Genomic DNA, 57,671 nt, shown 5'->3' on the forward strand with positions numbered 1-57,671 from the left:
AATTGTTTTACCATTAAATGATCTAAGCTTTTAAAGGTGTATCCCTCTTTTTCAAGGTCGGTAATTGCTTTTTCCAATGCTTCTGCATTATCCTTTGAAACAGTATGCAACAGTAAAATAGCACCAGGGTGAATTTGCTTCATAATATTATTGTACGCGTATTCCCATCCTTTTTGTTGATCAATATGCCAATCAACGAACGCTAATGACCAGAATACATTTTGGTAGCCGTACTTTTCAGAAAGAGCAAGGGTTCTTTCACTAAAGACTCCACGTGGTGGTCTTAAATACGTACCACCCTTTTCACCGGTTATTCGCTCAATCTCATCACGAACGGTATCTAATTCTCTTTTAAGCCGTTCATCACTAACCTGCGTTAAATCCGGATGATACCATGAATGATTACCTACAATATGGCCTTCCTTTGCCATTCTTTCAACAAGCTTAGGCTGACTATCTAAAAAATGACCTGTCACAAAGAAGGTTGCTGGAACATTCTTCTTTTTAAGTACATCTAACACCTTACCTGTATAGCCGTTTTCATAACCATTATCAAAGGTCAGATACACTTCTTTCTTTGATGTATCACCTAGATAAAAAGAACCGTATTCTGCTAATAACTCATCTAACTGTTTTCCAGCTGATGGTGGTTGATGGTCTTTACTCCTTTTAAACCCCCAGTTAATAGGCTTGTTTGAATAGCTAGCATCTGCATTAATTGGTTGAATCGAAAAAAGCAACACTGCAGACATCAGTACACTTAGTAGTATTCTCAACAGTAGTCCTCCCTTTTTTAAAATTAAAGGATACTGTTAGTTTTTGTACTAGCCTTAAATCCATTCTTTGAAGAGTTTTCCATTATTATAAAAAGTGCCAGGGAAGTCTCCCTGACACGATTCGTTTTATTTAAATACAGGCTCTTTAAACTGCGCAAGTTTTTCTAATGATGATTTATCAACATCTTCATGTAGACTGTTGCCATGTGAATCCATCGTTACAACCGCAGTAAAACCTTCTACTTTTAAATGCCACATTGCTTCAGGAATTCCAAATTCCATAAAGTCAACGCCTTCTACCGACTTAATACAGTCAGCATAGTACTGTGCTGCTCCACCGATTGCATTTAAGTAAACTCCACCATGATCTTTTAAAGCAGCAAGCGTTTTTGGACCCATTCCACCTTTACCAATAACTGCACGAATGCCGAAGCGCTTCATGATGTCACCTTGGTAAGGCTCCTCACGTATACTTGTTGTTGGACCAGCTGCTTTCACATGCCATGTTCCATCCTCATCCTTAAGCATAACCGGTCCACAGTGATAGATGATTTGACCATCTAAATTTACAGGAGAATCATTTTCAGAAAGATGCTTATGAATCGCATCACGACCTGTGTACATTAAGCCGTTGATACGTACAACATCGCCTACTTTTAAGTCACGAATCTTTTCTTCTGTAATTGGTGCTTCTAATACAACTTCACGGCTGTCTGACTTCGTTTCTTCTTGAGCTTCTTCTACCTCTTTAGAGAAATCAATTTCTTCACCTTCATTGTATAACCAATCATTGATTTCGCCATTATCTGGGTTTAAGGTCACACCTAATCGACGATATGCCCAACAGTTATAAGCAACTGAAACAAAGAAACTAGCTGGGATACGATTAATCACTCCAACTTTACAACCTAAAAGAGTTGTTTCTCCACCAAAGCCCATCGTTCCAATTCCAAGCTTATTTGCATTTTCCATTACATATTCTTCAAGCTTAGCAAGTTCTTCAATTGGGTTTACATCTTCAACATCACGGAATAATTGTTCCTTCGCTAATTCATATCCTGATGTACGATCTCCACCAATTCCAACTCCGATGAATCCAGCACTACAGCCTTGTCCTTGTGCTTGGTAAACAGAATGCATGATGCATTTTCTGATTCCATCAAGGTCACGGCCAGCTTTACCAAGACCTTCTAACTCACATGGTAAGCTATATTGAATATTTTTGTTCTCACAGCCGCCACCTTTTAAGATTAAGCGTGCATCAATATAATCTTTTTCCCATTGCTCAAACTTAATAACCGGCGAACCCGCACCAAGATTGTCTCCACTATTTTTACCCGTTAATGAATCAACTGAATTCGGACGAAGCTTTCCGTCTTTTGTTGCTTCTGCAATTGCGTTCAGTATAGCCTCTTTAATTTTAAGTTGGTTTACACCAACAGGCGTTTTAATTTTAAAAGTTGGTAGTCCAGTATCTTGGCAAATTGGTGATACGTTTACATCTGCCATTGAAATATTGTTTGTGATTGTTGCAAGTGACATCGCTGAACGCGTCCCTGCATTTTCCTGTGCTTTTGCTTTAGCAATTGCACGTCTAACATCCTTAGGGAGTCTTGTAGATGTTTCTACAATCAAGTCATACATACTTTTTTGAAGCTTATCCATACCGTTTCCCCTTTCCCCTCTAACACGATAATTTATCTATATGTTTTTTCTTAATTCACACATTTTTTATTATACTCCTTGTCATTCTTTTGTGAAAGCATTTGCAAGCGATTCGGAGTTTGCATTTATTTACCTGTTGGGTCGTAGGGCAGTAACAGTTATGAGACCTCAGTTTGCTAAAAATGCCTGATAAGGGTTTATAAAACTGTTTTTGTGACCTCAGTTTGTTGAAAATGCTTGGATGAGGGTTCATAAAACCGTTTATGAACCCTCAGTTTGCTGAAAACGCTGATATGAGGGCTCATAAAACCGTTTATGTGACCTCTGCTTGCCAAAAACGCTTGGATGAGGGCTCATAAAACCATTTATGTGACCTCTTTCTGAAAAAAACGCCTTGATGAGGGCTCATAAAATCATTTATGTGACCTCTACTTGCCAAAAACACCTGGATGAGGGCTCATAAAATCGTTTATGTGACCTCTGCTTGCCAAAAACGCTTGGATGAGGGCTCATAAAACCATTTATGTGACCTCTTTGTGAATAAAACGCCTGGATGAGGGCTCATAAAATCATTTATGTGACCTCTTTCTGAAAAAAACGCCTGGATGAGGGCTCATAAAACCATTTATGTGACCTCTTTCTGAATAAAACGCCTGGATGAGGGCTCATAAAATCATTTATGTGACCTCTTTCTGAATAAAACGCCTGGATGAGGGCTCATAAAATCATTTATGTGACCTCTACTTGCCAAAAACACCTGGATGAGGGCTCATAAACTCGTTTATGTGACCTCACTCTGCTAAAAAAGTCAACATGACGGCCCATAAATCCGTGGGCCTAAATAAAACGCAAAAAAATAGCATCAGCAAACTGATACTATTTTTTCAAAGCATTATCCCTTAAACTGATCATACTTTCCTTCAAGATCATCTAACATTTGAATAAGACGATCTATATCATCTAAATCCGTAGATTCAGGATCCATTGAATCAATGACTTCTAAAAAAAGGTTTAAACGATTTTTCAGATAGTCTAGCTGTGAGTCTTTGTCATGAATTGCATTACCCATATTTTCACTCCTTTCACTCTTGGTAAATTAACATACTATATACCTTCTCGCCATACTCTTTTTACTATATACTATAATTCGTATTAAATAGACAAGGCATCATTTCAATAAAGAGCCTTAGGTAAAGGAGCTTTTAAAGTGTTAGTGCAAAGACAAAAAATTACCCCTTCCTATGACCCCTGGGAAGCATATTTAGATATTGAGCAATATGGCTCTGGGCAGCTTACAAATGTAGAATTCACAACTACCACACTTTGCAATATGCGTTGTGAACACTGTGCCGTAGGTTATACACTACAACCAAAAGACCCAGAAGCGTTGCCAATTTCACTTATCCTTCAAAGATTAGATGAAATAGAGCACCTTCGTTCTCTTAGTATAACGGGTGGAGAGCCTATGCTTTCATTAAAATCAGTTGAAAATTATGTTCTACCTCTTTTAAAGTATGCCCATGAACGAGGGGTACGTACTCAAATCAATTCAAATTTAACCCTTGATTTAGAGCGCTATGAGAAAATTGTACCCTATTTAGATGTTCTACATATCTCACACAATTGGGGAACAATCGATGATTTTATTGAAGGCGGGTTTGCGATGATGGAACGTAAACCAACCCGAGAGCAAAGAATTGCCTACTTTGATCGTATGATTGAGAACAGTAAGGCACTAAGCAAGGCTGGAGTGATGGTGTCAGCCGAAACGATGCTCAATAAACGAACTCTTCCTTATATTGAGACAATCCATCACCAAATAGTCCATGAAATGAACTGTGCAAGACATGAAATACACCCAATGTACCCAAGTGATTTTGCAAGCACTCTTGAAACGTTAACTCTTAAAGAAATTAGAGAGGCCATTCACAAATTACTAGATATACGTGATTCAAAAACCTGGATGCTATTTGGCACACTTCCTTTCTATGCTTGCAGTAGTAACCAAGATGATTTAGCACTTCTTAAAAGACTCTATGCGAGTCAAAACGTAACGGTTCGTAATGATCCAGATGGAAGATCGCGATTAAACGTAAATATCTTTAATGGAGACATCATTGTCACTGATTTTGGTGATGCTCCTGCTCTAGGGAATATTCAAAATACTACCTTAGAAGCAGCATATGAAACATGGAATAGATCACACCTAGCTAAAGAGCTCTCTTGCCACTGTCCTGCTGTTAAGTGCTTAGGCCCGAATATATTAGTTAAAAATAGTTATTATAAGGACGAAGACTTTACCCAAAAAAGTGCTAGAATTACCTTATAAAAGTGAAAAAGGAAGTATCCATTCATACCCGGATACTTCCTTTTATTTTTATCTTGGCGTTTCAGACGCAATAAAACCAAATGATACATGATCCTGAACCGGTATCCATGCACCAATTCCTTGATGAGTTACGTTTTTAACAACTAAGCTTTTCTTGCTACCTTTTAATACTAAATACACTTCACCATACGTTACTTTCCCTTTTTCACTAACCGCTGGAGCATAGCCATATAAATAGCCTAATCTCTTGGAAGGAACATTGTAGACCTGATCTTTTTTAGTCCCCGCTCCAATAATGGTTTCAAATGAAAGAGGTAAGCCTGTTTTTTCTGCTGCTTTAATTAACATCATTTTCTTTACGTCTTCCGGACCTTGAATTTTCGCAGTAAGTCCACCCTTAATATGCTTCTGTGCCTCTTGGTTATATTTTATTTGAACCGGGGCTTTTCCACCACGATTATCGACAAAGTTTGTATTGATCTTTTTGTATTCCCAATTTGTTCCGGTCTCTGTTGATTCATAGCTTAATGGCCACTGACCTAAGTAGATTGTTGCACGATACCCAATAGCTAAAGGAGTTGTTGAAATTGAAGATTCGTTTAAAATACGAATTAAATCCGGATTCTCAATTTTCACCTCTGAGCTATCAATTAGTTCTTTTGCCAAATCACTCGGCTGAAGATAAGGTAAATCCTGAGTAGGATTTGGATACGTATTTTCTTTTGCGATATTTAATACAGAATTAGGGATTTCATATTTATTTTCCTGTTTGTTATCTTGCTTTCCATCAGCATATGTGATTGTAGAAATGCTTGATAAAAGGAATAAGACAGCAATTACAAAAGACAATTTATTTTTCATTAAACATATACTCCTTTCATTTCTTTGAGTATAGTTTTTTCGAAGAATACCTATCTTATCCTTATTTTTAAGAAAATCATCCTGATGTTTTTTCACTTAATCTTTTGAGCAAGTTCTCGAATCTTGGGAAAAAGACTTGAATAAGTGGACCGATTAGAAAAGTAACAATGATTGTCCCTAGTCCTATTGGGCCCTTGAATAGAAACGCAAACAATAAAGCAGTTATCTCTCCAATTGTTTTAGCCATACCTAAATTGATAGGAAGGCGAGACTTTATTGCCACCATAAAATTATCAATCGGAATCAGCGGAAACTTTGCTTGCAGATAAATGGAGATTCCCATTGATAAACCGAGCAATCCAAGAAGCAATATTATCAACTGATATATAAAACCTTCTGGTTCCCAATTTGGGAATGCAATTAAAAGCCAAAAGTCAATAAATGGCCCCATTAAAAAAATCGGAATGACCGCTAAATATTCCGGGCGTACTTTCATTAGTAAAGCATTCACAATGATAAGGATAATTCCTACGATGATTACCCAGGTACCGACGGTAAAACCAACAGTTGTTGAAAGACCAACATTTAGAGCATCCCATGCACCTGCACCTAAATCGGCTTTAATTGTTAAGCTAACTCCTAGTGATGTGACAAGCAGTCCTATTATATAAAACAGTATTCTAAGTATGAGCATAGCTGTAATCCTCCGATGCTTAATTTCATTTATTTATATCATATGTTGTCCAATCTAAAATTTTTCAAAAAAATAAGTTGTCTGAATATTTACAACTATCTAATAACATGATAAGATGTAACTACCATAAAAGAAGGAGGGATACAGAGAAACATACCTACAACAAGGGGGTATGCATATCGAGTAGATCTCAGATGGGAACATCGAAGGTTTAATCTTCAGTATCTCTTGTACTTAACGCGGATAAAAAATCTACGAGAAAGGCTCTGTTAATCCCATGAACAGAGCCTTTTCGTTGTTTTATTTTACTTAAGCTCAAATGTTTCAACAATTTCGATACTGTCTTTGACTGATTGAGCCATTGGACAGTTTTTATTTGCTAATTCGATAGCTTGTTCAATTTTGTGCTCTTGCAAATCTTCCCCAGAAATTAAGTAATGAATGTGTATTTTCTCCAAACGATTTGCCTCTTGTTCATTTCGAACAACATCTGCTTGAATGGTAATATCATGAATAACCATTCTTTTCTTCTCGAGGATCTTTCTAAGAACACCACCACTACAAACCGCAATGGAGGAAACCATTAGTTGAAAAGGTCTGAAACCATGAGTTTCGTCTCCTGCAATATGTAATTCTCCGTATTCAAACTGTGTTGTAAAGCCTACCTCTTTCATTTTAAATTCCATTGTTTACACCCCTAATTTACTAATTTTATTTTATTCTATACTAAACCCTGTAAAAATCTACTGTTTTGCTTTAAGACAAGCCTTTCGTAATACAAAGTTCTTGTAACATTCTAAAAATCCTTGTAACATCATCTAAGTAAAATGTGTTTTTTAGAACGGAGCATGCTATGAATATTACAATGCGTTTTTGGATTTTAGTATTAATTGTTTCTATTTCTGGCTTTTCGCAAGGGATGTTACTTCCGCTAATTGCGATTATTTTTGAAAGTGGCGGTGTATCTTCAACGATTAATGGTCTTCATGCAACAGGTTTATATATCGGTGTGTTGATTGCGTCTCCATTTATGGAAGGACCACTCAGAAGATTTGGCTATAAGCCGATTATTTTAGTAGGTGGAATCCTAGTTATTGCATCTTTATTTGCGTTTCCTTTGTGGGACTCCATTTTATTTTGGTTTGTTCTTAGACTATTGATTGGTATCGGGGATCACATGCTTCATTTTGGAACACAGACGTGGATCACCTCGTTTTCACCAGAGCATAGAAGAGGTAGAAATATTTCTATATACGGCTTGTCATTTGGTCTTGGGTTTGCTGCAGGTCCTTTAGTCACACCATTAGTTGAAATCAATGCAGCCTTACCTTTTATTATTTCTGCTTCGATTAGTTTACTTGCCTGGTCAACTGTATTCTTTTTAAAAAATGAACTACCTGAATCTACGGATATTGAAACAACTTCATTTTTTGGAACAATGAAGCGCTTTGCTAAGACTTGGAACTATGCATGGGTTGCCTTTTTACCTCCTTTTGGATATGGGTTTTTAGAGGCATCTTTAAATGGTAACTTTCCGGTTTATGCTTTACGGACTGGTATCGATGTTCAAAGTGTATCAATTTTATTACCAGCCTTTGCAGTTGGAAGTATAATTACTCAACTTCCACTTGGTGTATTAAGTGATAAACTTGGAAGAAAGAACATTTTACTCATTGTTCTCCTCTTAGGATTTTTTAGTTTTACAACAGCAAGCTTTCTGGAACACTCAGTAACTGGATTATTTATTTGTTTCTTAATTGCTGGAATGGTTGTTGGTTCAACTTTCTCATTGGGAATTAGTTATATGACCGATTTAGTGCCAAAGGGACTCCTTCCTGCTGGTAACTTAATGTGCGGGATCTTTTTTAGCTTTGGAAGTATTAGTGGACCGTTAATTGGTGGTATCTTTATAGAGTATGTTCCTGGCGCTAGCTTTTTCCATATTATTAGTACAATGTTATTATGCATCTTTTTTGCGATTCTTTCCTTTAGAAGGCAGACTTTAGTAGCTATTAACCAATAGCTACTAGGCTGCTTTATTTTTTTGCCCATTTTCAAAAAATCGGTTAAATATCATTGACCATTTTTCGTTAACTGTTATATAATACATTAAAAGATAACTAACTGTATTAAAACAGTAGTGAGCGAAAAATTTACCAATAAGGGAGAGAGTTAACGATGAGTAGACAGGAACGTAAAAACATGATTGAGTTTATTGAAAGAGTAAAAGGCTTTGAAAAAGATGCTCTGGTTTATATGACCGATGCAGAGATTGAACACATTTATGACACAACTTATTTTCAATTTGAAGAAATTGTAGAGTAACGGTTATACCTCTCATATAATGAGGGGTATTTTTCTTTTCAACTATAAAATTTTCACTTTTATTCTCAATGATCATATGCTATAATTAAAATAATTATAAAGTAAAAATAATTTAAAAGAATGCTGCTAATCCCTTTGGATTTGGCAGCTTTAGCTGTTTTATAGGGCTAATGATTGTGATTATTTTTCTCAATTAGAAAATGACAGGGGGAATTATTATGAGCACTGAAGCAAAAGCTACAACACGCCAACATCAACATTATCAATTAGATGCACAAGATAAACCAAATTTACTTAGCAGAATTGCCCCACACGCTGAGTTAATTGCAGCCATTTTATGTGGAGTACTTATTTTAGTTGGTTGGATCGTTTCAAAATTAAATTTCGAAACAGCTTCTATTATTTTATTTATTTCAGCCTTTGTTATAGGAGGTTTTGCGAAAGCAAAGGAAGGTATTGAATCTACCATTAAAGAAAAAGAATTGAATGTTGAAATGTTGATGATATTCGCAGCAATTGGTTCTGCAATCATCGGCTATTGGACAGAAGGAGCTATTTTAATTTTTATCTTCGCATTAAGTGGAGCCTTGGAAACATATACGATGAACAAAAGTAACAGAGAAATTTCAGCTCTAATGGAACTACAACCTGAAGAAGCAACCCTTCTACGGAATGGGATGGAAAAGGTTGTTCATGTTTCAAGTCTTCAGCTTGGTGACCATATCTTAGTTAAACCTGGTGAGCGTATCCCAAGTGATGGTGTTCTTGTTAAAGGTCAAACAACAGTTGACGAAGCTACAATTACCGGTGAATCACTACCTGTTTCAAAGCTAGTTGATGATACGGTATTTGCTGGCACTGTGAACCTGCGAGGATCAGTAACGATAAAAGTAACAAAGCTAAGTAGCGAAACTTTATTCCAAAAAATTATCCAGTTAGTACAATCAGCTCAGAGTGAAAAATCTCCTTCACAACAATTTATAGAAAGATTTGAGGGCAAATACGTAAAAGTAGTTCTTGCAGTTGTTGCGCTAATGATGTTTTTACCATATTTCTTGTTGGATTGGAGTTGGAACGAGACCTTTTATCGTGCAATGATCTTACTTGTAGTAGCATCACCTTGTGCGTTAGTTGCTTCTATTACTCCAGCTACACTTTCAGCCATTTCAAACGGGGCGAAAAAAGGAATTCTGTTTAAAGGCGGAGTTCATCTTGAAAGACTAGGTCATTTAAATGCAATTGCCTTTGATAAAACAGGTACTTTAACAAAAGGTAAACCTGAGATTACGGATGTACTTGTCCGAGATAACATAGATAAAGAGGAGTTTTTACTAACAGTTGCTTCTATTGAAAATCACTCAAACCATCCATTGGCTCAATCCATTGTTAGTCACACAAAGACAACACTTAACCGAGATCTTCTGCAACCTGATGGATTAGAAGATATTTCTGGCTGGGGAGTTATTGGTACCATTGGAGCTAAAAAGTGGAAAATTGGTAAGGCTGACTTTGTGGATAAAGATGACGCCACAGCATTTTCAAATGGAATTTCTAAAGAGTTAGCTGCACAAGGAAAAACAATCGTGTATGTACAAGATAACGAAGGAATCATTGGCTTAATAGCACTAAAAGATACCATCCGTAAAGAAACGAAAGAAGCTATGGCACAATTAAAAGACTTAGGGATATACACGGTTATGCTGACAGGGGATGGCCATAAAACAGCTGAAGCCATAGCAAATGAAGCTCAGATAGATCATCATATCGCGGAATGTCTACCCGAAGCGAAGGTTGAACATTTAAAGGATTTAAAGCGAAAGTATATGAATGTTGCAATGATTGGCGATGGAATCAATGATGCACCTGCACTTGCTACAGCAAATGTAGGAATTGCAATGGGAGAAGGAACAGATGTAGCCTTAGAGACAGCTGATGTGGTTTTAATGAAGAATGACTTATCAAGAATTACAGAAGCCATCAAACTTTCAAGACGTATGAATACAATCATTAAACAAAATATCATCTTTTCAATCAGTGTTATTATGTTGCTTATTTGTACAAATTTTTTACAAATCATTGACCTTCCATTTGGGGTAATCGGGCACGAAGGAAGTACAATCCTTGTTATTTTAAACGGACTACGTCTTTTAAAAGGGTAAAACGAAGAATGGTGTCAGGAATGGATCCTGACACCATTTAATTTATTTAGTGATAACCGTTGCTTCCGTTTGCGCTACCACTTGTCTTATGCTTAGGACGAGATTTCCCTTTTTGCTTAGTACCGCCGTCTTTTTTCGTATGCTTTGCCATAATGGTAACCCCCCTCATTTTCTATGTAAAGACATAATGTCCTTACTCCTATAGTATGACCTTCAGGCTAGAAAACACGTAGGGAAGTTTCAGGTAATTATTTTGGTTCTTTTTGTTGTTCACATCACACTTTGAATCCGTTTCCTCACCGATTCTAACAACTATCTATTTCACACTTCTCACTCTATGGCAATTCAAAATGGCATTTATTTCTCCGCCTAGTATGATGATCATCCCAGACAAGTAAAACCAAATCATTAAGACGATAATCCCTCCAAGACTTCCATAAGTAGCCGTATAGTTACCAAAGTTACTTACATAATAGGAAAAAGCCAGAGAAACAAACATCCAGCCAAAAGTGGCAAAGAAAGAACCTGTTAATACTTCCCTAATTTTCAACTTTCGATTCGGTGCAATGTAATATAAGAATGTAAATACAACAAATAAAATCAATGCACTGAGTATCCATCTTGCGGCATTCCAGATGTCTAAAAAGTGTTCTGACAATCCGAATGAAGAAAATACAAAAATTCCTATTTGCTTCCCAAAAACAGGTAACAATAAGGCCACAATAATCACAAAAACCATCGCAAACGTTAAAAGTACCGAAATCGCACGAGCAACAATAAATGATCGTGTCTCCTTGACATCATAAGCACGATTGAATGCTCTTACAACCGCATTAATTCCATTTGAGGCAGACCAAATGGTAGCTATGATACCAAAAGACAATAACTTACCATTATGACTTCCAAGAATTGAATTCAAATTCTCTTCAATCATATCCATCGTTTGTCCAGGAGCATATTCACGGATAAAGTTTAATACATCCACTTGAGAAATTGGTAGAAATCCGATAAGAGTTACTAAAAAAATTAGAAAAGGAAATAAAGACAGCAAAAAGAAATACGCAAGTTCTGCTGATAATCCTCCTACCTCATCCTCACCAAAACGCTTAAATAGCTCCTTTAGGAAGGAGAGATTAAAGCCACTCTTCTCGCTCATCATTTCACCCCTCTATTTTAGAGTTTTTTTCTCCCTCTAACGTGATTGTTTTTGCAAAAGCATCTTTTGTTTCTTTAATCATGCCTATCATTTCTGGTGTTTTTTCATTTAGTTCATTTACTTTTGTTGCTAGAAATTGCACATCTTCTGTTATTTCAGTAATCGTTGAACGAACCATTCTAATATTGTCTCTAATTTTCCCTGTTACTACTTCTGGATTTTTTAAGATTTTAGCGGATTTTCTAGAGACAACCTTGCCATTCTTTATAACCGTTTCTCTCGTATCTTTATCGAATAGTGATACCACTGCCCCTATAGCTGCTCCTATTAGCATACTTTCCACTAACTTGTTTCGTTTGGCCATTTCATAATCTCTCCTCTTTTAGATTCCATATGTATTATGATAATTGATGTTCCTTTTGAATTTTTTCAAGAAGACTTTTTTATGCTAATTACCAATAACATACCATTGATTATTAACAATTTCATCCTCCTAATATATATTCCCATTATGGAACATGATACAATATAAAGATAACTGTAGTATAGAAAGGAATGTAACCATGGATTTAACTCAAAAATCTGTTGAGAACGTAGAGTATATGATTGAACAAATAAAAGAAAAATTAAAAGTATTAAATCTAGGAGCAATTAAACCATCTCATTTCAACGAGGAAATGTACGAAGAGCTAAGAGATATTTATGACTTGGTCATGAAAAAGGCATCTTTTAGTCCAAATGAAATGCAAGCCATCGTTGAGGAACTAGGATCTCTACGTAAAGGGTTATAATACATAATTCAGTGAAATTTTATCATTCCCCTGCATATAAGTTAATAAAGGGGAGTGATCAAATGGTTGGAATGTGGCTTACTACTTTAGGGTTGGTTTTCTTTCTAATGATTACTGTTGTGTTTTTACTTTATACCCTAAAAGGACCTCTTGATTCTAGAGATTCCTATTATGTTGACCCATTGCCTAAGGACCAAGATCCACCGAATCAAAAATAGAAATTTGAATTACCTACCTATATTTTGGTAGGTAATTTTTTTGTTTTTTGCTGTTACAAGATATAATTATCTAGAGGTGACTACATTTGGATACAATAACACATACCATGTTCGGTTTAACTTTATATGGATCAATTGATAAAAAAGGTATGGATAAGGATATGAAACGATCGTTGTTCATAACCTCCATTGTCGGAAGTCAAATTCCGGATATAGATGTCGTTTCACAGCTCTGGGATTCTGAAGGAATGTATCAAATGTGGCATAGAGGAATCACTCATTCTCTTTTTTTAGTACCACTCTGGGCACTTCTTATTTGGGGACTATGCTACTTACTTTTTAAAGTTAAGGATAAACGAATCTTTTATACTGGGCTTGTTGCTGTTTTTATACATAATACAGCTGACTTGTTTAACGCCTGGGGGACCGGATATTTCGAACCTATTTCACAGATGCGGATTACATTCGGAACCATACCAATTATTGATTTTGTCTACTGGACCATTATGATTGGGGCTTTTATTTTTACGAGGTACGCAAAAGAAAATAAGCATCGGATTTTTAAGCTTGCATGGATCCTTATGATTTTGCATGTGAGCATTCAGTCTGCACAAGGCTACTTAATCTACAATGAACATGAAAAGGAATATGATCAATTAGCCCTTTCCGCAAGCTTCATACCATGGAATTATTCGATTATCGGGAAAAAAGAAAATGTTGTTGAAATTAAGGATGTTTCTTTATTTACAGGGGCTACCCATAAGCATACCCTTGAATCCCAGGAAGATGCTAACCTTGATCAGCTATTTAGTGAGCGACCAGAGGCAAAAACATTATATCAGTGGTCTCCTTTTGTCGTAGTTGTGGATGATGACGAACGACTTGGCGTATACGACCCTCGATTTTACAGAGGTGGCCAATCCTTTTTATTTGAATACATTGAAAAGCAATAACCAGATTACCTTGGGGTTCTCTGGTTATTTTTTATATTCCATCAACCAACAGTCCTGCATAACCCCTTCATGGAGCTCCTGCTCAGGAAGATACTTCACCTTAACAAATCCACATTTTTCATAGCAACGAATGGCCCGTTCATTTCGTGCCTGAGGATCCATAATGACCCTAGACGCCAACCCGCTATCAATCAAAAAATCGCCAACCTTACTAACTAGTTCAGATCCAATCCCTCTATTCCAAAACTCTGGTTCCCCGATAAACTGATCCATTCCATAGATAGGCTCTTCTACAGGATAATTGTATTGCTCTTTATCCTCTATAGTTGAAGGATAAAATTGCAGGTATCCGATTGGTAGACCGTTGTATTCAATTATACAAGGCGTTATACCACGGTCCATTTTATGAAAAAACACTTCTTTCACCTTTTTTAGATCATGTGGGTTATCTCTACCCTCATAAAACTCTAATACTCTTTCATCCGTTAACCATTTAGCTAGCAAGCTAGCATCTTCTTCCGTAAGGTTGCGGATTCGTAAACTTTCATTCTCAAGAATCGTGCTCATAGCTCTCCCCATGTTCGACATGTTAGTGGCAAATGTCGAAAACTTTCTTTAAAATTTGTTGTGAATCTTCATTTGATAATCTTTAAAAACAGCTGAATTAGATGTATTTCTTTTTTTCATTACGTCGTTTAATCTAAGGAGTTTTTCGTTTAGTTTTTTCGTTAAAATGACTTTTTGTTCTTCATCTTCACATGCTCTAAGGAGGTCTTCGATGCTCATTAGTTCTTTCCTAATTTCACTTTCCTCGAGCATCCCTGCGTTTTTCATGACCTTGTAGGCGATTCGGAGACTTTCGGGAATGGACGATAAGTCCTCAAGCTTTAAAGGCTTACCTTTTCCTGGCAAATTGTCAAACTCACCATCTTTTATTGCTCGTCTAATTTTATCTTCAGAAACAATTGATGAAAAATCCATTAAACTCACTCCTTCCATACCTTTATTTTACACTGTACTCATAATGTTTACTTAGTATTTTTAAAAGAATTGCGACAATATTGTGAAAGACTTCTTTCGACAGCTACCCCCATAAATCGACGTTTTCAAAAGAATAATTTATGAAATTCGAACTCTTTGGAGGATGAGAATGATGTTAAATAATATGGAAATTGGTATTGATTTAGGAACTGCAAATGTTTTAGTGTATTGTAAAAACAAAGGAATTATTATAAACGAGCCATCAGTTGTTGCCGTTGATACAGAAACAAAGAAGGTAGTTGCTGTTGGAACGGATGCGAAGTTAATGATTGGTAAAACACCTGAAAAAATTGTCGCGGTAAGACCCTTGAAACAGGGTGTTATTGCTGACTACAACTTAACGACAGAAATGTTGCGTCATTTCATGAAAAAAGCAACACAGATTTTAGGATTCACCTTCCGCAAACCAAATGTTGTTGTTTGTACACCGTCTGGCGCAACCTCTGTTGAACGTAGAGCGATCCAAGATGCCATTAAAAACTGTGGAGCGAAGCAGGTATTTCTTATTGAAGAGCCTGTTGCAGCAGCAATCGGATCAAACTTACCGGTTGATGAACCGGTAGCCAATGTGGTAGTTGATATCGGTGGTGGAACGACCGAAGTTGCCATCATCTCTTTTGGTGGTGTTGTTACATGCCACTCTATCCGAACAGGTGGCGACAAAATGGATGAGGACATTATTCAAGCTGTACGAAAAAATTACAATATCTTAATTGGAGATCGCACAGCCGAGCAGATCAAGATTGAGATTGGCTATGCACTTATTGACCATGAGGTATTGAAAATGCAGGTTAGAGGAAGAGATCTTCTAACTGGCTTGCCAAAAACGATTGAACTGAACTCTTATGAGATACGAGAGATATTGAAAGAATCATTATTACAAATACTAGAAGCGGTACGCGCTACTCTAGAGGATTGTCCACCTGAACTAAGCGGTGACATTGTTGACAGAGGTGTTATCTTAACAGGAGGCGGTGCACTTCTTAAAGGACTCACCGACTGGATGAAAGATGAGATTTTTGTACCTGTTCATTTATCACCAAATCCACAAGAAGCCGTTGCGATCGGAACAGGAAAATCATTGAGTATCATTAAAACACTTGAAAGAATTGCAAAATAATAATCAAAAGCGAAAGCGCCTTGTTCAGCTCCAATAAGCAAATGTTCTGTGCCCTAAAAGTCTGCACTGTGACTTTTTGGGCGAAGATTATTTGACCTCGAGGGGCTAGGCGATGGAGCAAAACGGCGAAAGGGTGTCAGGACAATTTCTGACACCCTTTTAATCTTGTTTTTTTAATTGCCTTCTTTGGAAAATTTCCTTTGCTTGCAAGTAAAGATTACTATCAATCTTAAATGTTTGAATCACATCTACTACTTCCTCATCTGTTAAGGTAGTGGTAACAACTTGATCTGGGAGAAATTGTTTTAATGTGTTTGTTGTTAAGGATGTAGGCACACCATCAATATATCCGAACACAAGTAAGTCCTTAAGCATCTTTCCTGTCTCCCAATGGTTTGATTCTAAGAATACCGGGTGTAAGAACTCAAGGCTTACTGGTTTAGTGGATAAGGTTTTAAAAGGACCCGGGGTTCTTGTAACCTCTATTTTATCTTGTTGGACATCAAAGACAAAAATTTCTCGGTCGTTTTTTACCGTAAAAGACTTAAACAGAGGATATGCCTTAAACAAGGGTGCTGTATATCCCACGTCTACATAGTAAGGTTGCTCAAGTTCCACTCGTAAGCATAGATGACCATGGTCCATATAGAGGTAATGTACCTCGTACCCTAGTTTTTCCAACAACCATTTAAACCCAACTGCAAGAGTCCAACAGGTTCCACCCCCTCCTTGGTCTACAACTCTATTTATATACACATCTATAGGAGGCAGGAAATTCTCAGTAGCAAAACCTTTTTCATAGTCTACAATCTTAGATAAATTTTCCCATGTCACTTTTAACTGATGTGACTTCGTTAATTCGTTTAGAAATGGTAGGTCTGGATTGCTTCCCTCAACCTCAAGAAATGACAGAAATTTTTCTACATAGTATTTATCATCCAATTCCCTTATCTCCCTTCACACCTTTATCAGGGAGTGCGATGTGTTCACCCTCCCCTTTTAATCTATCTTAAGCTAACAGTTCCTCTAACTTTTCATATAATTCTTCCCGTGTTCCTTCCAGCACACTTTTTTGCTCAAATAAGGTTTGGAGCTTTTGAAGGTCTTGTTCCTTATGCAATGCTTGCTCCAAATCATATAATATTCTTTCTACCTCTTCTAACTTCGTTTCAATTTCATTCGTTTTATAAGATTGATTAGTAGTCTTTTGCTTCACGCTCTTCTCTTGCGTAACTTTAACTTCCGCGACTAATTCTGTTTCCTGTGTCTGTTCATTTAGTTTACGTTTAGCCCAATCATAGTTTCCAACAAAGTTATATAAAGTTTGATTTCTGATCCAGTATGTTTTTTAAATAATTTATTTAGAAAATAACGATCATGGGATACTGCCAGAATGGTACCTGAGTAATCCTCCAATGCATCTTCTAGCACTTCTTTTGATTCTATATCTAAGTGATTTGTCGGTTCATCTAGGATGAGAAGATTTACATTTTGATACATCAACTGAGCTAGGCGTAATCTCATCCTTTCTCCTCCGCTTAATTGGTTCACCTTTCTGAAAACCGCATGCCCGTAGAATAAAAATGCTGCTAATATATGACGAGCATCTCCTTCATTTACATGTACTTCATCCCGAAATGCCTCTATCACTGTTTGATTTGGGTCTTTCGCGTGGACGTGCTGTGATAGGTAGCCAATCCTTACACTTCCTCCTACAGATATCTCTCCATTTTGCGTTGGAACCTCTCTTAAGATTTGTTTCAGTAATGTAGACTTTCCGGTACCATTTTGTCCTACAATCGCTGCACGCTCTCCGAAATGCAAGGTCATGTTGGCATTTTTTAATAATACTTTCTCACCAAAAGCAGTTGATACGTCTTTTACAACAATAACATCCTTTCCACTTCTAGATGCAGATTCAAATTGTAGGCCCATCTTTTTCCTGTCTAAAATAGGACGTTTTAATTTTTCAATTCTTTCTAAGGCTTTTTCCATACTTCTTGCTCGACGATGTAATCCTGCATTAGGTGGATTGGCTTGGTTAGCCCATTCTCTTAATCGTTTAATCGTTTCTTTCATTTTCTTAATTTTTTTCTGTTGCTCTTGGTATGCTTGAAATTCTAATAGTAGTCTTTCTTCCTTTTCCTTTAGAAAATCAGTGTAATTTGTATGATAAACGGTTAACTCACCGTCTTCTAATTCAATCACTTTTGTTACAACTTCATCTAAAAAATAACGGTCATGTGAAATGACAACAACTGCACCCTGGTAATCCTTTAAGAATGACTCTAGCCACTCGACTGCCAAAATATCAAGATGGTTTGATGGCTCATCTAAAAGCAATAAATCCGGGGCTTGAAGTAGAATTAACCCTAAACATACTTTTGTTTTTTCTCCTCCACTCAGTTTCGAAAAAACTTGATTTAACATGGGGTCTATTTCTAAACCAGATGCAATTCTCATTAAATTGGCTTCTATTTCATATCCACCAAGGCGAGTGAATTGTTCCTGTATATCACCATATTTTACTACGAGTTTTTCAAGAGCATTCTCATCTTTTTCACTCGCCATTTGTTGCTCTATGTCTTTCATCTTTTCTTCAAGACCTTTTACTTCTGTAAAAGCACTCATTAACACATCTTGAACAAGTGTGTCATCAGGAAATTCTGGGATTTGAGCTAAATAGCCAACTTTAAGCCCTTTACGAAAGTGAATCTGTCCATTATCTGGAGCTTCCAGTCCTGCTAATAGTTGAAAAATGGTTGTCTTTCCACCTCCATTACGTCCCACTATCCCTACTCTGTCATTCTCATGAACTTCGAATGAGATTCCTTCAAACACAAGATTTCCACCGAACATTTTACTTATTTCATGTACATTACATACGATCATTGTGTATTCTCCTATCTAATAGTTATTAAAAAAAGGCCAGGGTAAGATACAACTCACCCATGACCTTTGTAAAAATCGAAACACTTCTGGTTTCTATTTATCAATCGATACAAAAAAGAGAGAGCAAAATAAGCTCTCTCAAATTTTCCGATTTAAAGGATATTGTGCAAGAGATTTCTTATCGTTGTGTTGCTATGCAGTTGCTAAAAAAGGACATACGTATCCCGTTAACAGCAAAAGCATGAAAAATCGCACGGCAAATATAAATAAATTCTAAAAATTGCCCGCGAATAACAACAGAACGACTCATCTCATTACACCTCCTTTAATCCAATAGTTACTTACATTATATAGTGAACTGGAAATAATTACAACACCCTTTAACACTCTAAAGCGCCGGGGGTCAGTCCCCCGCTAAGGTAACGCGCCATCGCACCGGGGGCCTGACCCCCGCTCAATTAACGCTTTAGTGCAGTGGGTGTTAGGGTTCGTTTTCTTAGTGTGAGTGGTATGTCGATTTTTTTGCAGATGGTCATGTAGTGCATGAGTGATAGTAAAACAACTCCTGCGTTCATTCCGATAATGATCCCCTGCATTTGAAATTGGTGCATGGAGCCAAGAATGAACATAATCAAGAAGGAATAGATCGTTGACCAAACTGTATGTACAAAGGCATCTTTTACTAAGCCCAGTCCAATTAAAAAGGCTTGCATTGGTATAACAAAGAAATGAAACAAAAAATATGGCCACAGTAATTTCAAATACATTGCTGCGGTAGTAGATTCAAAAAATAAACTCGTTAATGGCTGAGCAAAAAAGTAACAGATCGCCACAGCTGGTACACCATAGGCTAGAGTTAACAGCATAACTTGAACGAGCAACTTATTTAATCTAGCTATGTCTCTCTTCGAGTATGCTTCTGAAACCGTTGGTATTAAGACAATAAGTAATGAATGAGCGATAAATGCCGGAAAAAAGCCTATCGTCATGGCCACACCTGCTAATAATCCAAATTGTTCAGTTGCAAGTGTACCTGTAACACCAGCAGATACAAGTGCAGCTTTAATTAAAAAAGGTTGCACTGCATGAGACATTGCATGAAAAATACGAAGCGCCGTAGTTGGTACTGACACTGATAAAATACTCATTCGTGCTTCTTTGACGCCGACATGTTGTCTAGGTAGCTTTCTACTTGATCTCACCTTTATAAAATAAGCTTGTATTAGATAGATGAATACAACAAACTCAGTTGCTACTAACGTTCCCAATGCAATGAGTAGAGCCGTATCTCTTTCAAAATGAAATAGTTGATAAATGCCTACTAGTAGCGATAACTGAACAATCTTTCGAAGAAAATTAGAAAATGCAATTTTCCCCATATGGTGCAACCCCATGAAGTACCCCCGAGCTAAAGAAGAAAAAGCAATAATTGGGATGAGCAATATAAATAACCACCGAGCAAGAGGATGATACTCATCAAAGATCGGAATGAACGGTAAAATAACTGCAGCAATAATCGTAAGTGCGACTGTCGCAATAACAGCTAGTACTGTTGCATGCTTTAACAGGCTAAGATGATATTCCTGCTCCTTTTCGGCGATGAACTTAGATATTGAGATTGGCAATTCTAAGCTTGCAAGAATAACCACAAGGAACATCACAGGCAGGATTGACATATATAAGCCTATTCCCTCTTCCCCCAGTTGTTTCGCAAGAACCATATTTACTAAGAACTCAATGCACTCACTAAAAAAAGCTGCCAAGACTAATAATAATGTCCCTTTAAAAAACGAATTCATGCTGTCTCTCCTCATATTTAATCTATTTGTATTAAATAAGATATGAGACAAGTCTTGAGATTATTTTATGGAATTTGAAAAAATGGATTTCTTTTTGAAGAACTCACGAGGCATCTATCTCTTAAAACTGGAAATGCATTGGTTATACACCAATGCATTTAGTACCTATTATGCTACTTTTATTGCTTTACCGAATGGAACCTTAGGAACATAGTCATCAGGAACTAACCAAAATGTTTCTACTTTCACATCAAGGTCTTCATAGAAGTAACCAGTGACGTCAGTAATGTAAAATAAGGTGTCTATTTTCTCTTTTTCAGCCCATTCCAGTACCTCAGTATAAGAGGATTTTCCGTGTGTATAGTACTTAATGTTTGCTTCTTGAATAGGAGTGATACTTCTAATTTTAAAATCGGCTTGGACTAGTTTCACATCAGGTTTTAGCTCGCCAACAAACTTAACGATATTGTTAATTAAAATCGTTCGAGTTTGATTTGTCGAAGTGTCCACTGCTAATGCTACTGATTTTGATTGTCGCTCTTTTATCAGATTCATCAAAGAACGCTGCCATCTCACACGAATCACTCCTTCATCATTTTGTGAAGCAAATATATTTTGTGCAGTTAAAATTGAAATATGTCGCTATTTAAAGAATATTAACCAATCCAAAAGGAATTGTACGTAAATCTTTAAAAAATAGTCTAAAGGTATGAAATGAAGCATATTGATTCAATAGCAAGGTGGACAAAAAAACATACCACTAAAAGGTGGGATTACTATGAAAAATGTTTATAGTACTGATCGCCCATTTCCCTTACTAAGACTATTTATGATATCTCTTATGGTTGTCGTGAGCTTCTTTCTAATCGCATCGGCTTTATCTATTGTAAAAAAGGACTATTTGAACATTGGACAAGTTGACCAAACCATTCAAATTGCACCAACAGAAATGCTTGTTAAACTCTATTCACTTGAAAATCATCATATTAATCAAGTTTTATCCCAGCAGCATCAATCACTTCCAATTTCGTCTACGATTTTTAAAATGATGACAAATGTTAATTTCGATGATATACGCAGTCTTATCGGGAACGAGTTACCAGGGTATAGGTTTTACGACTCAAAAATACTCGTTGCAGGGGAAGGTACAGATTTCACAACACTTCCTATCGAATCTGCTCCTCCACTAGAGGTATTGTTACAAGAACGCGAAATGGCTGAAGAACAGCTAAAGGAGTTGAAGGAAGAAGAGACAACGAGAACTCCCCCAACTACTACACCTATACATAAAAAATTCTTTATCTATCATACTCATAGCTCTGAGTCTTTCTTACCTTTACTCGGATTAACCAATGACCCCGATGAAAATAAAGCATTTGACTCTAAAACAAATATTACAATCATTGGTGAAATGTTTGCTAAAAAGCTTGAAAGCTATAGTATTGGGGCAGTAGTAGACAAATCAAACATGGGAAAATTACTTGAAGAAAAGGGCTGGGCATATCATCAATCCTATGACTTATCTCGTGAACTCGTCCAATCAGCACTGGCTTCAAATAATGAATTAGAATACTTTATTGATTTACATCGAGATGCGAAAAGAAAAAAAGACACAACAACCACGATAAACAATGAACCGTACGCAAGAATCATGTTTGTAATCGGAAAAGGTCACAGTAACTATGATAAAAATTTAGCATTTGCTACTGCCTTACACGAATCGTTAAATGACCACTTTCCAGGTTTAAGTAGAGGGATCATTGAAAAAGGAACAGATACAGGAAATGGCGTTTACAATCAAGACCTATCCTCAAAAGCACTTGTATTAGAGCTTGGTGGAGTAGACAATGACATTCGTGAATTACAAAACACCGTCGACGCGTTGGCAAAGGTAATCAGTGACTTTTACTGGGCCAATGAAAAAGTGAATGCCGATGAATAAAGAGTTATATTTTTGGCTGAGTTGGATGTTTATATCCACACTGTTAGCCTTCCTCTATTTATCATTTACCATTGTCCTTGGCTGTTTATGTTCAGGTATGATCATGTGCTGTAAGAGCTTGATTGAAATTACTTTAAAGAATAAATGAGAAACCAATTTAAAAAGCGCTAGGGTTACCTGGCGCTTTTGACATGAATTAAATATGCAATTACCCTGCTACCCTACTCGCAAAATAACTAAAAAGCAGAAGGAAACTTAATCCGCCAATAACATTTAGAATAAGCTGTTTTTTAAATATCTTAGTTTCACGTTTCTGTAATAATGTTTCTGTTAAATGTTGCAGTATTAAATCATAAGATGTCATTCTCCACCATTTACTAAAGGATAAAGTATACTTCTTAGAATCCTCTGCCCACCAACTAATTACTATTTTAGCTGACTGGTCTGATAGTAAAAATTGAAATTTCCCTGCCTCTACATCCTCTTTTTCTTCATAGGCTATGTCTAATATATCTAGTGCCTCTCGTAAAATTCCAACAATCTCAGACTTATTACTTTCAAATACCGTGAACCTTTTTCCTATAAAATAAAGCTGTCCAAATAGGACGATGATGTAAAAAGCTATAAATAAACCTGTAACAAGAGCTTTACTGATTCCTTCCGGTGTAGTAATAACTAATTGGGAGAGTGTCACCAAAAGAAAAATTAAAGAGTACCATTCAGATTCGTAAACAAAGCCTTTATTCTTTTGAACGTTGTATGCATGGTAAAACAATGCTACCGCAAGTATCAAACCCACACCTACCATATAGTAAAAATAGACTTCCTCTCTAACCATTATCCTTTTTTCACCCCTTTTCAATCGGGATTTTAGAAAGCACTACTCCGTTCTTTGATTTAAACACAGCAATAACTATGATAAATAGCATAAAAGCAATGATGGTCGATAACCATGAGCTAAGCAAAGAGCTGATTTGGTTATCATTAAAAATAAAAACTCCATCTCCACTCCTGCCTGACACTCCGAAAAACAATCCATATACGATATTTAACCCTAGGTGGATACCTGTGTTTGCCCATATAGATTTTGTCTTATAAAAAGCATACGTTAAACTGAGGCCTAGAACTACTGAAAAAATAGTATTTTGTAATGTTAATCCTTCTAACCATGCATCATCCAGGGCATATAATGTAATAGAGATAAGCATAACCACACCAACTGGAAGTTTCCCCATAAAATGATGAAAAACCAATCCACGTACAATCATGTCATTTATTAAAGAACCCAGCCCAAAGCCTACAATGATAATAACAAGCATAACAATAACATCACCAACGGGTTTAATCCCTATGTACTCGTATCTTCCTATCATAAATTGAAGTGTAAAAAGACAAACCCATCCTATAAATCCTATCGCTAAACCAATGAATAAGTTCCTATGCCAGCCTCTAAAAAACACAAGTCCATAACCCTCAAATCCAGTCTTCAAAACTACTTTTGCTAAACCGTACGCTAAAGGAAAAAACAGAACTAGGTGAAAAAACCTTACTACATCAGACATTGTAAAGATTGAAGGTAAAAGTTGAAAGTAACTCGTTAATATTAAATACATTATTAAAAAAGACATTAGGTTTCTGTGCAACACAATTTCCCCTTATATTCAATTGTATTCTTCACTCAGAATAACATATATTCCCAATGTAGTGGGCCAATTTATCTATTTTGATAAACTGGTTTATTTAATGGACTCAGAGGCCGTTATTTAATCGAAAGTGGAGCTTTTCTATCTGTTCGCGGACTCAAATACCGTTATTTCATGATTTTGCAGCTATTTTCTTCCACTTTTTTATAAATAAGCGCTTCTCAGTCCGAAAAGTCCTCAAAACCCTTGAACTTGATTAATATAACGGCCTCTCAGTCCGCGAAACCAAGAATACCCCTCAATTCAAAAACCCCTGCAAAGCAAAAGCCTTACAGGGGTTTCCATTTTCATTTCATATTCATCCAACCAGCCAGCGAGTGAATCGCAAAGCCCGAAAAACTTGAGTAATCTGCATATTGATCTCGGACCATTCGTAATTGCTGCTCCATATGCTCCGGACCTTCTTCATAAAATGTCACAAAATTAGCTTCACTAGAAGGTGTTGTTTCAACTGCGATAGTTATTTGCTTATTCAACTTTCTTGCTTCGTTCATTTCATTCCTAACTAGTTCAATAATTCCATTCTGACCTAGTGCTTGATCTCTATAAGCCATAATAGTGACATGACCTGCTTTTTGTATAACCCAGCTTGCCAAGTTACCTTTTCCGTACGTATTATTATATGTTTTTTCATCAAACCAAAATGGGATGTCAAATGCAATCGGTAGATTAAGTTGTTCTGCCTCAAGTACAGCCTCGCTTATTAATGTTTGATAAGAAAGTACTGTTTTTTTATAATTTGATGTCCAACCACTATATAAATAAGGCTCTACATCAAGATGTATTCCAGTAAAACGTTCTGCCTCAAGAGCCCCGGCCTGGTAATTCTTTACCCAAGCAAAAAAAGCTCTTTGATGATTGATACCCTTTGGCGCTACCCAATTCGGCGCACCATCTAAAGCATGGATTTGGATTCCGTTGACATGAGCACGACTAATAAAAGCTTTATAAGCTTCGGTTGGAACAGTTGGATTAACCTGTAGATATACTACTTTTACCTTCTTATCAACTAAAAAAGTAAGAATTTCCTCACCACTATTAATGATTTCTGTTGTATCCCATAGCCAAGTCGACCTTGGTACGTCTTCAAACGTTACTGCTTGTCCTTGTTTTGGTAAAATACCCATCATCATCACCAATAAGATGCATAAAATTACTGTGCTCTTTTTCTTCATCTTCCCCACTCCTTCAAAGTTTGAGTACCAAGACCCACTTCTAAAAGGAGTCTGGTAGCCTGGCAGCCATGCGTCTTCACGTTTAGGCCCATTGCTTTGCGTCCTTGACTTTCATCAAGTTTGCCTTTTTCAGTTAAGGATTTAGTCCTTATATCCTATATTATAAAGGCTATTCATTAAAATCTATACAGGACTACTGTCCTATTTTGTGGACAATTGTCGAATTTTAAAATATTCACCTAATGCATAGCCTAAACTTTCCCAATAATAATTTAAAAGTAGTAATTTAAAATCTTTGCTTTCTCGGATATAATCAATTATGTGTGATTTTTTATAGCTTGCAGTGTGTCTGCATTTATATAGAACGAACTATAACATTTTAAAGGGGAATAACATGAGTATTTTAACTGTTAAAAACTTAAGTCACGGCTTTGGTGATCGTGCAATTTTCAATGATGTTTCCTTTCGACTACTAAAAGGTGAGCATATCGGATTAATCGGTGCAAACGGTGAGGGTAAATCTACTTTCATGAATATTATTACTAGAAAGCTACAACCGGATGAAGGAAAAGTTGAATGGTCAAGAAATGTCCGTGTTGGCTATCTCGACCAGCATACTGTTCTTGAAAAAGGGTTAACAATTCGTGATGTACTAAAAACAGCATTTAAATACCTATTTGATCTCGAAGCAGAAATGAATGAGATTTACAACAAAATGGGTGAAGCTACACCAGAAGAGTTAGAAAAGTTACTTGAAGAAGTTGGTACGATTCAAGATACGCTTACAAATAACGACTTCTATGTTATTGATGCAAAAGTGGAAGAAATCGGTCGTGCCCTTGGATTAGAAGATATCGGTCTAGATAAAGATGTTACTGATTTAAGTGGTGGACAAAGAACAAAGGTATTACTAGCAAAGCTACTTCTCGAAAAACCTGACATTCTGTTACTGGACGAGCCAACGAACTATTTAGATGAACCACACATTGTTTGGTTGAAACGTTATCTTCAAGAATATGAAAATGCGTTTATCTTAATTTCGCATGACATTCCATTCTTAAACAGTGTTATTAACTTGATTTATCATATGGAAAATCAAGAATTAAACCGATATGTTGGTGATTATGAAAACTTCAAAGCAGTTCATGAAGTGAAGAAATCCCAATTAGAAGCTGCCTATAAAAGACAGCAGCAAGAAATTAATGAGCTTAAAGACTTCGTTGCTAGAAATAAAGCACGTGTTTCGACTAGAAATATGGCCATGTCTCGTCAGAAAAAATTAGATAAGATGGATATCATTGAGATTGCAAAAGAAAAACCTAAACCAGAGTTTTATTTCAAAGAATCTCGTTCTTCTGGAAAATTAATCTTTGAAACGAAGGATCTTGTTATTGGGTATGATGAGCCACTATCAAAACCATTAAACCTTCGTATGGAGCGTGGCCAAAAAATCGCGCTAGTTGGTGCAAATGGTATAGGTAAAACAACATTACTTAAAAGTATCTTAGGGATCAACAGACCTTTATCTGGTGCGGTCGAGCTTGGTGAATACCAACATATTGGCTACTTTGAACAAGAGGTTAGAGAATCGAACCAAAACACTTGTATTGAGGAAGTATGGAGTGAGTTCCCTTCCATGAATCAAGCGGAGATCCGTGCAGCATTAGCAAAATGCGGATTAACGACAAAGCATATTGAAAGTAAGGTTGCTGTATTGAGTGGAGGAGAAAAAGCAAAGGTACGTTTATGTAAGCTAATGAACAGAGAATCTAATATTCTCATCTTTGACGAGCCTACGAACCACTTAGATGTTGACGCGAAAGATGAACTGTTACGTGCTTTAAAAGAGTACAAGGGCAGCGTTCTTCTAATCAGCCACGAACCTGAATTCTACAGAGAAATCGCTACTGATATTTGGAACTGTGAGTCATGGACTACTAAATTACTATAATGAAAACCCTCCACTGATTGTGGAGGGCTTTTTGTTCTTTTAACTTACTAACTCTACCTCACTATTATCCTGTTCTGTTTTCGCCATTCTCCTCTTATAAACAATCTTTGATAAACTTACACTTCCTTCGTATAACAAGATTAAAGGAATAATGACAAGGATATCCGATAAGAAATCTGGAGGTGTAATTAAGACTGAAATTACAATTAATACAAAATAGGCGTACTTTCTAATTTTTTGCAGTCGATAAGGATTAATGATTCCTAAACTAGTTAAAAACATAATGACAACTGGAAGTTCAAACAAGAATCCAAATGGCAATGTCATATGTAATACGAATCGGAAATATTTTTCTGTCGTATAAAACGTAGTAAACATTTCTGTAGATAATGACATTAAAAAAGATAATACAATGGGAAACAAGACAAAATAACCGAATGAAATACCCATAATGAACAATACAAATATAGCAGGGATATAGGCTAGTGTGACTTGTCTCTCAAGATCCGTTAAAGCAGGACGAACAAACCGCCATGTTTGATATGCCGCAAATGGAATGGTTAATGTAAACGCGATAACTGTCGCTATCATTAAGTAAACAATGAGAACATCACTTGGCCCCAAGATAGCTAGTTTAAAAGGTAAATCCTTAATTAAGAATTCATAAATTTCTTGGACAAATACAAATCCTACTATCAAACTTACTAAAAAGACAAGCAATGTAAAAATAATTCTTTTCCGTAACTCTGAAAAATGATCAATTGCCTTCATTGTTCGGTCTTCCATCTAACACTCACTCCATAAAAAGAAGAAGATGTAAGTTAATTCTTACATCTCCTCTTATTCTATTAACTCGTTTTTTCTTTCTTGGTAGTCACAGTATCTTCATTCAATTCTTCTGATACAAGTTCTCGAGTTGACTTCTTAAATTCCCTAAGTGTTGTTCCAAAAGCCCGTCCGATTTCCGGAAGTTTCGAAGGACCAAAAATGATTAAGGCAATCACCAGCACAAGGATTAGACCTGGAATTCCAATATTTTGTAACATACGTCCCTCCTAGTATTTAAAGCCAGTAATAGCAACAACTGAAGGTCTAGGTTGATTATCACCTTTACGATGCGGCCACATGCTTGTTGGATTTTTAATGTCTTCTGTTTCTTCACCTGGATGTTGTACAGCTAAGAACAATGTAGTCTCGTCATGTGTGAAACATGGTCCTGTTAACTCTGCTTCAACTGGAGCTGATGCAAACTGGAAAGCTTCACCTTGGTTTTCACCGATTGTAGGAATGACAAATACACCATTGTTTTTGAATGTAGAAAATACACCTTTATTTACTACGCTTGAAGACATATCTGTCACTGTCCATAAGTTTCCTTCGCTATCAAATGTTAAGTTATCAGGTGCACTGAATCCACTCTGTCTGCCACCACATGCAAAAATTTCAAAGTCAAATGTTAAAGATCCCAAGTCATCATTCGCTTCAATAAAGCGTGTAATATGACCATGAATGTTTCCGTGTTTTGAGTTATTTGTATGTGCAATGAAAACTGTTTTATCAAACGGACTAATTTCTACATCCTCTGGACGATCCGTTGGAGTAGCACCTAATAATTTGGCAGCTTCATCAGCATTTACTAATACGTCTGCTTGAGTTTGGAATTTCTCTAGAATTTCTTTTTTATCTTTTGCAGCAGCTCGCACAGCATCGATAGTTAATGCAACCCAAGTCCCTTTTGACATATTAGCTGCATATAATGTTCCCTCTTCTAGTAAATCAGCATTTGCTTGTTTACGAGATTCTACATATTTATTTTTACTAATAAACTTGTAAACACAGGCATCTGTCTTGTCATCTCCCATGTAAACAACAACTCGTCCATCATTTGTTAAGCCCATAGCGGAGTTCTCATGGTGGAAGCGTCCAAGTGCAGTATGCTTTCGTGGTGCAAAGCTTTCATTGAAAGGATCCACTTCAACAATCCAACCGTAATGAGTTTCATCAAGTCCAGCATCTCTAGCAGTATATTCATAGTTTTCTTCTGCAGAAAGAAGAGTGTTCCATAACGTTTTCCCACCAGAACAGTTTGCAAACGTTCCTTGTACATTTGTTGCTCCACCTACTGCTTTTGAGCCTTTAGCAGCACCAGTTAATTTAAATGGTGTTAAACCAGTGATACGGCGTGCATATTTTGAAGTTGTATCCATTTTCCATACACCATTTTCATCACGGTATACTTCAATAATAGATCCACCTTGGTTATATAATAGTTTTTCAATTTGTGCTTTTGTGTACTTACCATCTTTTCCTCTTGCACCTGTCACCCATAAGTCACTGGTATATTCATGGTTTACCCATAGAAGACCTCTTTCATTTGAACCGTTAATTGGGAAATACATTGTAAAATCATTGTTATATCCGAATGTATCACCTTTTTTATTAATTACATCTCCATAGGCTGCAACAACATCATATTTATATCCACGAGGTAAAACTAAATCATCTTTATCAGTTGGGTCAATCGGTGTGAAGTTTAAACCAGATACTTTCTTCTTAAAGCCGAATAAATGTGATGCTGCTTTTACACCTTTCGCTTCAGCTTTTGGCGCAAATGCACCAAGTCCTGTTGATGCTACAGTTAAAGCAGTAACTCCAGTTCCAACATACGTTAAAAATTTACGACGATTCAATTCTGTCATATGTATCCACCTCTTTAATTTAGTAAAGTACCTTTCTACGTTTCTAATACTAACAACCTAATATTTAGTAGACTTAACAAAAGTGTGAATATTGAGTAAAAAAATTGTAAATATATGTAAATTTAACAAAAAAGGGTGGCAAACCATTTAATAATTAAATGATTTGCCACCTGACAGGTTCATTATTACTATATCTAAGATTTGTTAAGCCAATTTATGCTTTTTGTTAATTTTCTATATTATTCCATCAATTATTAGGAAGTTCAATTTTTGGATGAACTCTTTTTCTTTATAATCAATTGATAAAGTTCCACCATGAGCATTTATATTTATTCTACAAATGAACAACACTACCTCATTTGGGCACTCACTTTTTTTCGATAAAGAGGGTTCGATATTCTTAAGGAACATTGTTCGTATTCCCTCTCGATTATCGCTCAGTAGAAAAGGGGGCGTCCAGTTAGAACATCCCCTTTTTTGGTATGATAAGTTACCAATTTGCCTCAGACTACTTAATAATTTCAAATAATGTCTCATCTACTCTATCCAATAGAAAACTTGATAGATTTTTGCCGAAAAACAAGAGACGGTGTAGTGGCCTTGTCATAGATACGTACAGTAATTTTACATTTATTTCGTTTTCATCAAAAGATTCATCAAGCGCAACAATGATAACCGCGTCAAACTCCAATCCTTTTGAAAGATGAGAGCTTACAATTACCACATCACCTTTATTAATTTCTTCATTCTCTTTAAGGAGTTGTACACTTAGTTTCGTATGTTGCTCAACCAATTTAGCTAATCGTAAACATTCTTTGTTCGTTTTACCGATAAGCGCAACGGTTTTCATTCCTTCAGAGTAAAGTTTATTTATATTTGTCTCTATACTCTTAACGGTATCTTTGTGGGAAGAAGAACAATAGTGAAATATGGGCTTTTCACCATGGCGTACGACCGGTTCAACCATTGGAAGCTCTAGTTTTAACAATTTCAAAATATCATTTGCAGCATGCATGATTTCAACTGTTGTTCGGTAGCTTTTTTGAAGTGTTTTATAGGTAGATCTCGGAAAAATTTCATTTTGCACAATGCTCCAATCATTGATTCCCCGATAAGAATGAATTCCTTGAGCCAAATCTCCAACAATTGTAAACATATCCGTATCTAGTGCGCTTCTTAATGCAAAAAGCTGAAAATAACTATAATCCTGCGCCTCGTCTATTACCACGTTTTTTGCTCGTAAATGCTTTTCAATACCATAGAGTTCACTTTGGAGATACAATAATGCAGCTAGGTCCTCAACCTCATAACAGCCTTCTCGATGCAATGCTTTATTATACTGGCAAAATTGCTTAATTTGTTCTCCATCTAGTATCCCAGCTCCATAGTTTGATAATAATTCATGGTCTGTTGTCAGCTTTTTATAGTAATAGAATAAATCATGCTTAGGGAATTTCTTCATATAGGAAGTAACGGTTGTCCTAGATTCCTTGTTAATATCACTAATAGCCTCGTTCTTTTTATCCAATGCCTTGGTAACATAACTTCTTCGTTTATCAGGATCAACATGACTAGTTAGTGCACTTTCAATTCTTTCCTCGTAAAATTTATTTACCTTTTCAAGAATTCGCTTTTTCTCTGTTCGTACGTGGTTTTGTAGAATTCTCTTAATTTTATCGACTCGTTGATAATACGGTAAGTATTTATATTCGTTTACGATAAGATGACTTATTTTGCTTGCAGAATAGAGTCGTATTTTTGATAGGAAAAGATCTTCCTTAGGAAGAAGTGATTGTAAAATATCATGTAAATATCTATCTATAATATCTCTGAATTGTAATGAGCCTTTAAAAGCACTCATCCATCGAACCGAGTCTCCCTCGGATCCATTTATAAATTTAATTAGCTTTTCCTCTGGATGTTTAAGCTTCATTCTTTTGCCGATACACTTAGAAACATAATCAATAAAAGTCGTTTGCAGAATGCTTTCCACACCTAATTCCGGAAGGACTTCTGAAATGTAATCAATGAATAATCGGTTAGGTGCCAAAATCATGAGCTGGTCAGGTGAGAACTGATCAGCATATGTATAAATAAAATAAGAAATTCGATGAAGAGCAATGGTTGTTTTTCCACTTCCAGCCGCTCCTTGAACAATAATTGGCTTATTTAAGTCTGCACGAATTATTTCATTTTGCTCTTCTTGAATCGTAGCTACAATTTCTGAAAGTCGGTTGCTTGAGCTTTCGGAAAGCGATTTTTGAAGTAGTTCATCTGTTGTGGTTAGGTCAATATCACGAATGTCGATTAATTCACCATCTTCAATCACATACTGACGTTTTAAGGAAAGATAGCCTTGATATTCTCCTCCCTCTGCTTCATAGGAGACTTCACCTAATCTACCATCATAGTATAAGTTTGCGATTTGAGAACGCCAATCTACGATAATCGGTTTTTGTGTTTCTTTATCAAATAAGGATGCTTTCCCAAAATACAATACTTCCTCGGTGTCCTTACCTGCTCTTTTAAAATCAATTCTTGCAAAATACGGCTTTGGCTGAATACGTTTTAGCTTTCTTAACTCTTCTGCTGTTCTTCGGAGTAGATTAGAATTTGTCAGCATATTCATATAACGGAAACTACTATCTTTAAAATCTATACCTTCAAGTGCATCTTTCATATTTTCCCTGAAATTTTCTTCATCTGATTCGGATGCTTTGATGACTATTTTCATATATTGCTTTGTGAACTCTAGCCATTCCTGTTCATCCTGATAATCTGGGTGCTGCTTAACATTCATTGACTTCACCCTTTCAAGTAGATGATATTGTACGACAGAAAAACCATGAACAACGAATTCATGGTTAAAACACTACAGGAGACACAGCCTATAGGGATTTTTCATATGTAATTTTCAAGAGACGTATTTGTCATTATATTACAAGTAGGAATCCTTTGCAATGTTTTCTGAACGTTCCGAGAAATTTTATATTATAGTAAGAGGACTTAAAACAAATCTAACGAATTACTTTAAATAGCTTATAAAAAAAGGAGAGCAAATTATGCTAAACAGTATTACTCCCGACTTATTTATTAATGACCCTTATTCTATATTTAATACAGCCCGCGAAAATAATCCCGTTTTATTTGGAAACTTCCTTAATTCAACAGGCTGGCTCATTACTGGCTATAAGGAAGCTGAATTTGTATTAAAAGATCCACGTTTTATTAAGGAGGGCAGAAAACTATTTCCTCCTGAAGCTCTAGCAACCTTCTCAGAAAGGGTTATGCCAGCCATAGCACTTACAAGAAATATGATGTTATTTCGTGATGCACCTGATCACACCCGCCTTCGTAATCTTGTAAATAAAGCATTTACACCTAAGATGGTAGAGCGCTTACGTCCAGCTATTGAAGATATCTCTTCGTATCTCTTAACTGCTCGAAAAGGACAGTCTCAACATGAACTTATCAGGGACTTTTCATATTTATTACCTGTCTTTGTTATTACTGAGCTATTAGGTGTGCCTAAAGAAGATCGCGAACTTTTCCGGAAATGGTCTGATGCATTTATAAAGTTCATTGATTTTAATACAACAATGGATGATTTAGAATCTGTGTCAGATGACCTTAAAGAAGCAAGTAACTATTTTCGTGAACTCATTTCTAAAAAAAGAATTACTCCACAAGAAGATTTACTAAGTGGATTGATTCAGGCTGAAGCAAATGGAGATAACCTAAACGAAGATGAAATGATTGCTACCTGTTTACTATTGTTAGTTGCAGGTCATGAAACAACGGTGAACCTTATTACGAATGCCTATTATTTGTTACTAACGCATCCAGAGCAATTAAAACTTGTTCAGGAAGATCGTTCTCTTATTTCGAATGTTGTTGAGGAAACATTACGCTTTGAACCACCAGTATTAATGACATCTAGGTGGGTCGCAGAGGATATGGAACTTGCAGGACAGCAACTGAAGAAAGGGCAAATTGCCTTTATTTCATTAGCAGGTGCAAATCGAGATCCGTTGGTTAACGCTGATCCTAATTCATTTAACATTCTAAGAGAGTCTATTAAGCATTTATCATTTGCTTCAGGTCCTCACTTTTGTCTTGGTGCACCACTTGCTAGACTTGAAGGGATTATTGCATTAGAAAAACTAGTAGAGTGCTTTGCAAATCCGCGCTTACTAGAGAAGCCCGTATGGAGAAAAAATTTCGCATTCCGTGGATTTGAAGCCCTTCATTTTGAAGCAGAAACGAGGTAGATGATACAAATGGTTCAAGTTGCCTTAGAAACGAAAAAACCTAAAAGGAGACGATATATCATTCTTATTGCTCTACTTTTTCTCTTTATGGTATTTTTACTAGTTAACTTCTTACCCGTTGAAAAGAGACCTGAACGCGCTTTTTTTGCCCATGACAGACCACTTGTCATCGCGCATCAGGGTGGTGAGCATTTAGCTCCTTCAAGTACGATGGCTTCTTTTTCCGTCGCAGATGAGCTTAATGTAGATGTACTCGAATTTGATATTCACATTACAAAAGATGGGCATCTCGTAACCATTCATGATAATACAGTTGATAGAACTACCAATGGTAATGGACTTGTTGCAGATTTAACTTTAGCTGAGATTCAGGAGCTAGATGCTGGTTATTACTTTAAAGATTTAAATGGAGAATACAGTTATCGGGACAAAGGAGTTTATATTCCAACAGTTGAAGAGGTTTTTCAAACTTTCGGTGACAAAAGGATGGTCATAGAAATTAAAGCAACAAACCCACCAGAAAGCTATGATGAAATTGCACAAAAACTATGGGAACTTCTTGAGAAATATAAGCTTGAGGAACAGGTCAATATTGTTTCATTTGACCAAAAAGTGGTTGATACGTTTCAAACCTACTCAAAAGGAATTACACCAGTAGCCGGAGGAAAGCAAGAGGTTGTAAAGTTTGTTTTAGCTCACAAACTATTTGCTAGAAACCTTTATAATCCTAGTGTAGATGCGTTACAGATTCCTACAAGTGAAAGTATTTTTGATTTAACAGATAAGAAAATCATTGAAGGTGCCCATCGAAGAGGCATGGAGGTTCATTACTGGACCATTAATGATAAAGAAACAATGCGCTTCCTCATTGAAGCAGGTGCAGACGGAATTATGACTGACCGACCTGATTTAATGATTGAACTGCTTGAAGAAATGGGCTTCTAGTAATTATTTCACTAGACATGTATTACTTGGCTTACTTTTGTATTATAATAAGTAGAAAACTTAAATTAAAGGAGATTGCTATTCATGACAAACTCTTCAAATAATGAACAAGAAGTAGTTACTGAAACTAAAAAATTAAGTCTACAAGAACTTGCGAAACAAAGATTAGCTAGCAAAAAGCAAGAACAAAACGCAGGAAAAACGGGTGGAAATGCTGGTTTACAAGGTCAAAAAATGAAAAGTCAAATGACAAAGAAACCTAGCAATACACGTAGAAAAATGGGCTCTTAATGAGCGGTCAACAACGCAGTAATATTCGTGCAGGATTGAATGTAAATATCATCCTTAAGGAAGACCAACGTACTGGAAAGAAAACGCAAGGTGTTGTAAAAGACATCCTTACTAAATCAAGCTTTCATCCTCATGGAATTAAAGTTAGACTTGAGTCTGGTCAGGTTGGTAGGGTTATAGATATTCTTTAGGGTTATTCCTCGGCATGATGTTTATCTTAAGATTTAAGCGTGAAATCCAACAAGGATGCGCGCTTTTATTTTTGTTAAATTACCTTTTCGGACTCTTTTAACACTCTTGTTGCTCAACCTGACCGAATCACACTGCTTTTCAGACTAGTTCATCACACTTATCGCTCAACCTGTCCGAATCACACTGCTTTTCAGACTAGTTCATCACACTTGGCGCTCAACCTGTCCCAATCACACTGCTTTTCAGACTAGTTCATCACACTTATCGCTCAACCTGTCCCAATCACACTGCTCTTCAGACTAGTTCATCACACTTCCCGCTCAACCTGTCCGAATCACATCGCTTTTCAGACTAGTTCATCACACTTATCGCTCAACCTGTCCGAATCACACTGCTTTTCAGACTAGCTCATCACACTTCCCATTCAACCTGTCCCAATCACACTGCTCTTCAGACTAGTTCATCACACTTCCCACTCAACCTGTCCGAATCACACTGCTTTTCAGACTAGTTCATCACACTTGGCGCTCAACCTGTCCCAATCACACTGCTTTTCAGACTAGTTCATCACACTTATCGCTCAACCTGTCCCAATCACACTGCTCTTCAGACTAGTTCATCACACTTCCCGCTCAACCTGTCCGAATCACATCGCTTTTCAGACTAGTTCATCACACTTGTCGCTCAACCTGTCCCAATCACATCGCTTTTCAGACTAGTTCAACAGCAATATGGTTCAACAAGTCTGAATACGTAGTTTTTTCGAACTTCACATAGAGTAAAACTCTATTCCACTCTTTCAATTTCATCCGACTCATAAACAGTATATGCCTTATTTGATGGACCCACTGCTTTTTTATACATCGCAAGAGCTACCTGCTTCGCTTCTATGGCTCTGTACTTTCTCCACGGCCCCACTAATGCAAAGAATACGAATTTCATAACATATTCTCCCGCTTTTTCTCCTAGGCGAAATTCGTTTCGATTTCCTAGAAGTAAAGATGGCCTAAAAATATGAACATGTGGCAGACCAATCCCTTTTAACCCTTCCTCCAACTTACCTTTTACTTGGTTATAGAAAATCTTAGATTTACTATTTGCTCCCATTGCGGACACCACTAAATATTGCTTAGCACCATTCTCCGCTCCCCATTTCGCAAGCTCAATTGGATACTGTAGATCTACTTTTAAAAAGTTTTCTTTTGTTTTCGCCTTTTTAATTGTGGTTCCTAAGCAGCAAAAAATATCATCTACAGCCTCAAGATTGTCCCAGGGAGACTCATCAAAATTCACCTTTTTAACAACCAGATTTGGATGCTTAACAGGATAATCACCACGTACTAAAATCGTTACACGTTTATACTCATTGCTGTGCAATAAATACTTCACCAACTCATTTCCAACTAAACCTGTAGCCCCCACGAGTAATGCAGTTCTTTCCATTCAAGTTACTCCCTTCTATAAAAAAGAGAGGATTTTCTCCTCCCTTTTACTTTTTATTTCTTTTTGATTGTGAAGCTGATACTGGTGTTTTACGATCATTATTTCTTTTTGGTTGAGAACCCGTCATTGGTGTTTTACGATCATTATTCCCTTTCCGTTGCGACCCTGCCATTGGTGTTTTACGCTCATCGGCAATTTGCCCTTTGAAGAACACTTTTTTACTAACAGTGAAGCCTAATTCACGCGCGTACTGCTTTAATGTTCTTTCTTCTCTTTCTGTAACAATCGAAATAACCGTTCCTGCTGCGCCCGCTCTTCCTGTTCGACCTGAACGATGTGTATATTGAGTCAAATCTTCTGCAAGATCAAAGTGAACAACATGGCTCAATCCCTCGATATCTAAGCCCCTTGCTGCTACATCTGTTGCTACTAACATTGGAACTTTCCCTGCTCTAAAGGACTTAATCGCATTTGCTCTCTCTTCCTTTTTTGAATCACTGTGTAGAACAGACAGAGGAATACGCTTAAATTGGAGCTTTTCAGCTACCACAGCAAGATTTCCGATATCTTTTACGAAAGTTAAGGCTTTTACATTTTCAAGACGTCCTATTTTCTCAAGAGTTTCAACCTTGTCTCGTGAGTCACATACAAAATAAATATGGTCAACCTTGGATTTAGGCATATCCTCTTTCGTAACCTTAATGACTTCCGGATTGTTCATAAACACTCTTGCTGCTCTTTCCGTATGAGCAGGCATTGTTGCAGAGAATAGAACAATTTGACGATCAGCTAGCGTTGTCTTAATAATATTTTCAACCGTATTTGTATGCTCAGGTACAAGTAATTGATCACCTTCATCTAAGACAATCGTTTTTACCTCATGCATTTTTAACTTCTTCTGTTTAATTAATTCTGAAACTCTCCCTGGCGTACCTACTACAACTTGAGGACGTTTCTTTAGCTTTTCTAGCTGACGTTTCACATTCGCTCCACCAATAAAACTTGCCCCTCTAATTCCACTACCTTCTGCCCATTTCTGGACTTCCAGGTTAATTTGCATTACTAATTCATGTGAAGAAGCTAAGATAAGTGCTTGAACTCCACCATGCTCTGGATCAATTTTATTTAAAAGCGGCATTAAATATGCTAATGTTTTACCTGTACCAGTTGGTGATTCAACGATAATATCTTTTCCTTCTAACACCTGTGGTGCTGCCTTAACCTGAACAGCTGTTGGGCTTGCAAACCCTGATTTCTCCCACGCTTCTTGCAAGAACGGTTTTGTCTGACTTAAAAAATCCCATTTCTCCGACATAATAGTCTCCTTTTTACTTATATGTAATAAATAATCATCTAAGATTAGTGTTAACCATTTCCTTCAAATTCAATGATAATAATCTCACATATCATACCATAAGAAAAAACAAAAAGAACCCCAAAAGGTGGAGTTCAGTCACTTAAGAGCTTGTTTTAACAATTCTTCAAACATTTCCTTACGATTGCTATTCTCATAAAAGTTTTTGTCAATAATTGCTGTTAAGAGGTTGCTCTTTATAGCCGGATCCTCTATTTCATTAATGATTTTTTGACGTGCATCAAAAAGAAAGTCCACAAAGCTTTCATAGCTCTCATCATACTTATTCTCGAGCTCTTGCTTTATTTTTTTAGCAAGAGTTGGGCTTGCTCCTGAGGTTGATATCGTCAATTGTAATCTTCCCCTTGTAACGGTTGAAGGAACCTGGAAATCAGATTCAAGTGGAGAATCAACTAGTAAACATAGTAATTGTTTTTCCTCCGCTGCCTTTCTTACCTCTTTATTCACACTCTTATTATTTGTTGCCCCAAATACTAGCAAGGGATAGGTTAAGTCTTTAGATTCAAAGGTTTTCTCTTTCCACTGTATTCTTTGCTTTTGAACTAACTCCGAGAGACCTTCCGTAACAGTAGGACTAATGATAGTAACGTTTGCATTTGCTTCTAATAACCCAAGTACTTTACGCTCTGCTACTTTCCCTCCCCCTACCACTACAACCTGTTTCCCATCTAGATCTAGCATAATAGGATAATATCGCTTCATTACCTTTCCTCCTTAAAGGAAAGCTCGTATACCCGCTTCAAAACGATGCTCTTTAGCCTATAATCAAACCCCAATGGCTCACAAAGTATTATTTCAGTCTCACTGTGATTAACCGATGATATTTCATCGTTCATTTTTGAAATAAATCCACCTTTAAATAATAAGAATGGAAGCACCACTAACTGCTGATAATCACCTTTCACCCGTCTTTCTAATTCAACACTAAAGGCAGGCTCTTGTGCTTTCAAATAAGACGTAAAGATAGGGCTTTTGGATTCACTTTCTACTTTCCTTCTAATCTCTTCAAATTCCACCCCGGCTTCTGGTTCTCGACTTCCATGACCAACTAACAATATACCTCGCGACTCAGATGATGATTTCTCATTGATGCGCCGTAGTAAGATGTCCACCATGAGATCATCAGCACCTAGGGGCCGCCCATATAAAAATGACAGATATGGATATTCTTGTTCTAGGGCCTTAATTTCATTCGGAATGTCTACAGTGACATGAATACCAGAAAGTAGTAGAACAGGAATAACCTTAATGTTCGTTGCACCTTTTAAAATACATTCCTCAACCGCTTCCTTAATGGTTGGCTTTTCTAGTTCCAGAAAGCCATAAGCTTGTATTGGTGTACCAACCTCTGTCATTACTTCTTTAATGAATTGGACAAACTCATTATTTGCAGTAGCATTTCGACTTCCATGTCCAATATAAACAACCGCCTCCACATTAATCACCTACAGTCACTTGAAGTTTTCTAACAGTAGATTTCCTGCTTAAACATTCTACCAGCCCTTCAGCAGTGGCCACTTCAGGCATATCATCTGGAAGGATGTTATTTACCACACTCGCTTCCCATGTGTTACTTCCCATACATATCACCTTAAGGTTTGCAAGAAACTCATTTGAATTCACACCCGCACTCCTCAACCCTTCTAAAAATGCCTGGACAGAAGCACTACTTGGAAATACAACCGTATCTAGTGTTGATTCTTCTAGCATACGAAGGAATAACGGGAAATAGTGTTCGTCTAGACGTTTATAGCTTGTTACTAAAAAATCACATTTAGCGAATTGCCTCGTGTAGTCTTGTTTATTTTTTAAAGCATAATCATCTCCAACAACCAGTACTTCTGATTGATTATACTGTTTATCTATCAGCTTTCCAAAAATACCTCTCACATTTAGTTTTTGAATGGTTTTACTAGATAAACCATAAAAATCTGCTTGTACTTTACGAATATCAACTCTGTTAGAAAAGAGCAGCTGGAAAAACTCTTCTACACTTTCGTCAGAGGTGAAAATAATTTTTTCATATGTTTCAATTTTTTCAAGGATTTTAATATCAATTAACACAGGCTTCTTTTTCCACTTTGGAAATTCAATAACATCTGCACCTTGTTCCACTAACTCTTTCGCTACTTTACTGCTACCTGTATTTGTTCTTGCAAGTAAGATTTGTCGACCAAATAGAGGCTTTTCTTCAAACCAGCTTACTCGTTCACGTAGAGCCACTATGCTACCTACTAAAGTGATCGCTGGATTGCTAAACTTCTCTGTTCTTGCTTTTTGGGCTATTGTTGCTAGTGTGCCTTCAAGTGTTTTTTGACGGCCAAAAGTTCCCCATTGAATTAAAATAACAGGTGTACCCTCAGGCTTGCCCTCTTTTATTAATCCTGCACTTATAAATTCAAGATTACCTACACCCATATAAAAGGCGATGGTATCGATACTAACGAGTCCCTTCCAGTCAAGTTTAGGTCTACCATCAACTGATTTGTCATGTGCAGTCACAATCGCAAATGACTCTCCATATTCGCGGTGGGTTACGGGAATTCCAGCATATAAAGGTGCTGCAATACCTGATGTAATACCTGGTACGATTTCAAATGGAATGCCATGTTCTTTTAAAGCAACCGCTTCTTCTCCTACTCTTCCAAATACCCCAGGGTCACCACCTTTTAAACGTACAACCAGTTTTCCTTCAAATGCCTTTTTCACTAAAAGTTCATTAATTTCTTCCTGTCTTAAAATATGGCGGTGAGGAAGTTTTCCACAGTAAATGAGTTCACAATCATCCTTTACAAAATCAAGCAATTTTGGGTTTACTAAACGATCGTATAAAACCACTTCTGCCTTACGTAACACTTCCATTCCTTTTACAGTAATAAGCTGTATATCTCCAGGACCTGCTCCTACTAAAAACACTTTCCCTTTTTTCATGTTGTATCCCTCCAAGGTGTGTCCCATTATATAAATAATGAGGGGACACCTTGAGAAGTATCCGCTCACCATACCGTTATAATAGGATAAATATTTTATCTTCTAACGTTTCTATCTCGTAAACTTTTACCATACCTGAATCGGGTGCCTGCACCTTTCCATCGATTAATGAAATCTTCCAATCGTATAGTGGACAAAATACAAACTCTCCACTAACTAATCCATCGACTAGTGTCCCTCCCTTAGGATGTGGACTTTTATTTTGAAGGGCTCTAACTGTGCCGTGTGACGTTTTAAATAAGGCAATCTCTAGAGAACCAATTGTAATCAACCTTCCAGTTCTCTCTTGCAATTCACTTAGTCTAGCAACTTCGACTATACTTTTAGTTCCGAGCATATGACTTACTCCTTTCTCTTTTACGTTAGTTGCACCTTTGTATAATATGTTTCTTTTACAGTGTTATTTTCTACAGCTTCTTTCCATGGCTCAATGTAACGTTTTAATGATGTGTCCAATCTTTGATTTAACTCTTGTATCATCTCTTTGTTATCTAAGAGCTGTCTTACATGATCAAGTCCTACTCTTTCAATCCAATTAGATGTTCTTTCCAAATAGTTTGCATTTTCACGATAGTATTGAAGGAAAGCTCCTGTAATCTCCATTACTTCAGCTTTTGTTTTTACTGTACACAATAAGTCTCCAGCACGAAGATCTGTTCCACCATTACCAGCAATGTAAATCTCCCAACCACCATCGATACCTACAAATCCAATATCTTTTATTCCAGCTTCGGCACAGTTACGAGGACATGCAGATACACCCATTTTAAATTTGTGCGGTGTATCAAGTCTTTCAAATTTCTTCTCAAGCTCTATTCCAAGACTCATAGAATCCTGTGTTCCAAATCGACAGTGCTGTGATCCGACACACGTCTTAACTGTTCGTAAAGTCTTTCCATACGCATATCCTGAAGGCATATCGAGATCTTTCCATACACTGGTCAGGTCTTCTTTTTTCACTCCGAATAAACCAATTCGTTGACCGCCTGTCAGTTTCACAAGTGGGACATTATATTTCTCTGCTACCTCAGCAATTTTCTTTAAATCTTGTGCACTTGTTACCCCACCATACATTCTTGGAACAACAGAATAGGTGCCATCCTTTTGAATATTTGCGTGCAATTTTTCATTTACTAACCTAGAGTTACGATCATCAATATACTCTTCTGGGAAAATCATACCTAAGAAATAATTCAGTGCTGGTCGGCACTTCGAACATCCTTCTTCATTTTTCCACCCAAGCACATACATAACTTCTTTAATTGTTGTTAATCCTTTTTCCTTTATTTCAGCTACAATCTCTTCTCGGCTATTTGTTGTACAGCCACAAAGTGATTTTTTTGTAGAGGTAGCCTTGAACTGATCGCCTAATGTGTGGGATAGGATATTAGAAATAAGTGGTTTACATCGTCCACAAGAACGTCCAGCATTCGTACAACCACCAACTTCTTCTACACTTGTTACACCCTGTTCCTTGACCGCCTGAACAATTGTCCCTTTTGTAACTACAGTACAGCCACATACAATCTCATCACTTGGCATTGTTGAAATATCGTCAGAAGTAGTAGTGCCTCCGTCTCCATTACTTAAAATGGCTACGCTCGTTAAGTTGCTGATATCTTCTTTCTTAGCAAGCATTCTAAATAGCTTTGTACTATCACTTGTATCACCATATAAAACGATACCTACGATTCGATTTTCTCGGATTAAAATCTTTTTATAGACTCCATCAAACTCGTTATGCATCTTTATTGATTTTGTAGAAGGATCATCTAAAATCTCTCCTGCTGAAAATAAGTCAATACCAGCAACCTTTAGTTGAGTTCCAGTAACTGAACCTTCATAAGGTTTTGTTGGTTTACCTGTAATACGTGCAGCGAGTACCTTTGCTTGTTCATATAGTGGAGCAACTAGACCATACGTTACTTCTCTATGCTCAGCACACTCACCGACAGCAAAAATATTTTCACAATTTGTTTCCATAAAGTCATTTACAACAATTCCTCTATTAACATATAACCCTGTTTCTTTCGCCAAGTTTGAATTAGGTACTATGCCAATGGCCATAACAACAAGATCTGCTTCTATACTTGTGCCATCTATAAACTTTAATCCTTCAACTCTTGTATTTCCTACTATCTCTACGGTTTGTTTGTTCATTAAAAACTTGATGCCTTGTTGTTCTAACTCTTTCTGCAGCATGGTTGATGCAGCTGGGTCTAGCTGTTTCTCCATTAAATATGATGGTAAATGAACAACATGGACATCCATTCCTAAATCTAGTAGACCTCTAGCAGCTTCAAGTCCAAGTAGACCACCACCGATGACAACTGCTCGCTTATAGGCTGTAGAAGTTTCAAACATATCCTTGCAATCTTGTATTGTTCTAAATCCAATGACCCCTTCTTTAGTAGCACCTGGTATAGGTAAGATAAACGGTTTTGAACCAGTTGCGATAATGAGCTCATCAAAATCAACCGTATGATTCTTTGAATGAACTTTATCCTCCTCTATCTTTAAAACTTCTTCTCCAGTTAAGAGGTTAATATTGTTCTCTTTATACCAATCCCAGTCATTCATAATGATACCTTGGAGCGTTGTCTTCCCTTGTAAAACATTTGATAATTGAATTCTATTGTAATTTGGATGCGGCTCTTCCCCAAAAATTGTAATATCATATTTATCAGGTGCTAGCTTAATGATTTCCTCAATTGTTCTAACACCAGCCATTCCATTCCCAACTAAGACTAACTTTTTCTTGCTCATGTGTAGTCCTCCTATCGATGTTTGCTCATTATTTCACAAAACTGTTTATATTGATATTTTAAGATGGGAGCAAGCTTTATGGTGTGACATTTATCACAATTCAATCAGAATTTGTGAACACCTTCACAATATTGACGAAAAAAAAGACTTCATTTCGAAGACTCTTTTTGAATGGCTGGTAGTAACACAATTACTTCTGTTCCTACATTCTGCTCACTTTTATAGTCGATTTGCCCACCCATCGATTCAATAATCCTTAGAGAGACCGTTGTCCCTAATCCAGTCCCTTTATCTCTTGTTGTGTAAAATAATGTACCTATTCTAGATAGCTCTTCCTCACTCATCCCTTTTCCAGTATCACGAATAAGGATAAAAGCTTGCTCATTTTCTATTTTCAGGGTCACTGATACACATCCACCATCATTTGTTGCCTCAATGGCATTCTTAATAAGATTAATGAATGCTTGTTTAACTTGATTGCGATCTGTAATGACATAAATATCTTCTTCCAAAGAATACTCCAGATTCACCCCGTCTTTATTTGCAAGAGGTTCTAGCAATATCGATATATCTGTAAGTATTTCAGTAAGGTTACATTCCTCAATTTTTTCAAATTGCGGCTTAGCAAAATTTAAGTAATCATTAATAATTGATTCTGCCCGTCCAAGCTCACTTAATACCAAGGTGAGATACGTATGATTTTGCCCCTTTTCCTGTTTATGCATAAGCTGAAGAAATCCCTTTACTACTGTTAAGGGGTTTCTTACTTCATGAGCAATAGAAGCAGCAAGTTCCCCTAAAGTGTTTAGCTTTTCTGCTCTTGCTATTTCTTGTTTCATCAATTCATTTTCTATCATCGACTCATTAATTCGGGAAGCAATCCAGATTGATACTACCTGTATCGCTCCAAATATTAATACATTTTTAATAATGTCGTAGTTAACAGCAGATTCATCACCAGTTATCACTAAATGGGTACCTAGCATTGCTAGCATTACTAGCATTGGCCATACACCAACTAATACAGCCATCCTGATTCTTTTTTTCGCGGGATAACTCATAAACTTAAAAGAATATAAAAAGGGGACCATAACAGCTAATATCCCGCTAAGGTATCCAATAGGCAATGCATCTCCGCCAATATATGTTCTTACACCAAAATAGGCACATAAAACGATTACACTTGCCACTGGCCCTCCATATAAAGAGGCTAACACAAGCGGCACATAACGAAGATCCCAATATAGACCATAGGCTTCAAATGAAAAAAGCAAACAAAGGGTGACTGAAATTCCTTGTAACATACCACAAAAGTATGGAGACTTACCAAAACGCTTTTTTGCAAAGAAAAAATTATATATGAATATTGGCATTAAAATAATCAATACGTGTAGTAATAATTTTTCAACAAGCATGATGGCGTACCCCCAGGGCAATTTAAGTATTACTTATAGATACGACAAAACTTGTCATTTCCCCTTTCTCTTCAGGGATATATGTGAGAATAAACTCAAAAAAGCTGTTGATTTTAGTCAACAGCTTTTTTATCTGATATTAAAGTTTAAATGAACTCTTTAAGCTTACAATCTGATTAAAAACGAGTTTTTCTTCAGTCGTATGCTTAGGGTCAACATTGAAATAGCCATGTCTAAAGAATTGAAATTTATCTTGTGGCTTTGCATCTTTCATATTTGGTTCAACAAAGCCTTGAACAATTTCAAGCGAATTTGGATTAACATTATCCAAGAAGGATTCACCCTCACCTTGCTCTTCATCAAGAATTAAAGGCTCATAAATTCGATATTCGGCAGCGATTGCTTGAGTTGCCTCGACCCAGTGAAGTGTTCCTTTAACTTTACGTCCTGTAAATCCTGTACCACTCTTTGTCTCAGGATCATACGTACAACGAAGCTCTACCACATTGCCTTCATCGTCCTTGATAACTTCTTCACATTTTATAAAATAAGCATGCTTAAGTCTAACCTCGTTCCCTGGAAACAGTCGGAAGTACTTTTTAGGAGGATCCTCCATGAAGTCATCTTGTTCAATATAAATTTCTCTAGAGAATGGAATTTGACGAGTACCCATTTCCGGAACTTCTGGGTTAATTTCTGCATCAAGCATTTCAACCTGATTTTCAGGATAATTCGTGATCACAACTTTTAATGGCTTTAAAACACCCATTGTACGTGGTGCTTTCAGTTTTAAATCTTCACGGATAAAGTGCTCCATCATTTGAACATCTACTACACCATAGTTTTTTGCCACACCTGTTTCACGACAGAAATTACGAATAGATTCTGGTGTATAGCCTTTACGGCGAAGACCTGAGATAGTTGGCATACGTGGGTCATCCCAGCCATCCACATACTTTTCATCAACTAATTGCTTTAGCTTACGCTTACTCATGACAGTGTTCGTTACATTCAAACGAGCAAATTCAATTTGCTGTGGTTTCGCATCCATTTCACAATGTTCAACAACCCAGTTGTATAATGGGCGTTGATCTTCAAACTCTAACGTACAAATAGAATGAGTAATTCCTTCAATCGCATCCTCAAGTGGATGTGCATATGCGTACATAGGATAGATGCACCATTTATCACCAGTATTATGGTGAGTTGCATGTGAAATACGATAAATGACAGGATCTCTCAGGTTAATATTAGGAGAAGACATATCTATTTTTGCACGAAGTACTTTTTCTCCATTTTGGAACTCTCCGTTTTTCATGCGTTCGAACAAATCAAGATTTTCTTCAATACTACGGCTTCTTGAAGGACTCTCTTTCCCTGGCTCTTTTAGTGTCCCACGGTACTCACGGATTTCATCAACTGATAAATCTTCAACGTATGCAAGACCTTTATTAATTAGAAGTACAGCGCGATCATACATTTCATCGAAATAGTTTGATGCGTAGTGGAGCTCCTCCCACTCATATCCTAGCCATTTTACATCCTCTTTAATTGATTCAACGAATTCTACATCCTCTTTTAAAGGGTTCGTATCATCAAAACGAAGGTTTGTTTTCCCGTTAAATTCGTCAGCTAACCCGAAGTTTATTACGATTGATTTAGCGTGTCCAATATGTAAATATCCATTAGGTTCTGGTGGAAAACGTGTAATGATTTCTTTGTGTTTTCCGGATTTCAAGTCTTCAGTAATGATATTTTTTATGAAATTTGATGATGTTGTATTGTTTTCTTCCATCCGACCTCAACCTTTCTCTAGCCTACATTGTCAAAACCAATTTAATAATAGTAGTTATATCATAAAAATTAAGATATATCTATGCTGAGCATAAATTTCGCCTATACTCTCACTTTTTCCATGATAGGTGGGGAATAAACGTTTTAATTAACGCAAAAAAGACCTTTACTACTGTAGGTCTCATTGAACTATGTTTATTAGCTCCTGGCTATCACTTTGTAAATCGACCGTTCCTTTCCACTGCAGGCACTTGCTTTCCGCGTGGAGGATTGCGAGCCTCCTCGGCTTTGCCTGCGGGGTCTCACCGGATGTTCCTCTACTTCCCGCAGGAGTCAAGTGCCTTCCGTTCCAATACACTCTAGCTTAATAATGTTGTTGATACACTTTTCTAAAAAAATAGAGCTTTTTCTCCTTCACCCAAAGTAAGTCAAAATCAGTGAACATAGTAGTCCACTAGCCGAGATGAATCCGACGATGGGGCCTCCTTCTTCAAAGGCTTCTGGAAGCATGGTTGAGGATACCATTGTTATGATTCCTCCGGCGGCGAAGGCTCCGATGGTTGTGACTAGCCATGTCGAAGCAGGGTCAATGAGTATATAGCCTAGTAGCGAACTTAGAGAGGCTAGGACCATCACAACAGACCATAAGAGTAAGATTTTCTTTTTTGAGTATCCGTCCTTTTTTAATCCGATGCTACTTGATAGGCCTTCAGGAAAATTGCTGATGAAAATGGCTATAATAATTAGCCAGCTTACGGAATGATGTTCTATTAGGCTAACTCCGATAATCACTGATTCAGGTATTGCGTCAATGATTGTCCCTATGAAAATAGCCATTCCTGAATGGCCTCTGGGGCTCGTTTTGGAACGTTTCCGTTCGTGGCCACCTTTTTTCATAATCATTAATTCTGCAAGAATAAAAATAGTGGCACCCGCTAAAAAGCCAAGTGATGGATAAAGTATTCCACCTTCTTTGACTGCATCAGTGAGCAATTCAAAGGTTGCCGCACCGATTAATACCCCTGTTCCATAAGCCATTACAAAGGCTGAGACTTTATTGGGGATGTTTTTGAAGATACCTAGTAATGCACCAAGTACGAGGGATGACCCCGCAATGGCTCCCCACATAGCTGCCTGTAACATTTGTACCGCTCCTCTACTATTTCCTGATATATAATTTATCCATTTTATTAGATATCAGTAGTAGAGTTTGTAAAATTATTTAACCAATGAATGTTTAAAGGCATAGATGACAGCCTGTGTGCGGTCCTGAACCTCAAGCTTGCCTAGTATATTGCTTACGTGTACTTTTACGGTTTTTAGGGCAATGAATAATTCGTCTCCAATTTCTTGGTTTGTTTTACCTTGTGTCATTAATAGGAGTATTTCCATTTCGCGGTTTGTAAGTTGTTCATGCAGAGCGGTTGGTTCTTTTTTTCGCATTTTCATCATCATTTTTCCCGTTACTTCAGGCTCTAGTACAGATTGGCCTTGATAGGTTGAACGGACTGCATTTGCAATTTCACTTGCCTTAGAGGTTTTTAACATATAGCTCGTTGCACCAGCTTCAAGGGCAGGATATACTTTTTCATCATCTAAAAAGCTCGTTACAATGATTATTTTTGCATCTGGCCAGCTTTCAATAATTTGCTTAGTAGCCTCTATCCCATCCATTTCGGTCATGACTAAATCCATTAAAATCACGTCTGGCCTTAGTTCAAGAGCTAATTTCACACCTTCACGACCATTGGATGCCTCTCCAACCACTTCTATATCTGATTGTGCACTGAGGTAGGCAGATATCCCAATCCTCACCATTTCATGATCATCAACGAATACCACTCTTATCAATGTCCTTCACCCTCAATCCTTATCATCGGCACCTTCACCTCAAGACGGGTGCCTTTATCTTTTACGCTAACTACTTTTAACGTCCCACCAATCTCTAGAGCACGTTCATACATATTTTGCATACCATAAGAGCCTGACTTAGACTGTTCTACATCGAAACCTTTACCGTCATCAACAACCCTTAGGATTGCCATGCCATCTCTCATGATAAGAATCACTTCTAGATTTGAAGCTTTTGCATGCCGTAAAGTGTTTGAAACAGATTCCTGCAAAATGCGAAAAAGATGATCTTCCACACCTTTGTCTAGTTGTGTATCTTCTATCTTCCATGTAATCCCCATTGTTACTTTTTGAGAAAGTTCTGTAAGTAGTTCCTTCATTCCTTCTTGAAGAGATTTACCCTTTAATGCCACTGGACGAAGATGCAATAATAATGCACGCATTTCTAATTGTGATTGATGAATCATTTCTTCTACCATCTTAAGTCTTTTCGTTTCCGCACTATCAGGGTCCGTTTTAGTTTCTGTTATTGCTGACATGACCATTGATGCAGCGAATAACTGTTGACTTACAGAATCGTGAAGCTCTCTTGCAAGTCGATTTCGCTCTTGTGAGACAATCTCTTGAATTCGCTTCTCTTGCTCTTCTGCTTTTACATTTGCTAGCTTTTGAGATGATTTAACTTGTTCAAGCATTTGTCTATTAATCTTCTTCACTTGATTGAAGATTTGATCTAGCTCTTCATCCTGATGCAATTCATCAATTTCAATTTGTTTCCCTTGTTCGACTTCTACTAATTTATTTGAAATGGATCGTAATTGATTTCTCCATAACATCCCTGTTATGAAACCAAACATTAAGCCTATTAAGATGCTAATACTTGGTGCAAAGATAACAAACGGTACGTCCATGACCTTTCGATTCCATAAATCTCCCCAATCTGTTAATGGAAAGGCAGTTAGGAACACTCCTGAGGTTGTAACAAGCAAAATAATTGAGATAAAAACCGATATCACTAATTGCTTTTGAATTAAACTCATACTCGCTTCACCTCTAAATTTCCAATTAGAAATGAGGTGACTATTTTAATTTTTTGTTCAGAACCCTTATAATCTTCTGTTTGATAGGACAAGACTTGATTAAATACTCGACGTTCTTCATGTTGAAAAATAGTAGTTGATCCAGTAATGACTGAGTGGTAGACACTTGCCTCCATTTCATAAGGAATTAAGATTTCCACATTTCCTACAAAGTTTCGAATGGAGATAATCGATTCTCCCTTTGGTAGAACAGTATTACTTAAATCAATGGTTGTATCACCAATACCTGTCTGTATATTAATATCGTTCCATTCATAAACATGGTCCGATGTTTTTTGGCGACCGATAAAAACATTGTCAAAAAGACTTTTCGTCTTAATAATTGGCTCCTCTGTAACTAACGCAGTTGTTGCCTCCTCAATCTCAGGCTTAATAACAGCTGGATTTTTCTTTGATTGAAAATATTGAAGAACAAAATACAAGATAATTCCTATTAATATAAATTTAACAGTCATCATGTTTGCTATTGTAAAAAATAAACTAATACATCCTATCCAAAAGACTAATTTTCCAAATGTTCCTTTGAACTTTTTTCTACCAAGGTAGATTAAAACTCCCGATACAAATCCCGAAAAAATAACTCCACTATTAAAAAAGGTAACCTCAATAAACAGGACTACAAGCCCGATCATCGATAACCGACTAATATAATCTGTTTTTTTGTGATTTGACATCTAAGGCTACCTCCTTTCTTTTGCTCATTTATTATGTTCTAAAAAGGCGCAGTTCCCCACGCCTCTTAAGAATACCATGTTTTGGTTATGAAATAGTAATAGATTCTTCTTTTTTCATTTCTTTTTCTAGCTGGGCAATACGTGAGTCAATTGTGTTTCGATAGTAAGCCGAATTCACTTGTTGCTCCAGTCTATCTAAGTAGCTTTCCATTTCATTAAAGCTAGCTTCTGATTTGTTTGTATGGCTAGTAGTATCTAAAACCTGGTTCATTTTATAATGTGCTCTCGCCATATTTTCACGGCCCATTAGTTCCATTCGTTTAATATACATGTCCTTTAATTTGTGTTTCATTTCTTCATATTTTTTCTCAAGCTCTAATAGATGTTGCGTGGCACCTGCTAATGATTCCTTTAAACGCGAAGTGCGTTCTTCATATTGAACTTGTTCCTGATAGGCAAACTCATAAAGCTCTGTTTCTCCTGCTTTCGTAGCGATTTCAGCTTGGTACTTACGTTTCTCTGCTAATTTACTTGCTTCTGTATATTCGCGAGTAAATTCATCCTTTAATAAATGCTGACGTTCAACAAGCTTACGAACTTTCTCTACTTCTTGCTCACATTGACGAAGATATTGATTTAAAACTGAGATTGGATTTTTTTGCTCCTTTTGGTCTAAAACCTCATGTAAATCTGCTGCGATAGTGTTTTTAATACGATTGAATAATCCCATTCTAATCTCTCCTTTAATTTGTGTAGTTTTTTAATAGTTTTTCTTTAATTCAGCCCACTGCTTCTCAAAGTTAGTGAACGGATCATTGCTTTCTTCTGTAACAACCACTTCTTTTTTATTCCAGTTTTTATACACTAGGTATAAAACATAAGCTGCTGCAATTCCAAAAATAGCTGGAACATTTGAAGCGGTGATTGCTAGAGCAATTAATCCAACTGCTGCCCACATAACCTTTTTAGCAGTTGAGTCTGTTTGCATAAATCCTTTAACTGCGTAGTACATGATGACTAGGCTGATTGCCAACCCAATCACTGCGGGAAGGTTACCTAATAGGACAATGGCTGCAATTCCTCCGGCTAGTAGTAAACCAAATTTTTTCATTTTGTTTTCCTCCTTAGTTATTTCATGTCTTTATCTTATCTTGGAATCCTTTTTGTCATAATGATCCTGAGATATAATTTGCACTAAGACCTGGGACCTAATGGGGGTAGGACTCGACCTTTCCTCCAACAAAAAAAACCCACAAATTGTGGGTCTCTCGCATTATCTCGATACATATTTATTTCCACTAATCCAAAATCTCCAGGGGTAATCCTTAGCTTCTCCTGAATTATCAATTCCGATTCTAGGTCCACTCGAGATTAACTCAGGCTTCAAACCCTCAGCAATAAACAAGGGCGGTTTAATGATGGAATTGCCATAGTCCTCCATAGAAATTCCTAATGCCTTTGTCAGCTTTCCTGGTCCGTTTGTAAGATTTTTAAGATCGTTCATGCCTCTTCTTTTCTGCATTAATTCAATAGAAGTTAGTGGCTCTACTGCCCTGATTAATACAGCTTCTGGTTTATCAACATCTCCACTAACAACATTGACTAAGCAATGTGTATGCATTTGATATGTATAGATGTAACCTGGTTCTCCAAACATAATCTCTGTTCTTTTTGTGCGGCGATTTCCAAAGCTATGTGCGGCTCGATCCTCGGGCCCCTTGTATGCTTCTGTTTCGACAATATAACCCGATGCAATACCGTCATCTGTTATTTTCACTAATAAGCTCCCTAATAGTGATTGTGCTAATTTAATGGTAGGCTGTTGAAAAAATTCAACTCCCAAGGGTTTATATGTTATATCTGTTTTCAAAACATCCCTCCATTCCCCTACTTAATCATACCTCTTGCATCAATATTCCAAACATCGATCACTTTACTACCATCATGGACAATATATTCATTAAATTGATTCACTACTGTACAGACATGATTAGGAATAATTTGAACCTTATCTTTTAATGTTAATGAAGTTGTTTCGTCAAATATACCAACTCCATGTTCCTCAGAGAGTCTTTCGATTGTAACTTCAGGGTGATGGATAACATGTCCAAAGCCATTTACTGTATTGTTACCGTGTGCCCCTTTATCTAAACAAAGCGTTTTACTACCGGTATCAAAGACAATTCTGTTTTTATAAACCCCCGCAACTCCACCTAAAACAGTCACTGCACACCTCTCAAGATTACTCACCCCTAGCCCTGCCTGAATCGCATCAAAAAATACAGCATTTCCAGGTCGAATTTCATTAATACCTTTTACCTTGCCCGCAAACTTATACGTTGGCGTTGAACCGACACTTCGGATTGGCACCGGTATTCCTACCTTTTCACAGGCCTCTGCACTTTCGACAACTGCCTTCGCTTCCTCTAAGCCAATTCGTTGTATTTCCTCTGAAGATTTCGCTGCATACGAATGTCCGGCATGGGTAAAAACTCCACCGAGTCTTAACTTGGATAAAAACACAATAGCTTGAGCTAGCTCTACTACTTCGTTACCTGGCTCGACACCACAACGGTTAAGGCCAGAGTTTACCTTTATCCATACCTCAAGCATAAAAGGTGTATCCTCTAACCCTTTTTGTAGGCTTTTCAATTGTTCAAGACTATCGACCGATACCTTAAGATCAACATTGTTTTCGAGGAGCTTTCGAAGTCGCTGTATTTTTAAATCAGCTGAGATTGGGTAGGCAATTAAAATGTCCTTTATTCCGGCAGCAGCCATCACCTCTGCTTCTCCAATTTTCGCACATGTAATTCCCACCGCCCCAGCTTGTAGTTGAAGTTTAGCGATATTCACAGATTTATGTGTTTTGATATGCGGCCTTAAACGTACATTATTTTCAACCGCAAACCTCGACATCTCTTCTAAATTTTGGTCTAGTTTGTTTCTATCTAATAATAAGGTTGGTGTATCTAGCTCCATCAAATATTGGCCAATCACTTATTTTCCTCCTACCCTTTATTCCTTACATACTATTTCGATAACCTAGGAATAATTTCCTTTTCTAGTAAAAGCACAAAAAAAACTCAACCACAAATGTAGTTGAGTTAAAAGGGGGAAATACATTGGATAACTTACTTATTTTTAGAATAACCACTTTTCTAGTAGTCTATACATTACGTTAATAATTTTTTAATTACTTCGTTTGTCAGATTAGGAACAACTTCTAAAGAGAATGTTTTTTCCATTCGCTCATACTTCTTATGTGCATCAATTCCATAAGGACCAATATTAATGACCGGTACATTAATGTCACGGATGTCCTGGTAGTTCACATAATGTTTTGTTCCCCAACCAGGGTTGTTGTTAGAAACAGCTTGAATCCCCTTTTCATCATCGCTAAGTGCTACAAAGCTCATATCAGAAATGTACGGGAAAAAGTTACGAATGGCAATTGGATGTTGATAGCTTGGTTGTATTTTTCCAACAGCATAATCAAGTGCTTCAATTAGATTTCTCTCTTGTTCAGTCTCTCCTGATAGCTCGATTCGTGGTGAGTATAAGGATGAATAGAAAAGGATGATTGCTGGATTTTTATCTATCATCCATTTCCACGCTTCCTCTACCACTCTGGCTGCATACATTCTAGTATCAAGAGATTCATCTAGTAAAAGATTTTCTTTAAAATCTTTCATATGACTTACGTAAGCTGTACCATGTTCATTCACTAGCAGCTCGTGCATCTCCTCATACGTCATAACTCTAGGTGTCCAAGTCACTTCTCTATATGGCTCACCGCTTAATTCACTAAATTTTTTATAGCGTTCTTTGAAAAGGTGTAGAGAATTTTCAAAGGCAATATAAGCTTGCTCCTTTAGCTTTTCTAACACTTCTTTTGGAGACCATGAAAAGATAAAGAAGTTATAGTAGACATAGGCAGACAGTGCTGTTTGAACAGTATATGAGGGCTTTAAGTCTGTTTGCTTAAGCGAAACTGGCGGTACTGTTATTTCACCGAGTGCCTCATTACACAGGTCTGGGTTATAGTCAATTTGTCTCGTTAACTCTGCCGCAATAAAATTTGGGTCAAGTCCTTCAAAACAAGATCCTACATGCGTTTCAGCTCCTGTTATAAAAAAAGAAGGAAGCAGCTTACCTGTAGTACCTTTATAGATATAACGATTATCGTCTCCTTCATAGCGAGGTGACACAAAATCTGCATTTATCGCCGCAACATATTCGAAGTCATGCTCTTCCTTCCATTTCTTCAGTTCATCTAATGCAGAAAGAATTCCATGAGAGCCATCCTCTTCATCACACTCACTCACTAACACTAAATTCCCTTCTAGTTCCTCCGGGTGCTCAGAATAATATTTTAGAAGATATAGGTGACTAGCAAGCCCACTCTTCATGTCAAGAATACCGCGGCCAAACATCCACTCTTCTGAATCAACATGCTCTCTTAAAGCTTGAGGTAGAGTTTCCTTTTTAAATTCCTCAACAATTTCATCCGGATTACAAGCCTTATCTTTTAGCTGATTAAAGTCATCAACACCGACTGTGTCCATATGCCCCATCAATATTACCGTTTTGTTGCTCGTACCTTTTGTTCCTTTAACAAAAGCCAACACATTATACCGTTCATGCGGGTCATTTTTTGTTTCTACTTTTAACACATGACTTGGATTGTTCGTAAAATAAGGAAACGACGAAATTAAGGTATATAACACAGAAGCTATTTCCTTTTCTCCATTCGTGTTCACAATACTTTCAACATTTACTAACTGTTTCGTAAAAAACAAAATATCATCCTTACAATCTAGCACCTGAGGTCCTCCTATATTTCGGTAGTCTAATGAATAAAACGTACATTATTTCTATCTGAAATACAAGGCTTAAATTATACTTTTCAAATCCGAATACTCCATACATTTTCCTAGGTTTAATTGCTTGGAGTTTGCCTAAAATGATAAAGGTACTAGGTTTAAAAGGAGGATATCAGAATGAATAAATTACTTACTATGTTCATTGTAGCTCTCGCTTTCCTGTCAGGTTGTAACAACGATGAAACCCCACCACCTGAACAAACACAGGAAACAGAAAATAATCAAGCAGACGACACAACAGATGAAGAAACGACTGACGAACACGGCGCACAAAATGAGGCATTTCACGTTGAATATCCACAACCTGGTGACTCTGTTGAATATACCTTTACTGTTAAAGGTGAAGCTCAGGTGTATGAAGGATCATTTGCATACCGCTTAGTTGCTGACGATGGGGAAGAGCTTGTTCGTGAGTATGTTCAGGTTAACCAAGAAGATCATGAGGGTAAAGGGTTATGGAGGAGCTTTGAATTCACCGTATATCTTGATGATCACACCACACCATCAGCGACTCTTTATCTTTATGAAGAAAGCGAGAAGGATGGAACAGTTACAAATGAATTAGCTATTCCTATTACGTTTATTCCTAGTGAGGAGTAGGTTTATTATGAAGGGAAAAGTTTACTACCCCAATACCTCTGGGATTGGTAAAATCATGTCGAGTGTTTATGCGATTGTTTTGATTGTTGGATCAGGAATCAACGTATCCAATCAAGACGGATTACAAAGCTGGTTTCTCTTTTTGAAGGTCAGTCTAATCTATATCGGGATATGTACACTCCTGTTTCTTGCCATTAAAAGCCAACGTATCATCTTAAATGAAAATCAGTTTACACTGAAGGTTTTCGGTTTTACAAGGCATCAAATTACCTTAAGTCAAATCAACCAAATTAGGAAAGCAAAACTAAACGGTTCACCTATTATGCAAATTGAAACAAAGAATAAAAGAACATTCCCCGTTCCATTTTTACCCTTTGAAAAAGTCTGGGATGAACTTTTACCACTCCTTAAGGAAAAGTGTGGAGCAGATATCATCGGTGAAATGAAGCTTCGAAGAGAAAAAGGTGAACTTAGAAGTTGGGATTAACGATAAAAAGTGGTACCGAGCAATATTGCAAGGTACCACTTTTATCTTTTATTTAAGCTTAACTAACAATGGCTTAGTCTCATCCTCTACTCCCACTAACCCTAATGCTGTTAACAGGATTTTTTGAGGTCCAACGTATGCATCCTGAGGGTCAAAATACTCCTCTAGCGTATGCACTCCCCCGAGATCTCCTCCACCTCCGAGCGTAACAGCAGGAATTCCTAAGCTAATAGGTACATTCGAATCAGTACTACTTGGCTCACATAATTCGGGCTTATAGCCTAGAGCAACATCTGCTGCCAACGAAGCTTGCACGATTAGGCTTTCAGCAGACTGTGAGC

At 36.9% G+C, this 57,671-nt stretch carries 56 protein-coding genes, 1 pseudogene and 1 riboswitch (2 of these 58 cut by a window edge); of the genes and pseudogenes, 16 read left to right on the forward strand and 41 right to left on the reverse strand.

Annotation, left to right across the window (positions count from 1 at the left end; all coding sequences use genetic code 11):
- The 3 genes from pdaA to J2Z26_RS17320 form a co-directional block, all read right to left on the reverse strand.
- Positions 1–752, reverse strand: partial view of a delta-lactam-biosynthetic de-N-acetylase gene (gene pdaA / locus J2Z26_RS17310; RefSeq protein ID WP_193539963.1) — the 5' portion only. It extends 34 nt beyond the left edge of the window; 752 of the gene's 786 nt are visible here — the first part of the coding sequence; the start codon lies at positions 750–752; the stop codon falls past the left edge of the window.
- A gap of 150 nt (positions 753–902) precedes the next feature.
- Positions 903–2,441: a fumarate hydratase gene (locus J2Z26_RS17315; protein ID WP_193539862.1), complete on the reverse strand. Its 1,539-nt coding sequence runs from the start codon at positions 2,439–2,441 to the stop codon at positions 903–905.
- 892 nt (positions 2,442–3,333) lie between these two features.
- Positions 3,334–3,510: an SE1561 family protein gene (locus tag J2Z26_RS17320; protein ID WP_193539863.1), complete on the reverse strand. Its 177-nt coding sequence runs from the start codon at positions 3,508–3,510 to the stop codon at positions 3,334–3,336.
- Between the two features lie 138 nt (positions 3,511–3,648).
- Between J2Z26_RS17320 and yfkAB the strand changes: the two genes are divergently transcribed.
- Positions 3,649–4,770 carry a radical SAM/CxCxxxxC motif protein YfkAB gene (gene yfkAB, locus J2Z26_RS17325; protein WP_193539864.1) on the forward strand — a complete coding sequence of 374 codons (1,122 nt, stop codon included), beginning with the start codon at positions 3,649–3,651 and terminating at the stop codon, positions 4,768–4,770.
- A 48-nt stretch (positions 4,771–4,818) separates the two neighbouring features.
- Here yfkAB and J2Z26_RS17330 read toward each other — a convergent pair whose 3' ends face one another.
- The 3 genes from J2Z26_RS17330 to J2Z26_RS17340 all read right to left on the reverse strand — a co-directional run bounded on the left by J2Z26_RS17330 (position 4,819) and on the right by J2Z26_RS17340 (position 7,011).
- Positions 4,819–5,631 (reverse strand): YfkD famly protein, encoded by an 813-nt coding sequence (locus J2Z26_RS17330; protein ID WP_193539865.1) that lies wholly within the window; start codon positions 5,629–5,631, stop codon positions 4,819–4,821.
- A 76-nt stretch (positions 5,632–5,707) separates the two neighbouring features.
- Positions 5,708–6,325, reverse strand: a complete 618-nt coding sequence (locus J2Z26_RS17335) for a YczE/YyaS/YitT family protein (protein WP_193539866.1) — start codon at positions 6,323–6,325, stop codon at positions 5,708–5,710.
- 305 nt (positions 6,326–6,630) lie between these two features.
- Positions 6,631–7,011, reverse strand: coding sequence for an OsmC family protein (locus J2Z26_RS17340; protein WP_193539867.1), 381 nt, complete (start codon positions 7,009–7,011; stop codon positions 6,631–6,633).
- A gap of 167 nt (positions 7,012–7,178) precedes the next feature.
- Between J2Z26_RS17340 and J2Z26_RS17345 the strand changes: the two genes are divergently transcribed.
- From J2Z26_RS17345 to J2Z26_RS17355, 3 genes are all read left to right on the forward strand, one after another.
- A complete protein-coding gene (locus J2Z26_RS17345) occupies positions 7,179–8,348 on the forward strand; it encodes an MFS transporter (RefSeq protein WP_193539868.1) in 1,170 nt (389 codons plus the stop codon).
- A gap of 155 nt (positions 8,349–8,503) precedes the next feature.
- A complete protein-coding gene (locus J2Z26_RS17350; protein ID WP_193539869.1) occupies positions 8,504–8,650 on the forward strand; it encodes a BH0509 family protein in 147 nt (48 codons plus the stop codon).
- A 218-nt stretch (positions 8,651–8,868) separates the two neighbouring features.
- Positions 8,869–10,809 carry a heavy metal translocating P-type ATPase gene (locus tag J2Z26_RS17355; protein ID WP_193539870.1) on the forward strand — a complete coding sequence of 647 codons (1,941 nt, stop codon included), beginning with the start codon at positions 8,869–8,871 and terminating at the stop codon, positions 10,807–10,809.
- Positions 10,810–11,125: 316 nt separating this feature from the next.
- On the opposite strand, the gene J2Z26_RS17360 is transcribed toward J2Z26_RS17355, so the two are convergent.
- Positions 11,126–11,965, reverse strand: a complete 840-nt coding sequence (locus tag J2Z26_RS17360) for a YihY/virulence factor BrkB family protein (RefSeq protein ID WP_193539871.1) — start codon at positions 11,963–11,965, stop codon at positions 11,126–11,128.
- Between the two features lie 4 nt (positions 11,966–11,969).
- Entirely contained in the window at positions 11,970–12,329 is a 360-nt protein-coding gene (locus J2Z26_RS17365; RefSeq protein WP_193539872.1) for a YtxH domain-containing protein, read from the reverse strand.
- Between the two features lie 199 nt (positions 12,330–12,528).
- On the opposite strand from J2Z26_RS17365, the gene J2Z26_RS17370 reads away from it, so the two are divergent.
- The 3 genes from J2Z26_RS17370 to J2Z26_RS17380 all read left to right on the forward strand — a co-directional run bounded on the left by J2Z26_RS17370 (position 12,529) and on the right by J2Z26_RS17380 (position 13,927).
- Positions 12,529–12,756, forward strand: a complete 228-nt coding sequence (locus J2Z26_RS17370) for a DUF1128 domain-containing protein (protein WP_193539873.1) — start codon at positions 12,529–12,531, stop codon at positions 12,754–12,756.
- 62 nt (positions 12,757–12,818) lie between these two features.
- Positions 12,819–12,974, forward strand: coding sequence for a hypothetical protein (locus J2Z26_RS17375; RefSeq protein WP_193539874.1), 156 nt, complete (start codon positions 12,819–12,821; stop codon positions 12,972–12,974).
- Between the two features lie 86 nt (positions 12,975–13,060).
- Positions 13,061–13,927: a metal-dependent hydrolase gene (locus tag J2Z26_RS17380; protein ID WP_193539875.1), complete on the forward strand. Its 867-nt coding sequence runs from the start codon at positions 13,061–13,063 to the stop codon at positions 13,925–13,927.
- A gap of 24 nt (positions 13,928–13,951) precedes the next feature.
- On the opposite strand, the gene J2Z26_RS17385 is transcribed toward J2Z26_RS17380, so the two are convergent.
- Positions 13,952–14,494 (reverse strand): GNAT family N-acetyltransferase, encoded by a 543-nt coding sequence (locus J2Z26_RS17385; protein WP_193539876.1) that lies wholly within the window; start codon positions 14,492–14,494, stop codon positions 13,952–13,954.
- A gap of 48 nt (positions 14,495–14,542) precedes the next feature.
- Complete coding sequence (locus J2Z26_RS17390; RefSeq protein WP_193539877.1) at positions 14,543–14,908, reverse strand: DnaJ family domain-containing protein; 366 nt, start codon at positions 14,906–14,908, stop codon at positions 14,543–14,545.
- A 172-nt stretch (positions 14,909–15,080) separates the two neighbouring features.
- Between J2Z26_RS17390 and mreBH the strand changes: the two genes are divergently transcribed.
- Positions 15,081–16,088, forward strand: coding sequence for a rod-share determining protein MreBH (mreBH, locus tag J2Z26_RS17395; protein ID WP_193539878.1), 1,008 nt, complete (start codon positions 15,081–15,083; stop codon positions 16,086–16,088).
- Positions 16,089–16,247: 159 nt separating this feature from the next.
- On the opposite strand, the gene J2Z26_RS17400 is transcribed toward mreBH, so the two are convergent.
- The 5 genes and pseudogenes from J2Z26_RS17400 to J2Z26_RS17415 form a co-directional block, all read right to left on the reverse strand.
- Positions 16,248–17,030: an arylamine N-acetyltransferase gene (locus J2Z26_RS17400; protein ID WP_193539879.1), complete on the reverse strand. Its 783-nt coding sequence runs from the start codon at positions 17,028–17,030 to the stop codon at positions 16,248–16,250.
- 67 nt (positions 17,031–17,097) lie between these two features.
- Positions 17,098–18,980 (reverse strand): annotated as a pseudogene (abc-f, locus tag J2Z26_RS17405) (ribosomal protection-like ABC-F family protein).
- A gap of 178 nt (positions 18,981–19,158) precedes the next feature.
- Positions 19,159–19,290: an RAxF-45 family protein gene (locus J2Z26_RS22335; RefSeq protein WP_264467129.1), complete on the reverse strand. Its 132-nt coding sequence runs from the start codon at positions 19,288–19,290 to the stop codon at positions 19,159–19,161.
- Positions 19,291–19,438: 148 nt separating this feature from the next.
- Positions 19,439–20,779, reverse strand: a complete 1,341-nt coding sequence (locus J2Z26_RS17410) for a polysaccharide biosynthesis protein (RefSeq protein WP_193539881.1) — start codon at positions 20,777–20,779, stop codon at positions 19,439–19,441.
- Between the two features lie 168 nt (positions 20,780–20,947).
- Positions 20,948–21,355 (reverse strand): VWA-like domain-containing protein, encoded by a 408-nt coding sequence (locus J2Z26_RS17415; RefSeq protein ID WP_193539882.1) that lies wholly within the window; start codon positions 21,353–21,355, stop codon positions 20,948–20,950.
- A 202-nt stretch (positions 21,356–21,557) separates the two neighbouring features.
- Between J2Z26_RS17415 and spoIIP the strand changes: the two genes are divergently transcribed.
- Entirely contained in the window at positions 21,558–22,721 is a 1,164-nt protein-coding gene (gene spoIIP / locus J2Z26_RS17420) for a stage II sporulation protein P (protein ID WP_193539883.1), read from the forward strand.
- A 208-nt stretch (positions 22,722–22,929) separates the two neighbouring features.
- On the opposite strand, the gene J2Z26_RS17425 is transcribed toward spoIIP, so the two are convergent.
- The 3 genes from J2Z26_RS17425 to J2Z26_RS17435 all read right to left on the reverse strand — a co-directional run bounded on the left by J2Z26_RS17425 (position 22,930) and on the right by J2Z26_RS17435 (position 25,599).
- The gene (locus J2Z26_RS17425) at positions 22,930–23,559 is read right to left on the reverse strand and encodes a hypothetical protein (RefSeq protein WP_193539884.1); all 630 of its coding nucleotides are present in this window, start codon (positions 23,557–23,559) and stop codon (positions 22,930–22,932) included.
- 10 nt (positions 23,560–23,569) lie between these two features.
- Entirely contained in the window at positions 23,570–24,364 is a 795-nt protein-coding gene (locus J2Z26_RS17430) for a CPBP family intramembrane glutamic endopeptidase (RefSeq protein WP_209794393.1), read from the reverse strand.
- 347 nt (positions 24,365–24,711) lie between these two features.
- On the reverse strand, positions 24,712–25,599 hold the full coding sequence (locus tag J2Z26_RS17435) for an amidase (protein WP_193539886.1): 888 nt from the start codon (positions 25,597–25,599) through the stop codon (positions 24,712–24,714).
- Positions 25,600–25,649: 50 nt separating this feature from the next.
- Positions 25,650–25,734: riboswitch (cyclic di-GMP riboswitch) on the reverse strand.
- 259 nt (positions 25,735–25,993) lie between these two features.
- Here J2Z26_RS17435 and J2Z26_RS17440 point away from each other — a divergent pair.
- Positions 25,994–27,550, forward strand: a complete 1,557-nt coding sequence (locus J2Z26_RS17440; protein ID WP_193539887.1) for an ABC-F family ATP-binding cassette domain-containing protein — start codon at positions 25,994–25,996, stop codon at positions 27,548–27,550.
- Between the two features lie 39 nt (positions 27,551–27,589).
- On the opposite strand, the gene tatC is transcribed toward J2Z26_RS17440, so the two are convergent.
- From tatC to helD, 4 genes are all read right to left on the reverse strand, one after another.
- Positions 27,590–28,336 (reverse strand): twin-arginine translocase subunit TatC, encoded by a 747-nt coding sequence (tatC, locus tag J2Z26_RS17445; RefSeq protein WP_193539888.1) that lies wholly within the window; start codon positions 28,334–28,336, stop codon positions 27,590–27,592.
- Positions 28,337–28,398: 62 nt separating this feature from the next.
- Positions 28,399–28,596: a twin-arginine translocase TatA/TatE family subunit gene (locus J2Z26_RS17450; protein WP_193539889.1), complete on the reverse strand. Its 198-nt coding sequence runs from the start codon at positions 28,594–28,596 to the stop codon at positions 28,399–28,401.
- Between the two features lie 9 nt (positions 28,597–28,605).
- The gene (locus J2Z26_RS17455) at positions 28,606–30,249 is read right to left on the reverse strand and encodes a PhoX family protein (RefSeq protein ID WP_193539890.1); all 1,644 of its coding nucleotides are present in this window, start codon (positions 30,247–30,249) and stop codon (positions 28,606–28,608) included.
- Between the two features lie 508 nt (positions 30,250–30,757).
- On the reverse strand, positions 30,758–33,049 hold the full coding sequence (gene helD / locus J2Z26_RS17460) for an RNA polymerase recycling motor HelD (RefSeq protein ID WP_193539891.1): 2,292 nt from the start codon (positions 33,047–33,049) through the stop codon (positions 30,758–30,760).
- A 262-nt stretch (positions 33,050–33,311) separates the two neighbouring features.
- Here helD and J2Z26_RS17465 point away from each other — a divergent pair, with 262 nt between their 5' ends.
- The 4 genes from J2Z26_RS17465 to J2Z26_RS17480 all read left to right on the forward strand — a co-directional run bounded on the left by J2Z26_RS17465 (position 33,312) and on the right by J2Z26_RS17480 (position 35,947).
- Entirely contained in the window at positions 33,312–34,520 is a 1,209-nt protein-coding gene (locus tag J2Z26_RS17465) for a cytochrome P450 (RefSeq protein WP_193539892.1), read from the forward strand.
- A complete protein-coding gene (locus tag J2Z26_RS17470) occupies positions 34,521–35,465 on the forward strand; it encodes a glycerophosphodiester phosphodiesterase family protein (RefSeq protein WP_193539893.1) in 945 nt (314 codons plus the stop codon). It abuts the gene before it with no gap.
- An 84-nt stretch (positions 35,466–35,549) separates the two neighbouring features.
- Positions 35,550–35,756 carry a hypothetical protein gene (locus J2Z26_RS17475; RefSeq protein WP_193471206.1) on the forward strand — a complete coding sequence of 69 codons (207 nt, stop codon included), beginning with the start codon at positions 35,550–35,552 and terminating at the stop codon, positions 35,754–35,756.
- Positions 35,756–35,947 (forward strand): YwbE family protein, encoded by a 192-nt coding sequence (locus tag J2Z26_RS17480; RefSeq protein WP_193539894.1) that lies wholly within the window; start codon positions 35,756–35,758, stop codon positions 35,945–35,947. Before J2Z26_RS17475 ends, J2Z26_RS17480 begins: the two co-directional genes overlap by 1 nt.
- A gap of 787 nt (positions 35,948–36,734) precedes the next feature.
- Here J2Z26_RS17480 and J2Z26_RS17485 read toward each other — a convergent pair.
- The 18 genes from J2Z26_RS17485 to J2Z26_RS17570 all read right to left on the reverse strand — a co-directional run bounded on the left by J2Z26_RS17485 (position 36,735) and on the right by J2Z26_RS17570 (position 56,183).
- Positions 36,735–37,391, reverse strand: coding sequence for an NAD(P)H-binding protein (locus J2Z26_RS17485; protein WP_193539895.1), 657 nt, complete (start codon positions 37,389–37,391; stop codon positions 36,735–36,737).
- Positions 37,392–37,437: 46 nt separating this feature from the next.
- A complete protein-coding gene (locus tag J2Z26_RS17490; RefSeq protein WP_193539896.1) occupies positions 37,438–38,706 on the reverse strand; it encodes a DEAD/DEAH box helicase in 1,269 nt (422 codons plus the stop codon).
- Between the two features lie 138 nt (positions 38,707–38,844).
- Complete coding sequence (locus tag J2Z26_RS17495) at positions 38,845–39,468, reverse strand: precorrin-2 dehydrogenase/sirohydrochlorin ferrochelatase family protein (protein ID WP_193539897.1); 624 nt, start codon at positions 39,466–39,468, stop codon at positions 38,845–38,847.
- The gene (locus J2Z26_RS22460; RefSeq protein WP_209794395.1) at positions 39,468–40,202 is read right to left on the reverse strand and encodes a sirohydrochlorin chelatase; all 735 of its coding nucleotides are present in this window, start codon (positions 40,200–40,202) and stop codon (positions 39,468–39,470) included. Before J2Z26_RS22460 ends, J2Z26_RS17495 begins: the two co-directional genes overlap by 1 nt.
- Before the next feature lies 1 nt (position 40,203).
- Positions 40,204–41,697: a uroporphyrinogen-III C-methyltransferase gene (gene cobA / locus J2Z26_RS17505; protein ID WP_193539899.1), complete on the reverse strand. Its 1,494-nt coding sequence runs from the start codon at positions 41,695–41,697 to the stop codon at positions 40,204–40,206.
- Between the two features lie 76 nt (positions 41,698–41,773).
- Complete coding sequence (gene nirD / locus J2Z26_RS17510) at positions 41,774–42,094, reverse strand: nitrite reductase small subunit NirD (protein ID WP_193539900.1); 321 nt, start codon at positions 42,092–42,094, stop codon at positions 41,774–41,776.
- 20 nt (positions 42,095–42,114) lie between these two features.
- Positions 42,115–44,523, reverse strand: coding sequence for a nitrite reductase large subunit NirB (nirB, locus tag J2Z26_RS17515; protein ID WP_193539901.1), 2,409 nt, complete (start codon positions 44,521–44,523; stop codon positions 42,115–42,117).
- Between the two features lie 149 nt (positions 44,524–44,672).
- Complete coding sequence (locus tag J2Z26_RS17520) at positions 44,673–45,938, reverse strand: ATP-binding protein (protein WP_193539902.1); 1,266 nt, start codon at positions 45,936–45,938, stop codon at positions 44,673–44,675.
- Between the two features lie 139 nt (positions 45,939–46,077).
- On the reverse strand, positions 46,078–47,733 hold the full coding sequence (locus tag J2Z26_RS17525) for a glutamine--tRNA ligase/YqeY domain fusion protein (protein WP_193539903.1): 1,656 nt from the start codon (positions 47,731–47,733) through the stop codon (positions 46,078–46,080).
- Between the two features lie 413 nt (positions 47,734–48,146).
- Complete coding sequence (locus tag J2Z26_RS17530; RefSeq protein ID WP_193539904.1) at positions 48,147–48,875, reverse strand: ZIP family metal transporter; 729 nt, start codon at positions 48,873–48,875, stop codon at positions 48,147–48,149.
- Between the two features lie 75 nt (positions 48,876–48,950).
- Positions 48,951–49,583 (reverse strand): response regulator transcription factor, encoded by a 633-nt coding sequence (locus J2Z26_RS17535; RefSeq protein WP_193539905.1) that lies wholly within the window; start codon positions 49,581–49,583, stop codon positions 48,951–48,953.
- On the reverse strand, positions 49,580–50,623 hold the full coding sequence (locus J2Z26_RS17540; protein WP_193539906.1) for a sensor histidine kinase: 1,044 nt from the start codon (positions 50,621–50,623) through the stop codon (positions 49,580–49,582). The genes J2Z26_RS17535 and J2Z26_RS17540 overlap by 4 nt, the downstream gene beginning before the upstream one ends.
- The gene (gene liaF, locus J2Z26_RS17545) at positions 50,620–51,357 is read right to left on the reverse strand and encodes a cell wall-active antibiotics response protein LiaF (protein WP_193539907.1); all 738 of its coding nucleotides are present in this window, start codon (positions 51,355–51,357) and stop codon (positions 50,620–50,622) included. The genes J2Z26_RS17540 and liaF overlap by 4 nt, the downstream gene beginning before the upstream one ends.
- An 85-nt stretch (positions 51,358–51,442) precedes the next feature.
- Complete coding sequence (locus J2Z26_RS17550; protein ID WP_193539908.1) at positions 51,443–52,087, reverse strand: PspA/IM30 family protein; 645 nt, start codon at positions 52,085–52,087, stop codon at positions 51,443–51,445.
- 30 nt (positions 52,088–52,117) lie between these two features.
- Entirely contained in the window at positions 52,118–52,468 is a 351-nt protein-coding gene (locus tag J2Z26_RS17555) for a lmo0954 family membrane protein (protein WP_193539909.1), read from the reverse strand.
- A gap of 162 nt (positions 52,469–52,630) precedes the next feature.
- Positions 52,631–53,227: a DNA-3-methyladenine glycosylase gene (locus tag J2Z26_RS17560; protein ID WP_227413891.1), complete on the reverse strand. Its 597-nt coding sequence runs from the start codon at positions 53,225–53,227 to the stop codon at positions 52,631–52,633.
- A 17-nt stretch (positions 53,228–53,244) separates the two neighbouring features.
- Positions 53,245–54,357: a D-TA family PLP-dependent enzyme gene (locus J2Z26_RS17565; protein ID WP_319638104.1), complete on the reverse strand. Its 1,113-nt coding sequence runs from the start codon at positions 54,355–54,357 to the stop codon at positions 53,245–53,247.
- A gap of 176 nt (positions 54,358–54,533) precedes the next feature.
- On the reverse strand, positions 54,534–56,183 hold the full coding sequence (locus J2Z26_RS17570) for a M20/M25/M40 family metallo-hydrolase (protein ID WP_193539910.1): 1,650 nt from the start codon (positions 56,181–56,183) through the stop codon (positions 54,534–54,536).
- A 177-nt stretch (positions 56,184–56,360) separates the two neighbouring features.
- Between J2Z26_RS17570 and J2Z26_RS17575 the strand changes: the two genes are divergently transcribed.
- The gene (locus J2Z26_RS17575; RefSeq protein WP_193539911.1) at positions 56,361–56,843 is read left to right on the forward strand and encodes a Gmad2 immunoglobulin-like domain-containing protein; all 483 of its coding nucleotides are present in this window, start codon (positions 56,361–56,363) and stop codon (positions 56,841–56,843) included.
- Positions 56,844–56,850: 7 nt separating this feature from the next.
- Positions 56,851–57,330 carry a hypothetical protein gene (locus J2Z26_RS17580; RefSeq protein WP_193539912.1) on the forward strand — a complete coding sequence of 160 codons (480 nt, stop codon included), beginning with the start codon at positions 56,851–56,853 and terminating at the stop codon, positions 57,328–57,330.
- Positions 57,331–57,378: 48 nt separating this feature from the next.
- On the opposite strand, the gene J2Z26_RS17585 is transcribed toward J2Z26_RS17580, so the two are convergent.
- Positions 57,379–57,671: the end of a M20/M25/M40 family metallo-hydrolase gene (locus tag J2Z26_RS17585; protein WP_193539913.1), read on the reverse strand. Its footprint extends 934 nt past the window's final position; the window shows 293 of its 1,227 coding nt (coding positions 935–1,227); its start codon lies beyond the right edge, outside the window; it ends in the stop codon at positions 57,379–57,381.

This window comes from Cytobacillus luteolus, assembly GCF_017873715.1.
In the GTDB taxonomy this organism is placed as follows: Bacteria; Bacillota; Bacilli; order Bacillales; family Bacillaceae_L; genus Bacillus_BV; species Bacillus_BV luteola.

Excerpts from the sequence above, each read along its gene's own strand:
- J2Z26_RS17475 (WP_193471206.1), top strand. The coding sequence starts at position 35,550 with ATGACAAACTCTTCAAATAATGAACAAGAAGTAGTTACTGAAACTAAA.
- J2Z26_RS17490 (WP_193539896.1), bottom strand. The coding sequence starts at position 38,706 with ATGTCGGAGAAATGGGATTTTTTAAGTCAGACAAAACCGTTCTTGCAA.
- J2Z26_RS17435 (WP_193539886.1), bottom strand. The coding sequence starts at position 25,599 with ATGAAGAAAAAGAGCACAGTAATTTTATGCATCTTATTGGTGATGATG.
- J2Z26_RS17370 (WP_193539873.1), top strand. The coding sequence starts at position 12,529 with ATGGATTTAACTCAAAAATCTGTTGAGAACGTAGAGTATATGATTGAA.
- J2Z26_RS22335 (WP_264467129.1), bottom strand. The coding sequence starts at position 19,290 with ATGAGTCGTTCTGTTGTTATTCGCGGGCAATTTTTAGAATTTATTTAT.
- J2Z26_RS17575 (WP_193539911.1), top strand. The coding sequence starts at position 56,361 with ATGAATAAATTACTTACTATGTTCATTGTAGCTCTCGCTTTCCTGTCA.
- J2Z26_RS17335 (WP_193539866.1), bottom strand. The coding sequence starts at position 6,325 with ATGCTCATACTTAGAATACTGTTTTATATAATAGGACTGCTTGTCACA.
- liaF (WP_193539907.1), bottom strand. The coding sequence starts at position 51,357 with ATGTCAAATCACAAAAAAACAGATTATATTAGTCGGTTATCGATGATC.
- spoIIP (WP_193539883.1), top strand. The coding sequence starts at position 21,558 with ATGAAAAATGTTTATAGTACTGATCGCCCATTTCCCTTACTAAGACTA.
- J2Z26_RS17450 (WP_193539889.1), bottom strand. The coding sequence starts at position 28,596 with ATGTTACAAAATATTGGAATTCCAGGTCTAATCCTTGTGCTGGTGATT.
- J2Z26_RS17315 (WP_193539862.1), bottom strand. The coding sequence starts at position 2,441 with ATGGATAAGCTTCAAAAAAGTATGTATGACTTGATTGTAGAAACATCT.
- J2Z26_RS17580 (WP_193539912.1), top strand. The coding sequence starts at position 56,851 with ATGAAGGGAAAAGTTTACTACCCCAATACCTCTGGGATTGGTAAAATC.
- J2Z26_RS17485 (WP_193539895.1), bottom strand. The coding sequence starts at position 37,391 with ATGGAAAGAACTGCATTACTCGTGGGGGCTACAGGTTTAGTTGGAAAT.
- J2Z26_RS17350 (WP_193539869.1), top strand. The coding sequence starts at position 8,504 with ATGAGTAGACAGGAACGTAAAAACATGATTGAGTTTATTGAAAGAGTA.
- helD (WP_193539891.1), bottom strand. The coding sequence starts at position 33,049 with ATGAATGTTAAGCAGCACCCAGATTATCAGGATGAACAGGAATGGCTA.
- J2Z26_RS17355 (WP_193539870.1), top strand. The coding sequence starts at position 8,869 with ATGAGCACTGAAGCAAAAGCTACAACACGCCAACATCAACATTATCAA.
- J2Z26_RS17425 (WP_193539884.1), bottom strand. The coding sequence starts at position 23,559 with ATGGTTAGAGAGGAAGTCTATTTTTACTATATGGTAGGTGTGGGTTTG.
- J2Z26_RS17410 (WP_193539881.1), bottom strand. The coding sequence starts at position 20,779 with ATGAATTCGTTTTTTAAAGGGACATTATTATTAGTCTTGGCAGCTTTT.
- cobA (WP_193539899.1), bottom strand. The coding sequence starts at position 41,697 with ATGAAAAAAGGGAAAGTGTTTTTAGTAGGAGCAGGTCCTGGAGATATA.
- J2Z26_RS17470 (WP_193539893.1), top strand. The coding sequence starts at position 34,521 with ATGATACAAATGGTTCAAGTTGCCTTAGAAACGAAAAAACCTAAAAGG.
- J2Z26_RS17390 (WP_193539877.1), bottom strand. The coding sequence starts at position 14,908 with ATGGATTTTTCATCAATTGTTTCTGAAGATAAAATTAGACGAGCAATA.
- J2Z26_RS17465 (WP_193539892.1), top strand. The coding sequence starts at position 33,312 with ATGCTAAACAGTATTACTCCCGACTTATTTATTAATGACCCTTATTCT.
- J2Z26_RS17540 (WP_193539906.1), bottom strand. The coding sequence starts at position 50,623 with ATGAGTTTAATTCAAAAGCAATTAGTGATATCGGTTTTTATCTCAATT.
- J2Z26_RS17455 (WP_193539890.1), bottom strand. The coding sequence starts at position 30,249 with ATGACAGAATTGAATCGTCGTAAATTTTTAACGTATGTTGGAACTGGA.
- tatC (WP_193539888.1), bottom strand. The coding sequence starts at position 28,336 with ATGGAAGACCGAACAATGAAGGCAATTGATCATTTTTCAGAGTTACGG.
- J2Z26_RS17520 (WP_193539902.1), bottom strand. The coding sequence starts at position 45,938 with ATGCTTGTTGAAAAATTATTACTACACGTATTGATTATTTTAATGCCA.
- J2Z26_RS17550 (WP_193539908.1), bottom strand. The coding sequence starts at position 52,087 with ATGGGATTATTCAATCGTATTAAAAACACTATCGCAGCAGATTTACAT.
- J2Z26_RS17495 (WP_193539897.1), bottom strand. The coding sequence starts at position 39,468 with ATGAAGCGATATTATCCTATTATGCTAGATCTAGATGGGAAACAGGTT.
- mreBH (WP_193539878.1), top strand. The coding sequence starts at position 15,081 with ATGTTAAATAATATGGAAATTGGTATTGATTTAGGAACTGCAAATGTT.
- nirB (WP_193539901.1), bottom strand. The coding sequence starts at position 44,523 with ATGAGCAAGAAAAAGTTAGTCTTAGTTGGGAATGGAATGGCTGGTGTT.
- J2Z26_RS17555 (WP_193539909.1), bottom strand. The coding sequence starts at position 52,468 with ATGAAAAAATTTGGTTTACTACTAGCCGGAGGAATTGCAGCCATTGTC.
- J2Z26_RS17330 (WP_193539865.1), bottom strand. The coding sequence starts at position 5,631 with ATGAAAAATAAATTGTCTTTTGTAATTGCTGTCTTATTCCTTTTATCA.
- J2Z26_RS17320 (WP_193539863.1), bottom strand. The coding sequence starts at position 3,510 with ATGGGTAATGCAATTCATGACAAAGACTCACAGCTAGACTATCTGAAA.
- J2Z26_RS17340 (WP_193539867.1), bottom strand. The coding sequence starts at position 7,011 with ATGGAATTTAAAATGAAAGAGGTAGGCTTTACAACACAGTTTGAATAC.
- J2Z26_RS17360 (WP_193539871.1), bottom strand. The coding sequence starts at position 11,965 with ATGAGCGAGAAGAGTGGCTTTAATCTCTCCTTCCTAAAGGAGCTATTT.
- J2Z26_RS17440 (WP_193539887.1), top strand. The coding sequence starts at position 25,994 with ATGAGTATTTTAACTGTTAAAAACTTAAGTCACGGCTTTGGTGATCGT.
- J2Z26_RS17375 (WP_193539874.1), top strand. The coding sequence starts at position 12,819 with ATGGTTGGAATGTGGCTTACTACTTTAGGGTTGGTTTTCTTTCTAATG.
- J2Z26_RS17525 (WP_193539903.1), bottom strand. The coding sequence starts at position 47,733 with ATGGAAGAAAACAATACAACATCATCAAATTTCATAAAAAATATCATT.
- J2Z26_RS17385 (WP_193539876.1), bottom strand. The coding sequence starts at position 14,494 with ATGAGCACGATTCTTGAGAATGAAAGTTTACGAATCCGCAACCTTACG.
- J2Z26_RS17345 (WP_193539868.1), top strand. The coding sequence starts at position 7,179 with ATGAATATTACAATGCGTTTTTGGATTTTAGTATTAATTGTTTCTATT.
- nirD (WP_193539900.1), bottom strand. The coding sequence starts at position 42,094 with ATGCTCGGAACTAAAAGTATAGTCGAAGTTGCTAGACTAAGTGAATTG.
- J2Z26_RS17365 (WP_193539872.1), bottom strand. The coding sequence starts at position 12,329 with ATGGCCAAACGAAACAAGTTAGTGGAAAGTATGCTAATAGGAGCAGCT.
- J2Z26_RS17530 (WP_193539904.1), bottom strand. The coding sequence starts at position 48,875 with ATGTTACAGGCAGCTATGTGGGGAGCCATTGCGGGGTCATCCCTCGTA.
- J2Z26_RS17480 (WP_193539894.1), top strand. The coding sequence starts at position 35,756 with ATGAGCGGTCAACAACGCAGTAATATTCGTGCAGGATTGAATGTAAAT.